The sequence below is a fragment of the Rhizobium sp. BR 315 genome (assembly GCF_050577975.1).
Classification (GTDB): domain Bacteria; phylum Pseudomonadota; class Alphaproteobacteria; order Rhizobiales; family Rhizobiaceae; genus Rhizobium; species Rhizobium miluonense.
On record NZ_JARWKZ010000046.1, the window covers coordinates 1 to 49,313 of the forward strand.

At 59.1% G+C, this 49,313-nt stretch carries 40 protein-coding genes and 3 pseudogenes; 24 read left to right on the plus strand and 19 right to left on the minus strand.

All coding sequences use genetic code 11. From position 1 onward, the window contains the following. The 5 genes from QD409_RS28245 to QD409_RS28265 form a co-directional block, all read right to left on the minus strand. Positions 1-542: ABC transporter ATP-binding protein (locus tag QD409_RS28245; RefSeq protein WP_430764240.1), on the minus strand; the 542-nt coding region annotated here is incomplete at its 3' end. Positions 543-551: 9 nt separating this feature from the next. Further along, the gene (locus tag QD409_RS28250) at positions 552-2,495 is read right to left on the minus strand and encodes a glycoside hydrolase family 127 protein (RefSeq protein ID WP_430764241.1); all 1,944 of its coding nucleotides are present in this window, start codon (positions 2,493-2,495) and stop codon (positions 552-554) included. 28 nt (positions 2,496-2,523) lie between these two features. Beyond that, positions 2,524-3,393, minus strand: a complete 870-nt coding sequence (locus tag QD409_RS28255; protein WP_430764242.1) for a carbohydrate ABC transporter permease — start codon at positions 3,391-3,393, stop codon at positions 2,524-2,526. Next, entirely contained in the window at positions 3,393-4,316 is a 924-nt protein-coding gene (locus QD409_RS28260; RefSeq protein ID WP_430764243.1) for a carbohydrate ABC transporter permease, read from the minus strand. The genes QD409_RS28255 and QD409_RS28260 overlap by 1 nt, the downstream gene beginning before the upstream one ends. A gap of 83 nt (positions 4,317-4,399) precedes the next feature. Next, positions 4,400-5,647: an ABC transporter substrate-binding protein gene (locus QD409_RS28265; RefSeq protein WP_430764244.1), complete on the minus strand. Its 1,248-nt coding sequence runs from the start codon at positions 5,645-5,647 to the stop codon at positions 4,400-4,402. Between the two features lie 196 nt (positions 5,648-5,843). On the opposite strand from QD409_RS28265, the gene QD409_RS28270 reads away from it, so the two are divergent. The 5 genes and pseudogenes from QD409_RS28270 to QD409_RS28290 all read left to right on the plus strand — a co-directional run bounded on the left by QD409_RS28270 (position 5,844) and on the right by QD409_RS28290 (position 10,453). Next, positions 5,844-6,839: a LacI family DNA-binding transcriptional regulator gene (locus QD409_RS28270; RefSeq protein WP_430764245.1), complete on the plus strand. Its 996-nt coding sequence runs from the start codon at positions 5,844-5,846 to the stop codon at positions 6,837-6,839. Between the two features lie 134 nt (positions 6,840-6,973). After that, positions 6,974-7,138, plus strand: a pseudogene (locus QD409_RS28275) (helix-turn-helix domain-containing protein); the annotation flags it as partial. A gap of 444 nt (positions 7,139-7,582) precedes the next feature. Further along, positions 7,583-8,179 carry a TetR/AcrR family transcriptional regulator gene (locus QD409_RS28280; protein WP_430764246.1) on the plus strand — a complete coding sequence of 199 codons (597 nt, stop codon included), beginning with the start codon at positions 7,583-7,585 and terminating at the stop codon, positions 8,177-8,179. 30 nt (positions 8,180-8,209) lie between these two features. After that, entirely contained in the window at positions 8,210-9,511 is a 1,302-nt protein-coding gene (locus QD409_RS28285) for a nucleotide disphospho-sugar-binding domain-containing protein (protein ID WP_430764247.1), read from the plus strand. 126 nt (positions 9,512-9,637) lie between these two features. Beyond that, positions 9,638-10,453 carry an arylamine N-acetyltransferase family protein gene (locus QD409_RS28290; RefSeq protein ID WP_430764248.1) on the plus strand — a complete coding sequence of 272 codons (816 nt, stop codon included), beginning with the start codon at positions 9,638-9,640 and terminating at the stop codon, positions 10,451-10,453. A 224-nt stretch (positions 10,454-10,677) separates the two neighbouring features. Here QD409_RS28290 and QD409_RS28295 read toward each other — a convergent pair whose 3' ends face one another. Together QD409_RS28295 and QD409_RS28300 are read right to left on the minus strand one after the other, a co-directional pair. Further along, positions 10,678-11,058, minus strand: a complete 381-nt coding sequence (locus QD409_RS28295; protein WP_430764249.1) for a hypothetical protein — start codon at positions 11,056-11,058, stop codon at positions 10,678-10,680. Positions 11,059-11,079: 21 nt separating this feature from the next. Then, positions 11,080-11,445 carry a cupin domain-containing protein gene (locus tag QD409_RS28300; protein WP_430764250.1) on the minus strand — a complete coding sequence of 122 codons (366 nt, stop codon included), beginning with the start codon at positions 11,443-11,445 and terminating at the stop codon, positions 11,080-11,082. Between the two features lie 158 nt (positions 11,446-11,603). Between QD409_RS28300 and QD409_RS28305 the strand changes: the two genes are divergently transcribed. Continuing rightward, on the plus strand, positions 11,604-12,137 hold the full coding sequence (locus QD409_RS28305) for a TetR/AcrR family transcriptional regulator (protein ID WP_430764251.1): 534 nt from the start codon (positions 11,604-11,606) through the stop codon (positions 12,135-12,137). Positions 12,138-12,311: 174 nt separating this feature from the next. Here the strand turns inward: QD409_RS28305 and rbsK are convergent, their stop codons facing one another. The 3 genes from rbsK to QD409_RS28320 form a co-directional block, all read right to left on the minus strand. Then, a complete protein-coding gene (gene rbsK, locus QD409_RS28310; protein WP_430764252.1) occupies positions 12,312-13,253 on the minus strand; it encodes a ribokinase in 942 nt (313 codons plus the stop codon). A 203-nt stretch (positions 13,254-13,456) separates the two neighbouring features. Continuing rightward, positions 13,457-14,455 carry a GGDEF domain-containing protein gene (locus QD409_RS28315; RefSeq protein WP_430764253.1) on the minus strand — a complete coding sequence of 333 codons (999 nt, stop codon included), beginning with the start codon at positions 14,453-14,455 and terminating at the stop codon, positions 13,457-13,459. 810 nt (positions 14,456-15,265) lie between these two features. Continuing rightward, entirely contained in the window at positions 15,266-15,502 is a 237-nt protein-coding gene (locus QD409_RS28320) for a hypothetical protein (protein ID WP_430764263.1), read from the minus strand. A 399-nt stretch (positions 15,503-15,901) separates the two neighbouring features. Here QD409_RS28320 and QD409_RS28325 point away from each other — a divergent pair, with 399 nt between their 5' ends. Next, complete coding sequence (locus QD409_RS28325; protein ID WP_430764254.1) at positions 15,902-17,011, plus strand: sulfite oxidase; 1,110 nt, start codon at positions 15,902-15,904, stop codon at positions 17,009-17,011. Between the two features lie 1,105 nt (positions 17,012-18,116). Here QD409_RS28325 and QD409_RS28330 read toward each other — a convergent pair. The 7 genes from QD409_RS28330 to tssH form a co-directional block, all read right to left on the minus strand. After that, on the minus strand, positions 18,117-18,587 hold the full coding sequence (locus QD409_RS28330; RefSeq protein ID WP_092855309.1) for an SMI1/KNR4 family protein: 471 nt from the start codon (positions 18,585-18,587) through the stop codon (positions 18,117-18,119). 9 nt (positions 18,588-18,596) lie between these two features. Continuing rightward, positions 18,597-20,177 (minus strand): PAAR-like domain-containing protein, encoded by a 1,581-nt coding sequence (locus QD409_RS28335; RefSeq protein ID WP_092855311.1) that lies wholly within the window; start codon positions 20,175-20,177, stop codon positions 18,597-18,599. Beyond that, a complete protein-coding gene (locus QD409_RS28340; RefSeq protein ID WP_092855313.1) occupies positions 20,177-21,238 on the minus strand; it encodes a DUF2169 family type VI secretion system accessory protein in 1,062 nt (353 codons plus the stop codon). Before QD409_RS28340 ends, QD409_RS28335 begins: the two co-directional genes overlap by 1 nt. A 6-nt stretch (positions 21,239-21,244) precedes the next feature. Beyond that, complete coding sequence (gene tssI / locus QD409_RS28345; RefSeq protein ID WP_430764255.1) at positions 21,245-23,569, minus strand: type VI secretion system tip protein TssI/VgrG; 2,325 nt, start codon at positions 23,567-23,569, stop codon at positions 21,245-21,247. A gap of 7 nt (positions 23,570-23,576) precedes the next feature. Continuing rightward, entirely contained in the window at positions 23,577-24,125 is a 549-nt protein-coding gene (locus QD409_RS28350; RefSeq protein ID WP_092855317.1) for a hypothetical protein, read from the minus strand. A 117-nt stretch (positions 24,126-24,242) separates the two neighbouring features. Beyond that, positions 24,243-24,719 (minus strand): Hcp family type VI secretion system effector, encoded by a 477-nt coding sequence (locus QD409_RS28355; protein WP_430764256.1) that lies wholly within the window; start codon positions 24,717-24,719, stop codon positions 24,243-24,245. Positions 24,720-24,782: 63 nt separating this feature from the next. Continuing rightward, positions 24,783-27,524, minus strand: coding sequence for a type VI secretion system ATPase TssH (gene tssH, locus QD409_RS28360; protein WP_430764257.1), 2,742 nt, complete (start codon positions 27,522-27,524; stop codon positions 24,783-24,785). 227 nt (positions 27,525-27,751) lie between these two features. Between tssH and tssA the strand changes: the two genes are divergently transcribed. From tssA to QD409_RS28430, 14 genes are all read left to right on the plus strand, one after another. Continuing rightward, positions 27,752-28,798 (plus strand): type VI secretion system protein TssA, encoded by a 1,047-nt coding sequence (tssA, locus tag QD409_RS28365; RefSeq protein WP_092855321.1) that lies wholly within the window; start codon positions 27,752-27,754, stop codon positions 28,796-28,798. Between the two features lie 104 nt (positions 28,799-28,902). Further along, on the plus strand, positions 28,903-29,415 hold the full coding sequence (gene tssB, locus QD409_RS28370) for a type VI secretion system contractile sheath small subunit (RefSeq protein ID WP_092855323.1): 513 nt from the start codon (positions 28,903-28,905) through the stop codon (positions 29,413-29,415). 112 nt (positions 29,416-29,527) lie between these two features. Beyond that, positions 29,528-31,006: a type VI secretion system contractile sheath large subunit gene (gene tssC / locus QD409_RS28375; protein ID WP_092855325.1), complete on the plus strand. Its 1,479-nt coding sequence runs from the start codon at positions 29,528-29,530 to the stop codon at positions 31,004-31,006. Between the two features lie 47 nt (positions 31,007-31,053). After that, positions 31,054-32,457, plus strand: coding sequence for a type VI secretion system contractile sheath large subunit (gene tssC, locus QD409_RS28380; protein ID WP_092855328.1), 1,404 nt, complete (start codon positions 31,054-31,056; stop codon positions 32,455-32,457). Next, entirely contained in the window at positions 32,454-33,278 is an 825-nt protein-coding gene (locus QD409_RS28385; protein ID WP_092855330.1) for a type VI secretion system accessory protein TagJ, read from the plus strand. The genes tssC (QD409_RS28380) and QD409_RS28385 overlap by 4 nt, the downstream gene beginning before the upstream one ends. Further along, complete coding sequence (gene tssE / locus QD409_RS28390; protein ID WP_092855332.1) at positions 33,271-33,780, plus strand: type VI secretion system baseplate subunit TssE; 510 nt, start codon at positions 33,271-33,273, stop codon at positions 33,778-33,780. The genes QD409_RS28385 and tssE overlap by 8 nt, the downstream gene beginning before the upstream one ends. After that, positions 33,773-35,554 (plus strand): type VI secretion system baseplate subunit TssF, encoded by a 1,782-nt coding sequence (tssF, locus tag QD409_RS28395; RefSeq protein WP_430764258.1) that lies wholly within the window; start codon positions 33,773-33,775, stop codon positions 35,552-35,554. The genes tssE and tssF overlap by 8 nt, the downstream gene beginning before the upstream one ends. 20 nt (positions 35,555-35,574) lie before the next feature. After that, positions 35,575-36,600, plus strand: coding sequence for a type VI secretion system baseplate subunit TssG (gene tssG / locus QD409_RS28400; protein WP_092855336.1), 1,026 nt, complete (start codon positions 35,575-35,577; stop codon positions 36,598-36,600). After that, a complete protein-coding gene (locus QD409_RS28405) occupies positions 36,590-37,783 on the plus strand; it encodes an FHA domain-containing protein (protein ID WP_159432220.1) in 1,194 nt (397 codons plus the stop codon). Before tssG ends, QD409_RS28405 begins: the two co-directional genes overlap by 11 nt. Further along, a complete protein-coding gene (tssK, locus tag QD409_RS28410) occupies positions 37,780-39,120 on the plus strand; it encodes a type VI secretion system baseplate subunit TssK (protein WP_092855340.1) in 1,341 nt (446 codons plus the stop codon). The genes QD409_RS28405 and tssK overlap by 4 nt, the downstream gene beginning before the upstream one ends. Next, positions 39,117-40,640 (plus strand): type VI secretion system protein TssL, long form, encoded by a 1,524-nt coding sequence (gene tssL / locus QD409_RS28415; RefSeq protein WP_430764259.1) that lies wholly within the window; start codon positions 39,117-39,119, stop codon positions 40,638-40,640. Before tssK ends, tssL begins: the two co-directional genes overlap by 4 nt. After that, a complete protein-coding gene (gene tssM / locus QD409_RS28420) occupies positions 40,637-44,119 on the plus strand; it encodes a type VI secretion system membrane subunit TssM (RefSeq protein WP_430764260.1) in 3,483 nt (1,160 codons plus the stop codon). The genes tssL and tssM overlap by 4 nt, the downstream gene beginning before the upstream one ends. Positions 44,120-44,129: 10 nt before the next feature. Continuing rightward, complete coding sequence (gene tagF, locus QD409_RS28425) at positions 44,130-45,515, plus strand: type VI secretion system-associated protein TagF (RefSeq protein ID WP_430764261.1); 1,386 nt, start codon at positions 44,130-44,132, stop codon at positions 45,513-45,515. 23 nt (positions 45,516-45,538) lie between these two features. After that, the gene (locus tag QD409_RS28430; protein ID WP_159432221.1) at positions 45,539-46,423 is read left to right on the plus strand and encodes a protein kinase domain-containing protein; all 885 of its coding nucleotides are present in this window, start codon (positions 45,539-45,541) and stop codon (positions 46,421-46,423) included. An 11-nt stretch (positions 46,424-46,434) separates the two neighbouring features. On the opposite strand, the gene QD409_RS28435 is transcribed toward QD409_RS28430, so the two are convergent. Beyond that, positions 46,435-47,577, minus strand: coding sequence for a polysaccharide biosynthesis/export family protein (locus tag QD409_RS28435; RefSeq protein ID WP_092855350.1), 1,143 nt, complete (start codon positions 47,575-47,577; stop codon positions 46,435-46,437). A 552-nt stretch (positions 47,578-48,129) separates the two neighbouring features. Here QD409_RS28435 and QD409_RS28440 point away from each other — a divergent pair. Together QD409_RS28440 and QD409_RS28445 are read left to right on the plus strand one after the other, a co-directional pair. Further along, positions 48,130-48,216 (plus strand): annotated as a pseudogene (locus tag QD409_RS28440) (oxidoreductase); the annotation flags it as partial. A 31-nt stretch (positions 48,217-48,247) separates the two neighbouring features. Next, positions 48,248-48,397 (plus strand): annotated as a pseudogene (locus tag QD409_RS28445) (NAD(P)-binding domain-containing protein); the annotation flags it as partial. Positions 48,398-48,494: 97 nt separating this feature from the next. Here the strand turns inward: QD409_RS28445 and QD409_RS28450 are convergent. Then, on the minus strand, positions 48,495-49,148 hold the full coding sequence (locus QD409_RS28450; RefSeq protein ID WP_430764262.1) for a substrate binding domain-containing protein: 654 nt from the start codon (positions 49,146-49,148) through the stop codon (positions 48,495-48,497). A gap of 29 nt (positions 49,149-49,177) precedes the next feature. Here QD409_RS28450 and QD409_RS28455 point away from each other — a divergent pair. Beyond that, a partial coding sequence (locus QD409_RS28455; protein WP_430764264.1) for a helix-turn-helix domain-containing protein occupies positions 49,178-49,313 on the plus strand: 136 nt, incomplete at its 3' end.

The window sequence follows — 49,313 nt, forward strand, 5'->3', positions numbered from 1 at the left end:
ATATGCAGGCGCTTGATTTCCGTGCGCATCTGAACGCGCAGTTTTGCATCGAGGTTGGAGAGCGGCTCGTCGAACAGAAAGACCTTGGGATTGCGTACGATGGCACGGCCCATAGCGACGCGCTGGCGCTGCCCGCCCGAGAGTTGACCGGGCCGGCGCTCCAAGAGTTCCCAAATATGTAGCGTTTCGGCCGCGCGCTGGATGCGGGCGCCAATTTCAACTTTGGCAAGCTTCTGCTGTTCGAGGCAAAACGAGATATTCTCTCTGACCGTCATATGCGGATAGAGCGCATAGTTCTGGAACACCATGGCGATATCGCGTTTGCCGGGACCAAGCCGGTTGACAACCTGATCGCCGATGACGATCTCGCCGGCGGTAATATGCTCCAAACCCGCGATCATGCGCAGGGTCGTCGACTTGCCGCAGCCGGACGGACCGACGAAGACAACGAATTCGTTGTCTTCGATTTCCAGATTGATGCCACGCACGGCTTCATAGATACCGTATGATTTGACGAGGTTTTTCAACTCCAATCGTGCCATGATCTGCTCCTATGCTTCCTGCAACCAGATCGCCATCGCCCCGACCTCGCGATTGGCCCAAAGATGGTAGGGGATCGCCCGGAAGGCTCTCGCCTTCAGTGCCGGCGGCGAGGTCCGATAAAGAGCATTCGCCCAATCTGCTGTGTCGGCCTCAAGCGCCGTTCCCTCCAGGACGGCCGCGCCACCGAGCAGCGTCGCATCGTAACGGACAGCAAGTTCTGCGGACGCCGGCAGACGAAGGCGCTGCGGCTCCCGACCAATATCAGTCTCTTCAACACAATAGACGACCGGCCCGCGCTGCAGGGCGACGCGACCGCCGTCCTCCGAGACCGCGGGATGGGCATAGAGACGCTCAACCGGCATCGATAAGGCTATGCGCACTTCATCGCCATTGCTCCATTCCCGATCGAGTGCTGCATAGCCTTTCACAGTGCAAGCGCCCAACGCAATCGCCTCGCCGTTGACTGACACCGAAGCCTCGCGGCACCACGCCGGAATGCGCAACCGCGTGATGAAACGGCTCGGCTGATCGATCGAGACCTGGAGCCTGATGTCGCCATCCCAAGGATAGTTTGTATCTTGGCGCAGTCGCAGCAAGCGATCACCGAGCGAAAGCTCTGCCACGTTCGCACCATAGAGATGCACGGCGAGCTCACCCGGCTTCGTCGAATAGAAATATTGCCCGAGCGAGGTGACGAAGCGGGCAATATTCGTTGGGCAGCACGGGCAATAATGCCACTTCCAGCGACGATGCTGGCCATGGCTTTCCAGCACGTTTTCATAAAAATAATGCTCTCCGTCACGCGCAATGCCAGAGAGTGCGCCGTTGAAGAGAACCGTTTCGAGCTTATCGGTGAACTTGCCGTCAAGATCGGTTTGAGCCATGCGATGGCTCCAGAATCCGAGAGCGACCGCGGCACAGGTCTCAGCATAGGCCGTTTCATTCGGCAGATCGAATTCCCGGGTGAACCCTTCATTGGAAGCAGACGGGCCAAGACCGCCGGTCACATAGAGCTGCCTGCTGGTGAGATTATCGAAGAGCTTATCGCAGGCAGCCTTCAGGCCCGGATCGTTGTTTTCATATGCGAGATCCGCCATCGCGGAAAAAAGATACATGGCGCGGACGGCATGGCCGACGACCTGCTCCTGTTCGCGCACCGGCATATGCGCCTGGCTGTACGCATAGGTCTGGTAAACGTAGTCTTCGGGGCGCTCGCCGCGCTTGATCGCCTCCTCGTCGTAATAGGAGGGCATCTGTCCTCTTTCATCAACGAAATAGGTGGCAAGCGCCAGATGCCGAGGATCCTTCGTCATGCGATAGAGCTTGACGAGCGCCAGCTCGATCTCTTCATGCGCATCATAGCCGCGCAATTTGCCGGGCTCGCGTCCAAACGTATCGATGATATGGTCCACCGCGCGGATCATCACATCGAGGAAGCGACGCTTGCCTGTTGCTTGGAAATAGGCAACGGCTCCTTCCAGGAGATGCCCCATCGAATACATTTCATGCAGGTCGCGAAGGTTCGTCCAGCGTTTGTCCGGCTCGCGACGAATAAACCAGCTGTTCAGATAGCCGTCTGCCATCTGGCCGTGTTCGAGCTTTTCGACGATGGCATCGATCTTAGCTTCGATGTCGGAATTCGGATGGGCCTTGAGGGTGTAGCTTGCAGCTTCGATCCATTTTCCAAAATCGGAATCGAAGAAGTGCTGCATCGAAAGCCCACTTGGCTGAATTGGCCGGGCAAGCGGTCCAGCCGGCTTATCGAAGTCGAGAACCTCCAGGAAGCCTTCCTCTGCGAGCCGCTTGTGCTGGGTCGGGATGGTGACGTCGCGCACGGTTTGCGTCCAGCTTTTCCAGAAGCCGCCGTCGAAACTGACGAGGGAATGATCGACTGGCACATAGCGCTGCATGTCCGGCGCCTGATTGGACTGACTGAGGATGGACGAAGACATGGAAACTCCTTGAGCGGCGAAGCCGCAGTCATTTCACGGCGCCGGCTGTCAGGCCGCGCACGTAGTAGCGTTGCAAAAGAAGAAAAAGAACGATGCAGGGAACCATCGTCACGGCGATGCCGGCCTGTAGGGCACCCCAATCGATGATGCCGTAAATGCCGGAGGAAACGTTGACCAGCATGATCGGCAAGGTGAACTTGTTCTGATCGGAGAGAAAGATCAGTGCAGCCAGGAATTCGTTCCAGGAGTTCAGGAAAGCAAACATGGCAACGGTTGCCACGCCGGGAAGGGCAATCGGCAGCATGATCCGCCGCAGAATGGTCGCCTGCGATGCGCCGTCTATGCGCGCCGCCTCGATGAGCGCCTTGGGCACCGCGTCGAAGGCATTGCGCATCATGAAGACTGAAAATGGAAGCTGGAACGTCACATAGATCAGCACCAGGCCAAAGAGATTGTTCTGCAGTCGAACCGCCTTTAAGATCAGAAAGAGCGGTGTCAGGATCGACTGGAACGGGATCATCATCGTCGCCATGATCAGCACGAAGAGCAGTCCCTGCCCTGGGAAACGGAATTTCGAGAAGCCATATCCCGCGGGAACCGACACCAGAACCGTCAGCAACACCGTGCCTACTGCGATCATCACGGAATTGCCGGCATAGACATACCATCCGGCGCCGACGTGCTCGAGGCGGCGATAGTTCTCCAGCGAAAAGGCTTTCGAGAACAGCGCAGCCGGATTGGCAAGCGCTTCCGCCGCGGGTTTGAACGAATTAGCGAAGGACCAGACGATCGGCATTGCGAAGAATAGTGCGAAGACAACTGCCAGCAGAATAAAAGCGGCATAGCCCAGTTGCTCGCCCGCCGGCTTCGGCTGCGGTTTGAAATACAGACGATCCATCAGCCTTCCTCCGGGCGCTGTCGCAGAAAGACGAATTGAACCGTGCTGATTGCGACGAGTACGATCAGCAGCGCTAGAGAGATCGCCGAACCATAGCCGAGACGATAAGACGAAAAGGATGCCAGGTAGATCGAAAATACCGCGGAGATCGTGCTGTTGGACGGCCCGCCCTGCGTGATGATGAAAAACTGGTCGAAGGCAAGCATCGACGAGGTGACATTGAGCACCAGAGCCAGCACCACCGAATTGCGCATCAATGGCAAGGTGATGCGGCGGAAACGGCTCCAGACACTGGCACCATCGATTTTTGCCGCTTCGATCACATCGGTCGAGATGCTCTGCAAACCGGTGAGCAGAATAATCATCGTAAAGCCGGACGTCTTCCAAACCACCATCAGAATAATGACGGCAAGTGCCGGCCAGAAACTTTCAAGCGGTCGCGGCGCACTATCGATCAGGCCGACAGCGCGCAAGACCTGAGCAAAAACGCCGTTATCCGGATTAAGCAACCACATCCACAATGTCGAGGCAGCGCCGAAGCCGATAACGACAGGCATGAAGTAGATTGTTCGAAAGAAGCCGGCAATGCGAAGTGGCCGATCAACCAGCAGAGCCAATGGAAAGGCAACAAGGAAAATCGCCACAGTTACCAAAACCGTATAAAGCAAGGTGAAGCCAAGGGAATGCCACAGCTGCGCATCGCCAAGAAGCTCGGCGTAATTAGCAAGCCCGATGAATTTCGCCCGGCCGAGAAGTGGCCAGTTATAGAAGCTCATCCATACCGTCATGATGAGCGGTACAAGGAAGAGTAAAACTATGAACAGGAAACCCGGCAAGATGAAAGCAAGACCGAGCCAGCCTTTCGGCTCGGGCTCGCTATGCGCGACTGCCGTCTTCCTACCGCGACGCAGCGATGAGCTCACGACACCGCTCCTTTTGTTGATCGGTCAGCAGGGAGTGGGGGCGAAGCGCCATGGGACGCTTCGCCAATGGTCAGCCAAGGGACTTAGTTCGGGTTGGTCCGCTGGAGGATGCGGGTAAAGTCCGCCTGGGTTTTGGCGATCGTGCCATCGACATCCTCGCCGAAAATGGTTCCCTGGATCAAGTTCAGGAACGGGCCGGTGCGGCTGACGAAAAGTTCATCCGAGGAGAATGTGTAGGGCGTGCGCGCCTTGGACAGCACATCGTAGGCAACAAGGTTGCGCTTGTCGAACTTGGCGTAAGCCTCGTTAGCGAGATCGGTACGCGAGGGCATTCCCGATTCCTGAGTGATGTAGACCTGCTGCTCGGGCTGCATGTAGAAATTGACGAAGTCGAGCGCGACTTTTTTCTTATCCTCGGCGATGCCCTTCATGAGAGCCAGCGTGTCTCCGCCAGCAAAGCTCGACGCACCACCTTTCGGTCCGGGAATGGGTGCAACGTTGAACTTGACGTCCGGGTACTTGCTGGTCAACAGATTGACGATATAGGAGCCGGTCATGAGGATGCCGACCTTGCCGGAGGCGAAGGCTTCAACGGCATTGTTGCCATTGCCGGACCTGGAGGTCGGGTGGATCGCGCCGGCTTTCGCCATGTCGTGATAGGCGGCAATCGTCTCGCGCAAGGCCGGTGTGTCCACCGTTGCCGTGCGGCCGTCGTCACTCAGGACATCAGCACTGGCCGCCCAAAGATGCGGGAGAAAATCGTAGATCAGCCAGCTGCCCGAGTTTGCGACGAAATAAAAGCCGTAGGTATCGTTACCGAGCGCGGTAATCTTCTTTGCATCCGCTGCGATCTCTTCGAGCGAAGCAGGCGCCTTGTTTGCATCAAGGCCGGCCTTGGAGAACAGATCAGTGTTGTAAGCGATGATCGAGGCGTCCGGCAGGGCCGGCACGCCATAGATTTTGCCGCCATAGGTCGCAAGACGGACATGCGAAGGGCTAAGGGCAGATGCATAGGGCAGCCCCTTGACGAATTCGGTGATGTCTTCGAGACCGTCTGCGGCCGCAAAGGTCGGAAGGTAGATCAGGTCGAGCACGGCACCATCCGGCGCTGCGCCACCTGCAATCGCAGCGCCAAGCTTCGGCACCATCTGCTCGGCGGTGATTTGCGTCACGTTGACCTTGTCGGAATGGGTCGCATTGTATTTGTCAGCCAGCCCCTGCAGCACCGCGCCCGAAGACGTGCGGACCCACAGGGTGATATCGGTCGCATTGGCAAATGTCGCACTTGCCATCAGCGCGATTGCAGAAATCGTCAACTTTAACTTGAGCATAAAAGTTCCCCTTCTCCTTATCGCCAGCAGCCTCCAGATGGCGTGATCGAAACGTTAGTCGACATTTTTTTCGATGTCGACAGTCTGTATGCATGCTTTCGGAAGGAATCTGATAAAACCTTTTAACAACACGATTATTTTTGCTAAAAGGTTTTAGCTTTAGATTTGTTTAGAAGTGATTTGGGTCGAGAGAAACATGCGTCGGCAGACTATTCGGGATCTAGCAAAAGCCGCGGGCGTCAGCATTTCGACGGCGTCGAACGCGTTGAACGGGACCGGGCGCACAAATGCGGAAACGATAGAACGCGTTAAACGTGTAGCGGAGGAAATCGGTTTCAGGCCGAATGCGTTAGCTCGCGGCCTATTGACCAAACGCAGCCATGCGATCGGCATGCTGACGAACGACACCTATGGCAGGTTGACGCTACCGATGGCCGCCGGCGTTTCGGAGGTGCTTGTCGATCACGGCTTGTCGGTCTTTCTGTGTGCCACCAACAACGACCCGCGCCTTGCCCGTTTGCATCTAGAAACGCTGCTGGACCGGCAAGTGGACGGCATCATCTTTACGGCGACGCGCCTTGATCTGAAGCCGCCACCAGAACTTGCAAAGCTCTCGATACCTGTTGTCTACGCCTTCGCCGAGGGGCCAGCTGACAGCATCAGCTTCTTTCCCGACGATGCTCAGGGCGCTCGCCTTGCCGTCGAACATCTGCAGGCTTTGGGCCGTTCGCGGATCCTGCACATAACCGGGCCGGAGGATTATCTTGCCGTGCGCGTCCGCGCAAAAGCCTATCGTGAGTGCATCGGCCCCAAAGCTGAAGTCTTTTATGGCGACTGGTCGGAAGAATGGGGCCACGAGGCCATTGAACAGATACTCGCGCGCGGCGACAATAGACCCGATGCCATATTTTGCGGGAACGATGAAATCGCCCGCGGCGTGATCGACGCATTGCGTGATAAGGATCTTGCCGTCCCCGGAGATATCGCAGTCGTCGGCTTCGACAACTGGGAGGTCATCTCAAGGCAAACCAGACCGCCTCTGACAACGATAGATATGGAATTGAAGGAGATCGGCCACCGAGCGGGTCTTGCCATCCTCAACCTGACGAGAGGCGAAGCCGTCCCGACGGGAATCACCCGGCTGCCATGCCGGCTAGTCGTACGCCAGTCATGTGGCGGCCAGTCTGGCTAAACCTGTCATCGATCAAACCATCAGCAGACCGCCAGCGCAATTCGGCTGGAGATTGGGTGCTGCCCGACCTGAGAGATAGGTGACGTTTCGTACCGGAGACATCGGTAACACTTTCCGCTTTGCGGGAGGTGTTGATGCCGTGGAGAGAGACTTCGGTGATGGAGGAACGTCTTCGTTTTGTCGCCCGGCTTCTGGAGGGCGAAGGCATGAGCGATGTGTGCCGCGAGTTCGGCATCTCGCGCAAGACTGGCTACAAGATCTTCAACCGCTATAAGGATGAGGGCCTGGAGGCACTGAACCGCCCCAGTGTTGAGTGTCGCGAGGTTTCGACCCCAATTGTGATTTTATGCCGACCCGTCTGGAAGAATTTAATGTCTTGAAAAGGTTGAGGGTTCGAATTTCTGGTCGGGTCAACGCGAAGCGAAAAGCTTGGTCAAATCACCGCGCAAATCAACAGACAGGGGGCATGCTCGTGCTTCAGATCGCCGGAAAAACTAGCGGAAGCGCGTATTATACTTGATTATCATAGTCAACTAATCTGCAATGTAACTCCTCGGTTTTTGAGAATAATATTCTCCTTGAGAATTGCCGACTGCGCTTCCTGTACCGCGACACACCAGCATGGAATGGCAGATTGAGACATGTTGTTAACCTCAACTCGTTGCCGCAGCGCATCGTCAACCCCTGTTGACATCTCGTCAATTTCGCGTTACATTGTGTAACATGAAATTGAGGGTAGCACCATGTCTCCGCGAGGCTATCGCCAGTCGGCGCGCGCCAACGCAGTTCACGATACCGAGCAGCAGATCGTCGACGCTTTGACCGCACTCCTCGGAGAGCGCTGGTTCGACGAGATCACTCTCGACGATATCGCCGCCACGGCCGGCACCACCCGCCAAACCGTGATACGGCGTTTCGGCAGCAAGACCGGCGTCCTCAGCGCCATGGCAACCCGGATGGATGCCTCGATCCGGGCCCAGCGTTGGAGCGCGCCCGCACAAAGCGTGGCCGACATCGTCACGCTCCTGATGGACGATTATGAACGCACCGGCGACATCCTCGTGCGGACGCTCGGTCAAGAGGCGCGCATTCCCGAGTTCGCCGCCGTCCTCGATCGCGGACGTAAAGGCCATCGCGAGTGGATCGAGGACATGTTCAGGGCCTGGCTCGACAAGCTCGACGGCCAAGCCCGCAGGGATCGGCTCGCGCAGTTGCTGGCCCAGACCGATGTTTGGATCTGGCATCTGCTGCGCCGGGCGCAAGGACATTCGGCGGCGGAGACACACCGGCTCATGACGCAGGCGATCGAGCGCCTGCTGCGTGAGGATAGGACGCACTGATCCGGTCTCCATTCGGAGGGGACTACGGCAATGGTAAAGACGACAGCTGCGGGGCCGCATCTGCGCATCCTGGCGGTTGGCTGGGAAGGCGGCGGCAACGTGCCGCCGACGCTCGCGGCAGTGCGCGCCCTCGCCGACCGGGGTCACGACGTACGCCTTATCGCCGACGACACGATGAGAGCGGAGGCGATCGAGGCGGGGGCTCGCTTCCTGCCATGGAAGCGCGCGCCGAACCGTCCGGATCGCTCACCCGAAAGCTGCTTCGTGCGTGATTGGGAAACCGCCGATCACCTGGCCGGCTTCCAAAGAGGGTGCGAACGGATCTTCGTCGGACCAGCGCAATCCTATGCCGAGGATATTCTCGAAGCGCTGGCAACGGAGCCGTCCGATCTCCTTCTCGGCTCGGATCTGCTGTTCGGCAGCATGCTCGCGGGCGAAGTTGCGAAGGTTCCAACGGCACTGCTCGCAACCAACATCTCGCTCTGGCCTCTCCCCGGGCATCCGCCGTTCGGTCCGGGCTTTCAGCCTGCCCGGTCGGCGGCGGACAGAGCGCACGACGCCGAGGTTTCGGCAATGGCCGAGCAATTATGGGATGGCTTCCTGCCTAGCCTTAACGCCGCCCGCGCACATTTCGGAGTCGCGCCGCTGGCCCATGTTCACGAACAGCCCTTGAGCGTCGGCCGCCATCTTCTTGCTACCAGCAGCAGCTTCGATTTTCCCACCGAGCACCTGCCGGACCATGTGCGCTATGTGGGGCCGCTTCTTGAGGCGCCGAGTTGGGCCCGCGAACGCTGGGCGGGCCAGCCTGCGCGCGAAATGCAGCCGCTCGTGCTCGTGTCGTTCAGCACCACCAATCAGGGGCAGGCCGATGTGCTCCAGCGGGTGATACCCGGTTTGGCTGACGAGCCGGTCGAGGTGGTCGTCACCCTCGGTAAAGCACTTGAGGGACTTCGCCTTCAATCGCCGGCGAATATCACAATTCTTGCCAATGCAGCGCATGATGACCTTCTGACCAAAGCCCGCGCTATCGTCACCCACGGCGGGCACGGCACGGTCATGCGATCGCTGTGCCATGGCGTCCCCCTTGTCATTCTCCCGATGGGGCGCGATCAGAACGACAATGCCGCGCGTGTCGACTATCACGGCGCGGGCCTGCGCCTCGATCCTTCAGTACCCCCGCAAATGGTCGGAGAGGCCGTGCGACGCGTTCTTTCCGAACCGAGTTTCGCGGAGCGAGCATTGGCAATAGGGCGTGCTATCGCCGAGGAAGGCCCGGGGCCTGTACGCCTCGTGGCAGAAATCGAGGACTTCGTACTGAGATCTTCCCAATGAGCCCTGTCCACCGTGTGATTGGCGCCACCGATAGCTGCAGGAATACCGACTGGCACGAGGCAAGCATCCAGACCACTATTCGGAAGGAACCGGATGATGATGAACGTCTCTTCAAGCGAAAATAGGATGACCCTGACGTCCGGCCAACTGGACGCTTATCTCGCAAGGATCGGGGTCGGCCGGCCGGGTTCTCTCGACGTCGACAGCCTGGCGAAACTTCACCGCGCCCATCTCATGGCCTTCACCTGGGAGGCGCTGGATGCTTTCATGGGATGGCCATCCTCGATCGCCCCGGCCGCCGCCTTTGCCAAGATGGTAGAAGGTAAGCGCGGCGGCTGGTGCTACGAGATGAACGGACTGTTTGGCGCGGCGCTCACAGCGCTCGGTTTCCGCGTGACCCGCTTATGCGGCGGCGTCAATCGCGAAATGATAGGCGACGTCGCCATCGGCAATCATCTAACTCTGCGTGTCGATCTCGACCGGCCGTACCTTGCCGAGGTTGGCCTAGCCGATGCCATCGTCGAACCGGTACCGCTTGCCGTCGGACCGATCAGCCAGCGTGGCTTCGATTTTTCGATCTTGCAGACGGACGACGGTTGGCTGCGCTTCAATAACCATGTGAATGGCCTCGCGCGCAGCTTTGATTTCCGGCCAGATCACAGCGACGAGGCTGCCATAGCCGCCACACTTGGCTGGCTGACACAGGATCCCGGTTCGCCATTCACAAACGCTCTGGCGATCCTGCGACATACAGCGGATGGCTATGTTGCCCTGAAGAACGATAGCCTGCGCAGCGTGACGGCAAACAGCGTCAGCGAACAGCGCATCACGAGCGCGGACCACCTCGCGGACACGTTCAATACGATTTTCAATCTCGACGTTCCGAAGTCTGGCCACATCTGGGAAAAAATCCAGACGGTCAGCCGCGACAATGCCATCTGAACAGGCACCCCTTACCAACGTACCGGAGCCGGTCGGCTGCTCGGTGGCCTGACTGCCGCAAAATCGTAGCGCTGCGCTCCGAAATCTGCGCAACCTTGTACGCCGACGGCCGACCATGGTGTCTCTCTTCGTCTCGACGACGCGAGAGAATCGTAGGCAGGGCGAGAAGACATTCGCTTTAGTCTGTCGCAGAATCCTGACTTTTATCGGGAATTCTGAGACAGCTACACGAACTCGGCGCTTGTCCGGAATTTCAGGACGTTCATCGTGAACAGGAGCATTGCTCCCAGGGTGAGGATCGAACCGACTTTAGCCAAGACCTCACCTTGCCCCGTCAGAACCAACACGATCCCGGGAACCATAGTGAGGATGCCGAGCATCGCGAGCGCGAAATGCGCTTTAGCCAGCCAATGAGCCCCTGCCTTGGGGACCAAATGGTAGTAGAGACCGGCCAGCGCCGAGACGACTCCACCGATCAGATTGAGATGAGCGTGGGCTGGCATCAAGGAATGGTCGTCACTGGCCGCCATGACAATACCCCACACCATACCGGCCAGAAAATAGAGAGTGGCTGTGAAGAAAAACCAGAAAGCGATTCCGCGCATGTAAAACCTCCTTCGTGACGGTCAGTGATGAATTGTGACGCCTAACGCCTGTGCCTGCACGATGAGCCGGGGGATGTCCGGTGGGTTGTCGGAGAATGAGGGAAAGTCACGCGCACCTTGGGGCATGGGTTCACCCAAGCCAGTAAAGAACGCCGCATGGATTTTGCTGGGCGCATTGAAGACGCACATCCCCCCGAGCTGTCTCCGATGTTCGTCAGGGCATGAGCGGCGCCGTTCGGCATGGACACCACATCGCCCGCGCGCATGATGCGTTCCTCGCCTTCGATGACGAAGATATAGGTGCATCTCCTGGGTGCAGAAGACGTCGTTGTCGCCCGGATGGCTGTTGGGCGGCACGCCGGCGCCCGGCGCGGTCTTCACGTCCACGAGACAAAAGCCCCCTCTCCGCGTGCATGAAACCGGATGAGATTGCCAAATTGATGATAGGTGTCGGTTTCGCCCATATTCGTCCCCTTGCGACGAAAGCCTTGCTATAAGACATTTATCTCATTGAAAAATCATCTAATCAATCTCTATCTAAATTAATGATCGGCCACGAACGCCTGGGACAGAAGCTGCGCACTCGCCGCGACCTGCTGGCGGCCGTGCACGCCCTGATCGACAGAGGAGCCGAGATCAACCTGGCGGCCGTGGCGGACGAGGCCCGCTTCTCACGCGCCACTGCCTATCGCTATTTTTCCGATCCTGCCGCCCCAGCTTTGGAAGCCATCTTGGACGGTGCGGGGGCCGTACCCGAAAACGTCATTCCGAAGGGGGCGTCCGCGCGTGAGCGTGTGCATGCTGTGCGCCGTTACTGGCTTTCCTTCTACCGTGCCTCGGAGAACCGCGTGCGTGTCCTCGCGGCCCGGGCCATGGTGCCGGGGCCAGATGGTGCCCCTCGCTTCCGGCGTATGGCGCGCCGTCTACCTATGTTCGTTGAAGCGTTGCCACTCGCGGCCGCCTCGGGCTTCGAAAGCTATGTCGCCGTGAAGTATGTTCTACGGATCGACGAGGAGCTGATTGAAAAGCTTTCCAAAACGATCCTGAACGGGATCCTGGAGAAGTACGGGACTGCGTGAAATGTATGGTCCGTCCCGTCATTGCAAGGATTTTCGGTTCAGGCCCACTCCCGCAAGTACGGCAAGGCGAAGGTTCTATCACCAGATCAACCCAGGCAACTGCCGGTCAGCACAATCGCGGTTGATTGGTCTGGTGAGCTCTGTCTTTGCACCTCGTCGATTACTCGCAGATATCTATGGACCACGATTTTTCTCGGCCAGAAATGCGTCGATTTGCAACCGTGACGGCATCGACGGCGCGGTGCCCGGCTTCTGCACCGACAGGGCGGCGACCGCTGCCCCGAAGCGGACGGCGTCGACCGGGGTACGCCCCTCGGCTATCGCAACCGCGAATCCGCCATTGAACGCATCGCCCGCGCCGGTCGTGTCGATGACATTGGCAACGCGGAACGCCGGCACGAAATGCGTCCCTGCAGCCCCGTGAAGTATCGCCCCCTTGGCTCCCAGGGTAATCAGGGCATTGCAGGCGCCGAGCTCGACGAGTCTGGCCGCGGCCCGCAGGGCGCCTTCATCCGTTGCGGTATCGACGCCGGTCAGCGTCGCAGCTTCAGTCTCGTTGGGGGTCACGTAGTCGCAATAGCTGTAGATGGCATCGTCCACCGGCAGTGCCGGAGCCGGATTGAGCACGGTCGTCACGCCGTATTTCCGAGCTAAACGTAGCCCTTCCATGGCCGTCGCGATTGGCTGTTCGAACTGGGTGACGAACACTTTCGCCCCGGCGATCAGAGCTTCGGCGGCGCTGATATCGGCCGGACTGAGCTTGGCGGCGGCGCCGCTTTCGATAATGATCGCGTTATCGCCCGTTTCAGTGGAAACGAAGATAAAGGCAGCACCGGTGGGTGCCTCGGTATCGGAGATAACGTAAGAGGTGTCGATACCATCTCCGGCCCAGGTTCGGCGTGCCATCTCGCCGAATGAATCCTGCCCGACGCGCGTAACCATCGCGGCTCTTGCACCGGCGCGCGCCGCAGCAATGACCTGGTTGGAGCCCTTCCCGCCCGGGCCCATCGCAAATCCGCGTCCAAGCAGTGTCTCCCCGACGACCGGTAGCCGTTCAGCCTTGAATGCCAAGTCTGCGACGAAAGTCCCAAGCACGACTATGTCGTTGCGATCCATCAGAATGCCTCCCACTGCGAACGCAAGAGTTAGCGCAGAAACCCGGCCGCTGCCAGACGCAAGCATTCCTTGAAAATCTAGCGATGGGGCGAACATCGACTTCGCGCCGGTGATCGCCAGAGCAGCCCCTTGGTGACCAATTTTCCAAGGATGGGTGGAAGATTAATAACGGGTTGAACGCATTCTGCGGCTGTATCCAGTAATCATAATCCAGATATCAAGCCGCAATCCGTGGCAATCCTGACGCCTCCGACGGGTAGGCGATTTTCGTTTTCATAGAATGGCATCGGGGCCAGTTCGAACGCCGGCCGCGAAAGCGATGCAATTCGGAAACCATTCCTCCCCGCCGATTTTGCCTCGTACAGAACATGATCCGCCTTCGCAAAAGTGGCTTTGGGTGATTGATCAGGTACGATTACAGTCGCCCCAACGGAAGCAGCGATCCGAAGATCTCTTGTTGGTGTCGCAATTGTCCAGTTCATGCCTTTTACGAGGCTCGCGGCAATCCTGGCGAGATCCTCCGCGGATGAACACGGATGGATGATGGCAAATTCATCTCCGCCGATACGGGCGATCATGTCGGCGGCAGGTACCGCACGCGTGAGCCTTTGGCCTGCAGCTTTGAGGCAATCGTCCCCTGCTTGATGCCCCAAGGTATCATTGACGGACTTGAAGCCATCCAGATCGGCCAGGAACAAGGCGCGGGTCCAGCAACCGGCGGTTCCACATATCTCATTGAAAAAGGATTCGAATCTGGTCCGCGAAGTAAGCCCGGTGAGGGCGTCGTACTCCGCCAGATGACGGAGCTGGTCCAGCTTCGCCTTCTCAGCCGTAATGTCTTGCTTTATGCCAAATATTCGTACCGCGGTTCCCTTCGCAAACTCTACGCAGGCCGTTATTCTTATCCAACGTCTGTTCCCCTTTGCGGTAACGATCTGGACATCCAGGCTGAAGCCTTCACCTGTACGAATTGCTCGATCGCGCACCTCGTCGAGTTGCCGTCGCGCTTCTGGCGTGTAGAATTTGACGATCTCATCGCGGACCAACCACGTCTGTGGCGCGAGATCGAAAATCTCGTAGACGGTATCCGTCCATTTCAGCGTCTGATCGGCCAGGTTGCATTCCCACACACCGATCCGAGCAGCTTTGAACGCACGGTCGAAATGCTCCCGCAAGTGTACGAAATTCTCAAAGTCGATCAAACTCGACTGCGGTATCCCACATGAGTTGGAAAGCATGAAACGCCCCCGCCAGCAAAATGAAGATAGCATCTCGTAAGATCGAGATATCCCCGCTGACCATTTCCGACAGAAGATAACAAATGCCGCCTATCTTCAAGTTATGAATATTAGAATCTAATTGAATTTAATTCAACAGTGAATTGTATTTAATTTCCTGAGTTCAAATTATTCTGCAATCAGGCAAGCTAACGCCGCATTGTCATGAGTAAGCCAATATCTCTGTTGTCGAGCACAACCAATAAAATCCTAGCCCTTGGCAACTATAGATGGCTCCGGCGCATTTTTGTTAAATTACGATAATTTCATCGTATCTCATTCAGTAAACACGTGGCGCTCACAAGTTTATCTCCGAAAGGCGCGCTTTCTTTTGTGAAATCGCGCCCTACCGGGCTGCTCGCCCCACTGCCATCATGCGGCCAAGACCCGGTGCGGCGGACCGCACGAGATCGTGGAACCGGGTCTCGTCAGACCAAGGCCGCAGCGCATTCGGCGAAGATCACCGCACAGGTCGAGATGCTAAGTTGGGCAAAGGCTGTCGCTATTGAGGTAGGTGCCGAGTGTTGAATTCCATACTAAATCCACTCCAATTACCGTTTCGCGATGACCCATGGTTGGTTCAAATTAACGAAGCATTTCATAGGTCTGCCTCCACCCGGCTGGGTCACCACCAGGCGGAGAAGGGTCAAATCAGGACGGAATTCAACAATCAGGCCTCATTGAGGGTGATCCGGTCGGCGTATATTGCGGCCCGCCTAACGTCGTTGGAAGGCCTCACGAGGCGGTGAATTTCACCGTCACGCCACGCTGCCGAAAGTAGGCCTGCATAAGTTTTCTGCCAGAACGATTGTTATGCGCAAGCCTAGCCGGGTCGAATACAGCTTCCGTCAAACCCGCCCGCGTCAAGGCTGCCTTGAGATTCGCGATATGCAAGTCGATGTCGGCATTGTCCGCTTGGAGCGATTCATAAATGCGGTTGGTTGCATCTGCCACGGTCGGTTCACTCACTATTACACTCCTGTTGTTGTTTCGGTGGCGCTTACCACATTTTTCGGCTTGACCTTATTGTGGTGAAGTATGTCCACGTCAATGAGTGACGATAGAGTGAAACGCTGCATCCGCTGTCGGAGATGTGGTACCACAAGCCGACCAGCGGGCCGGCCTCGCGCAGTTCACACGCTACGGTTGCTTCGCGCCGATATCGTTGAAAAACTCGATGGAGTAGCCGCTCATCCGGTGATTTCCGGCCTTTTGCTGCCGTTCGAGGTCGATTCGAGGAACGTGCGGTATGTGCTAGAATGTGGCCCGAAGGCGGAATGCGACAGACGCACTGCGAGGGGCGGTGTGATCGAACCGGAATTCGCGCGACCGAGAGCCGACGTTGTGCTCTTGAAAGGGGAGACGAGGACGATGCCGACACCACAGCAACCCAGTCTAATAGTTCGACAGAAATCTCCACAGAACATCGAGTTTCCGTTTGCGTCGCTCTCCGATTGGCTGATCCCAACCGAGCTGTTCTTCGTGCGAAACCATTTCCCGTCGCCGGACCTCGATGTGCGAGACTGGAGATTGCGCGTTGGCGGGGCGGTGGAGCGGCCGATCGAACTTGACCTCGACAGCATCAAGGCGATGCGGAGCACGACTTTCACCGCCGTCGTCGAGTGCGCAGGGAACGGGCGCGTCTACTATGTGCCGCCGAAGGAGGGGTTGCAGTGGCAGAACGGAGCCGTCGGCAATGCCGCGTGGACAGGTGTTCTTCTGCGCGAGATTTTGGAAATGGCGGGCGTTAAGCGAACCGCACGTGAGGTTCTGCTCGTAGGCGCCGACAGCGGCGTCGTCGACACGAACAAGAAAACGGCTTCTCCCGGCCCCATCGCTTTTGCGCGCAGTTTACCGCTTGAGAAGGCCATCGCTGACAGCACGATCCTTGCCTATTCGATGAACGAGGAGCCGTTGACGCGCGATCACGGCTACCCGCTACGCGCGGTCGTGGGTGGCTGGTTCGGCATGGCTTGGGTCAAGTGGATCACGCATATCACGGTTGTGGAGCAACCGTTCCTTGGCTACTGGCAGGCGCGCGACTATTTCCGTTGGGAGCGCAGCCTCGGGGAACCCAGGCTGGTCCCCCTTGCGGAGATGGAGGTCAAAGCGCAGATCGCGCGTCCCGTACATGGGGAGCATCTCATCGTCGGCCAACCGTACCGGATTTTCGGAGCCGCCTGGAGCGGAGAGGCTGCTATCCGGCAGGTACAGGTCTGTACCGGAGATGGCCGGGGCTGGCGCGAGGGAAGGCTCCTCGAAACAGAACATCCCTTTGCATGGCGCTTTTGGGAGTACATGTGGACCCCTGAAGAAGTGGGGCGACATATACTGCGATGTCGCGCGATCGATGGGGCGGGGTGCGTGCAGCCCGACCTCCAGCGTTCCGACTGCGAGAGCTACGCGGCCAATTGGATCGTTCCGGTGGAGGTTACAGTCGTTCCCGAGCCACAGACGTACGAGGAGGAATTCGTGATCTAATCACCTGTATGGGGCGGAATGGCGGCTTTTGGCGCAACTGCGACCCGCGTTGTCACTGCGTCATGTCCGCTTTGCAGCAACAGCGACGGGTGGCTCGATGACCATTATGGGCGCGCGAAGCCGCCTTTCCATGGTCCTATCGTCAAAGTCGGCTTGGGACCAAGAGCGAACCAAGGCCTAATGAGAATTCCGACCCTTGACCCTGAGCGTCACGCCCGAGGCAGGGCAGTCCTCTGCAAATCTATCGCTCACCAACTGAAACGAGGACCGAAAGAGCCATAGTAACCCGGCATCGATCCGCTCGGAGCTAACTCATTATCGCGTTGAACTCTCTCTTCCCACCGCCGACGGTTTGCCGCTTTGTCTTTAGCGGGATCTGTCGATTTGCTTGCGGTTACAGGACGAGATTGATCGCTAGGTCCGCCGACCGTCGAACAGGAAACAAAGAAAACAGCGGGAAAAATCAGCAGAATGCCTAAGGCAACAGCCCTCGTGAGCCCGGAGTAGATCGGCTGCACAGACATCTCTAATGCTCTCTTTGACCATCTGTAATAAAGAAGGATGTTATTCGATTTCGCATCGAGTGGAAACTAGAGGCTATTCGGATTTCCGTGTGAGGACAGTTGACCTGCCACTGAACTTTCATCCGGCGGCGATTAGAGCCTCGGTGGTCACAATAATGTCCTCGTTTGAGCACGACTTCGGCGGCACCGCTTGGCAATGGCCGCTCCCTCGTTCTTCCCGGTGCCGCAAAGCTGGTCTTGGAGCCAACCTGGGCTGTGGCCAGGGAAGCAGCAAGCGCCTTGCATTCCGGAGGACAGTCCGGAATTTCTTGAATGACGCTGAGACTCTCAGCCAGAATAAGCCCCATCGGAGCGATCCCAGGCACAGGGTTTGCAAGGTCCGAGAATCGCTGCCGCAAGACACCGTGTAAGCCATCGCTGTTAATTTTGCGAGGTTTTGACCCTAACGGTGATTTTACGTTGATCCGTCTGGATGAATTTAACGCCTTGAAAAGGTCGGGCTTCGAATTTCTGGTCGGGTCAACGCGACGCGAAAAGCTTGGTCAAATTACCACGCAAATCAACAACCTCAAATTTCAGCGCTAGATCCGCTTACTAACCTCGTCCAAGAAGAACGTGCCAAAACTATCTGCCAGGCGTTCACCCGGATTTGCGACGCTGGTGGCCGGAGTCCATTCAACGACAGGGTACTCGTCTTCCGAGCTCACGACAGAACCATCCAGACAGAAAATGGGACCGTAACCACTGCTCATGATCGTGATATGGGTCTTGGGGTAGCCGGCAAGTTTGCGATCCTCCAAAGTCCGCCAAATCATACTAGGGACCGAACTGCCCGGTATCTTGTTCGCAACGATCCCATAGAATTCGGCATCTTCAAAAGAACCAACGCCCAACGTCGTAAGAAACCTGCGATAGCTAGGAGGAATTCGAACGCCCAGCATCTGTTCTGCCGCGTCGACATTATCGTCCGGTGCCGGACCGAAAAAATCAGAACTCGACGGATTGGCTTGTACGGTCGCAAGTGCACTTTCAAAATCAGTTATCGCTGTCATTCCGCGCTCCTAAAAATCCTTTGCTCTCGTCCGCCAGTAATCGGACTTCCATTGATTGAAGGGGCCTCTGTCCATAGATGGCGGTGCACTACTGTATCTGTGCCAATTGCCAGCACTATCCCGATACATCTTATCATATTGATTTGAATACATATGTAGTACGCGATCATTCTCAGAATGAAAAGTACTCTTCACTTCAGCCATCGCACCCGGCTCATCTTGAGTTAGATGATGCAGGTTAATTTCTTTTCCATCATCGCCAAGGGGTGCGAGCCCTTTTTCCATACGTTGCTTATTAGTCCTGCCCAAATCATCAACCCTGTTCGGATCAATTAAGTCATCGCGTTGATAGACTCTTCGACCATTGACATCTTTTCTCACCCACCGACTAAGGCGAGTGCTGCGTGCGCCTTCCCCGCCGTTTTCAACCGCCCTCCCGACATTGGCTCCTTCTTCGACAATGCCATCGCCGACTTTGGCCGTCTTAGCGATCGTCCCAGCCTTGCCGATCCCGACGGCAATTGTACCTGCACCGCCGCCAACAGCCTGGGTCATTCCGACGACATTCTCAACGGTCTGCGCTGTCTGAGGCGATCCTCCAAGTGCAGTTGTTATTTGCCCGGCGGCCTGGGCGATCGCAGTTGTTTGAGTTTCCCCCGTCCACAGCTGCTTTAGGCCGGTTGAGAAATTGTCGTAGCCGTTGACCGCGAGTGCGGCCCCTCCAATCATGGCAGGAACACCCGGCGCGGCTCCGACGCCGGTAGCAGACGCCGCGCCGCCGACACCGGCTAGACCGGCGCCCGCGACACTCTCCGCAGCACCACCTATGGCCTGCAGCCCGCCCATGCCACGTGTTATGACGCGACCGTGACTCTCATCAAACTCATGAATGGCCTGCCCGGCGTCATGAAACTTCTCGCCAGTCCAATCCCAAGCCTTTTCGTACCAAGCCCGGTCGTCCTTGTCCTTGCCGTCGGGTGCCTTATTTGCATCGGTCGACTGAACATAGACATATTCACCGTCGGTATTGCCGTTATTCAATGTGCAACGATCATTGTGGCGTTGAACCCAAACACCGTTTGCTCGCACTATTGTCGAGGATGTAACCGGCTCGACGACATCACCAACCGTGCCGGATTTGCATCCCAATCCCACGCCGGGTTCATCGCCGTAGCAGCGTGAAAACTTCGAGTCCTGGCGCTTGATAGCCATACCATTCGAACGAACGTCTAGCGAATAATTCAGATCATCCGAGGCTTTGCCCCAAGACATGTAGGGAACCGGCTTATCCGGTGATTTGCATACGTCCGGCGACAGGCAGACGGCGATTGCCTTGCTATCGTCAGGAATGAGCTCGGGCGGGGCGGGATCGGCAGCAGTGGGACGTGGTTGCTCCGCCGCCTTGGTAGCCTCCTTCTTGGGAGGCGGCCAAGGTCCATCATATTTGAGCAAGGGATTGCTGCCATCCGGCGTCTTAGTAAGCAACGTGCCAGACATCGGCGGACCGATGATTTTGGTGTCTGCAGGGAGCCCGTAATGAGCAGCGAAATCCCCGTCATAGATCGGGTCGGGAAATTGCCTCTCGCCCATTAAGCCACTCCCAGAGTGGAACTTGCAAAATCAAGGCGCGGCAATCCACGGCGCTCCGGCCAAGGAAAGCCAGCCCGCCAGGTCAGGAAAACGCGCCCCACACCGGGCCGCATGTCGAAATGAACGCCGTCGAGCACCATGAGGCCCTGCGCTGGGCCTATACCCCGATCAATTTCGATCTGAAGACGAACGCCAGGGAGGCAGCCGTGGAGCATTCCTAACCCCGGCAGTAGGTGATTCAGCTCGAAGGTTTCATCTCCCTGCAGCCAAGGGTTTGCCACCAGGTCCGGATGCGCTGCTTGCCAGAAGGAGAAATCGAAGTCGCGGGGAAGGAGCGGATGCCTTTCGTTCAGCCAAGCGTCGTCGTAGGTCCCGGCTTTCCGTATCCGATCCTCCCAGAATGGCGAAAGCGGACCAAGACCTGCAGGCGCCGGCCTGTCGCCGACAGAGCGGACTGGTTCGTCCGCATCCTCGATCTGCGGTGCCGGCCATTCCGGTCTTTCACGGAACTGGTCCTGACCGACAAGCCCGATCCCGAGCGGGTTCCGTTCGAATACCTCGCCGCTCTCGATCCTGCCACCGAAGGCAAATCGCCAGTCGATGGGCACGTAGGTCGCCGGCTTTCCAGTGGTCAGCTCCCAACCGTCAAGCGCGTCTTCTTTTTCCCTGTCGATTAGTCCGCGCCACGTCTTGCGGGTCTTCGCCCGCCAGACACGCGGCCCATGAACGCGCAGCCGCTTTTGAACAGGTCCAACTCTCAGACCGCAGGTCCAGGATGGCGCCGCGATACCATCAGGCGCAAAGGCAGCGCCGATAAAGGTTACATCCGTACCCGGTTTGAATGGCGCCAGATCCGTGCAAGCCATCTGAGGCGTCTCGTGCGGATTGCCGTCATAGACATCCGACATGACCAACGGTTGCTGGATGTCAGCCACGACAAGCGGACCGCCGTTCGCGAGCTTGAACGTCCCTCTGGCGACAACGACCCCCAGCAAATCGCCCGCGAGGTTGTATTGCCGGAAGGCAAGCGCCGCAAACGGTGTGCGATTGTCAACCGACATGGCGCCTCAGCCCTGCGCCGTCGTGTCTGACGATGTCGGCGAAGCCTCGGCAAAGCCGCCTCCCGGCTTGTTGAGATCGACGACCTTGCCGTTGATCTGCGTCGGCCCGGATGCGGTGAAGTTGAAATGTGTCCCCAGAATGATAACGGTGCCGTCCTGGCGCATGATGAATTTAGAGGCGCCGCATTCGATGACGAACTCGTCGCCCACGATCACTTTCTTGAACTTTCCGACCTTTTCGAGGGAGGTTTGGCCGACATGCGTGACCTTGCTTACACCGATCTGTTCTGCTCTTGCGATGCCGATAGTGTCTGATTTGAACGACCCGACAACCGTGTTCATGATGCCGGGAAGAGGAAAGAGGCCGCCAGCCGCCTCGCCCAGGCCGCTGCCAGAACCGGAAAGGTTCGTTCCGGCGTCTGCTCTCGGATTTGGCCCGGAGACCACGCCTTCGCGGCTGCCAAGTCCCCCCAATCCAAGGAAACCGAGGGCTGAAGATGCGATCGTGCCCGCGAACGCGGCAAGCCCCTCGCCGCCTCCGCCGGCGATCTGGCCTGCCTGGGAGATCAATCCGGCCGTCTGTCCCGAAAGCCCCTGCACCGTCCCCATCAGCGCCATCGCCATCGGCCCCGTGCCGCCAACGACAGTATTTACCGACCCACCAATCTCATGCTTCTGGTTGCCGCTCACCTCCACGGCGCGGTTACCGCCGATGGAGGCGACCTCGTGGCGGTCGACGCGTTTGGTGCGGTCGTTGCGGATGCGCGTCGTCTGGTCCTTCTGCGCGTGGAAGAACATGTTTTCGCGGCCAGCATCGTCTTCGAAGGTCATTTCGTTGAAACCTGTACCCTTATGGGTATTGGAGCGCATGACCATGCGGGTCTTGTTGCCGGGTAGGTCGTAGGGCACGCCATTGCTTGGGTTCGGCACCACGCCTGTTACCAATGGACGATCCGGGTCGCCGTCGATGAAGGCGACCATGACTTCCATGCCGATGCGGGGGATGACCTGGCCGCCCCAGGTGCCACCGGCCCAGCTTTGGGCGACACGCACCCAGCAGGTATCCGACCCATCCTTCTTGGCGCGGCGATCCCAGGGATACCAGAGCTTGATGCGGCCATACTGGTCGGGATGGATTTCCTCTCCTGGGGGCCCAGCGACGATTGCGACCTGCGTGCCGCGAATGCGTGGCCGCTCGGTGCTGCGATGCGGCGTCATCGGCACGCGCGATGGCATAGCCTCGAATTCGTTGGAGTATTCCGGCTGATCGGTGTTGGTTTCGTAGGATGGATCGACCGCGGAATGGGTCGCACGCACGATGACGTGCTCTTCGTAGACATGGTCAGGATGAGCTATTTCGTAAGGCGTGAAGCGGCGGCCGGCCTCAAGGATACGCGATGTCGATTGGCCGACGACGCGATTGTGGTCGGCTTCACTTGCCTGCATGCGCAGCTTCTGCGCCCTTTCCGCCTCCGCGACGGATGAGATGCGGGCTGGGTATTCATAGAGTTCGCGTTTCATCGCTCCCGGCATCTGTACCAGCGAAGGCGTGGTTGTGCCCGGCACCATCTGTGGCGTCTCAAAATTCCAGTCGGCGCCGGCCCGCTGCCCGGGGATGTAGGCGTAGTGCTTCATCCATTCGTTGATATGGTTGCGGTCCGTCGAGCCCTGGGCAAGACGTACCCTGCCCTCACCCTGGGCGGAGGGAGACGGCCCCGCCCAGGAATTGGCGCCGTCGGCAAGGTGCAGCCGATGGCTGCCTTCCTCATGGGAAAACCAGTAGAAAAGCCCATCTTCCTCGAAGCGGCGAGTAAGATAGTCCAGATCCGTTTCGTTCCATTGCACCGAATAGTGCTGCGGCGGAGGCGCCTTCACGACGCCGGAAACATCTGGAGCGGGAATCCCGTGTTCGGAAAAGAGCGTCTCGACGATATCGATGCTGGTCTTGTCCATCCATATGCGGCAGTCCGACCGCTGCGACAAAAGCCACATTTGCGGCTTCAGCACCATCGAATAGGAGCGCAGGCCGCGCGTGATCGGAGGGCCTTCCTGAAGGGAGGTTACAAGACCGTTGAAGGGGCGGCGAACGCCGTCGTTCCCGTCCTCGGCCTGCTGAACCTCCAATGAAATATCGACCAGGCGACCGATCAGCTCCTCCGGCTTGATGACTTCGCGCTTGGCGCGCACGGAAAGCCGGATGTCGAAGAGCGAAGACACACCTTCGGTGATTGTCACTCGCTCCGGCAGGAGCTGATCCGTGCCAAGCGGCGAGACGACCCGAAGATTTCGGGTCGCCTGGATGAAATCATTGGCCGAAGGCTGGTCGTTCATCGGCGTCTTATCCTACCAGTGAACTTGTCGAGCCAGTCTTGCCGGTGCTGCCGACCGCCTGACTGCGGCCGCCGACGAGATAGGCGATCTGGTACAAGGTACCATTCGGCACCGTTTCGCGTATGCTGGGACCATAGAGCACTTCCGGCGTCAGGATCTTGCCAATGTCGGCGCGCGAAACGACCGTACCTAGCAAATAGGCACCTCGGACCATATACGTCCGGACCTGGCCATCAGTTACCGTATAGTTGAACTGAGCCACGAAGACCGAATGATGATTGATGTCCATCTCCCGGATGATGTGGGGCTCGTTGTTTCGCAGCCACACCTTTAGCCAGTGCGTCAACGACATCTCATTCGCTTTTTCCATAACTGATTGGAGACCAGATGCGAAAGCGCCCGCGGCCTGGTTGCGAGCGGCTAATTCGCGCGGGCCGCTCGGCCACAAGAAGTAATCATAGGAAGGACCGCGCCCTGCGCGCCGCATCGGCGGAAGGTCGGTCTGCTTCACCGGCTCCATTTGCAGCGCCGGTGACGAAACGGAAAAATCTACCATGGCGACCTCGATGAGAAACGTTGTAGAAAACGTGCAGATAGCCGCCACAGCGGCGATCTGGCATCGAACACGGTTCCGGCGCGCCTAACTGCAACGCGCCGGAAAACAGTGTTATCCTCAGGCAGCCTTGGTCGTTGCCAGATCGTAAGAGGCGATCATCGGCGACTGCGGCGCTTGCGAGTCGTCGTAAGGCGTGTACTTCACTTCCATCTTGGTGAAGTTGAGCTTGATCGTCTCGACCGGACGGTCGCCGTTAGAGTCGACCGAATAGCTCGCGATCAGCGTGTTGGTGAGCGTGTATTCGATATAGGTATCGCCCGGATTGCCGGTCGTAACCAGGTGGATGATCGCCTGCTTGCCGGTGCGGCCCGAGCATGCTTCCTGGAACAGCTTGGTCGACGAGGAATCGCTGACCTTCGTCAGGATGACTTCCGAAACGGTAGGCTCGGAAGCTTCGCGGTTCGCTGCGGAACCGGCCGACGTCTTCATGTTGCGCGAGACGTTCCAGTGGATGACTTCAATGTCCATCCACTTCTTGTGCTGCTCGTGAGTGGCGTCGCCCTGAATTCCGTCGATTTGCAGATAAATCGGCATGCTCTCAACTCTCCTGTTGGGATTGAATTCGCCTTGTCGCTGCAAGGCGGTTTACCTTTCCGTCTAATGCCGCATCCGGGCGTTGTGTTCGTCCGGGGCTGCTTCATTCGCCGTGCCATGTTGGTTGAGGCCGGAGAATTCATTGCCGTCCACCGGCCTCTCAGCGATGAGGAACCGGTGATCGTGAAAACTAATAGTAATGCCGGCGACCTTGCGTCCCTCGGCGACAGCGTTGAGGAAGAAGGTCGACAATTCGGGCAGAAGATCGCGCCCGATCATGGCTTCGATGGCGCGCGCGCCCATTTCGCTCGCCTTGGCGCGGCCGACCAATGCTTCGCGGGCCTCCGAAGCGAGCGAAATAGTTGTCCCATATGAGGCTACGACGCGGTCACGTATACGGCCGATCTGGATATCGACGATACCGCTCAGCGTCTCGCCGTTCAGCGGCATGAACGGCAAAACGGTCGTGCGGCCGATGAAGGCGGGCTTGAAGTGCTTATGCAATTCGGGAAGCAGCAATGCTTCCAGCGCTTCGCCCTCGGGCACCGTCTCCGGATCGGCCGCCAGCGCCGCCAGCAGCTCGGAGCCAATATTGGCGGTCATGACGATGGTCGTGTTTTTGAAGTCGATGTCGCGGCCTTCGCCGTCGCGCAGCGTTCCCTTGTCGAAGACCTGGTAGAATACTTCCTGAACGCCGGGATGCGCCTTATCGATCTCGTCCAGCAGCAGGACGCCGTAGGGGCGGCGGCGGACTGCCTCGGTCAAGACGCCACCCTCGCCATAGCCGACATAGCCGGGCGGAGATCCGAGCAGCAGGGAAACCTTATGCTCCTCCTTGAACTCGGACATGTTGATGGTCGTCAGATATTGGCTACCGCCATAGAGAAGATCCGCAAGAGAAAGCGCTGTCTCGGTTTTACCGGTTCCCGACATGCCGATAAGCAGGAAGACGGCAGGTGGGCGGCGCGGATCGGAAAGGCCGGCGCGAGCAGACCGCATGGCGGCTGAAATTCGCGCGATCGCGGCATCCTGGCCCAAAATACGCTCTTTGAGCCTTGTGTCGAGCGTCTTGACAGTTTCCACCTGATCCGACAGCAGCTTGCCGACCGGAATACCGGTCCAGCGCGCGACGATGCCGGCGATCACGTCCTTGTCGACGACGCGAGGAACCAAAGGCGTCTCTCCAGCAACGTCGGCAAGGTTGCGCTCGGCTTGCGCCAATGCCGCGCGGGCGGCCTCGGAGGAGCCGCCCGGGGGAAACAGCGCGACATTGTCGGCTCGTGCGTGCCCCCCCTCATCGGCTTGCTGCGTGCCGCCGTCACCTAAAGATGCTTCAATTCGGTCAGCCTCTTTCGAGAGACGGATTTCGGCATCGAACTTGGCCTGCAGACGCCCTATTTCGGTTAGTACTTCGCACTTTTCGTTCTCGATGATTGCTAGGCGCGCGGCAAGTTCCGGTGTTGGCGGCTCCGCAGAAAGCGCTTCAGCTTCAGCTGAAAGCATTTCCCGCTCGTTGTGCAATCCTTTCAATGCCTCCGGCACAGTCTGCCGGGCAAGAGACACGGCGGCGGCGGCAGTATCGATCAGGCCGATCGCCTTATCCGGGAGCTGCCGTGCCGGGATATAGCGGGCCGAAAGGCGAACGGCGGCTGCCAATGCCTCGTCGCGAATGCGTACCCTGTGATGTTTCTTGAAGCTACCGACGACACCGCGCAACATGCGTATCGCAGTTTCCTCGTCGGGCTCCAGCACCTGAACGACCTGGAAGCGCCGCGTCAGTGCAGCGTCCTTCTCGATATAGCGCTTGTATTCACTCCAGGTCGTTGCCGCGATCGTTCTCAGTTCGCCGCGCGCAAGCGCCGGCTTCAATATGTTTGCGGCATCGCCCTGTCCGGCCTGGCCACCGGCACCGATCAGGCCATGCGCCTCGTCGATGAACAGGATAATCGGCTGCGCGGAGGTTCGCACCGCCGCTACCACGCCGTGGAGACGCCGCTCGAACTCGCCTTTCACACCGGCACCCGCCTGTAACAGGCTGAGATCGAGGAGGAGTATTCGCACCGGCTTCAACATGTCCGGCACGCGGCCGGCAGCAATCTCCAGCGCAAGCGCCTCGGCGACGGCCGTCTTGCCGACGCCGGCCTCGCCGACCAGGATCGGATTGTTCTGACGACGACGCATCAGAATGTCGATGACCTGGCGCAGTTCGCGGTCACGTCCAATGACCGGATCGATGCGTCCAAGCTTTGCATCCGCCGTCATGTCGCGAGTGTAAAGGCGCAGAAACTCATTCTCACCGGCGCTGGAGACGGCCTCGGAATCCTGCAGGCCCGAAGCCGCTTCGCGGGGAGTTGCCGAATTCAACCGCTTTTCGAGCGCATTGCGATCGAGGCTGCGCAACGAGGGAGCCATGCCACGCGCCATGATCCGCAACGATTGGTCATCGGTGAGCGCCGTCAGAAGATCCGCCAGCACGATGCCGGTGCGGCCGCATTGAAGCGAGGCGACGAGCCAGGCCTCACGCATCAGCGACAGCAGATTTTGGGAGAGCACCAGCGCAGAGCCATCGCCCACCGGCAGCTCGCCAATGGCGCTATCGAGCTCTGTGCGGAGCACCTCGGATGACACGCTAAGTTCTTCAAAGAAGGAGCAAACTTCCGACACATCCAGCAACGCGGCTATCCAATGTGCGACATCGACATTTGCATGCCGACCGCGGGCTGCACGCGACGCTGCAGCCTCGAGACCGACGCGTAAGGCAGGCTCAAGCGTTCTGATCAGACGGTTGAGGTCGATATTCGACACTTGGAAATTTCCTCCTCTGGTTTTGGATCGAGTACACCCTCCATACCGCGGCAACAACTAGGGCGGTTATCTGCGAGCGTCCAGAAGGAAAGCAAAAAAATTTTCAACTTCGAAATTCGATATTGTCACAAACCCGTTACAGAATAGACATGGTTGACAAAGGAATAGATCATCCTAACTATCACGCCTTCAAGCGATGTAGTTCATAAATTGGAGCCAATCCCCTGTTGAACATTTGCGACATCGAAATTCCATTTGAAGAAAACGCTCCGTGCGGAGAAGATATCCGAACAAATACTTCCATGGTTGAAATATACTATAGAATAAAGGATGCAAGAAACCAGGCTCGCGCTGCGGAGCGAGGTATATCACCAGGTGAAAATATTAGTCTTTCACCTCTCTGGTTAGATGTTAGCAATCTTGGATTGCAGATTATTTCTTCAAAAAGTAAGGACCTCGAAGTATTAGCATGGTTGGCTGAGGCGGAGTTACGTCTGCGCGGCTTCGAGGGGTTAAGGGATGTCTACCTGGCCATCGCGTCGCTTTTGGACAAGCATTGGGAGAAATTTCATTCCGTCGGGGCTGATGATGTCGATGAACGCCTCGCCCCACTCTCGGGTCTCAATGGTGTCGGCGGCGAAGGAACCATCATTCAGGCAATCAGGCTGTCGCCGCTCATTCCGGCAAAGAAATTCGGCCAGTTTTCGCTCTGGGATTTCCAGCTGTCGCAGCGTCCTAACGAGGTGAAGCGGCGTGACGAACTGAGCCAAGCCGCCCTTGAGGCCGGCACGGCCGCCATGAGTTCGCATCTCAACATGGTCAATGGCTGCCTTGCAGCCTTTGAGCGGCTGGTGTCTGTTCTGAACGAGCGCTGCGGGCCGATGGCGCCGCCGAGCTCCAATACCCACAACGTCCTGCAAGAGGCGGCCGTGGCCCTTCGCGCTCTTACAGGCATCGAATCCTCGGCGACCGAAGCCCAGGCCGAGCCACAAAAGCAGGAAGGCTCGGGCGAGCAGACGCAAAGCCGCCTGCGGCCCTTGAATGCGGAACAGATCGGCTCGCGCGAGGAGGCGTTCGAGCTGTTGCTTGCCGTCGCGCGCTACTTCCGCCGCAGCGAACCGCACTCCCCGATTTCCATGGCGATCGAGACGATGGTCAGGCGCGGCCGCATGGATTTCACAGAACTATTGGCCGAATTGCTGCCCGAGCAGCAGGTCCGCAATGCCGTTCTGACGGCAGCGGGCATTCAGCCGAAATCGAACAAAAGTGGGTAAAAAACACAAGCTGCAGCCTGAAGTTTTGCAACCAGCCCTTTCCAAAGCCGAGTTGCGCCACATGTGAAAAGCGAATTTGCCGCTGGCATTGAAGGAGAAGTTTTATGGCGAGTGTTCACGAAAAGCTCGAGCGAGTGCGCAAGCCGAGGGTCCACATCAAGTATGAGGTGGAGACAGAAGGCGCCATGGTCGTCAAGGAATTGCCCTTTGTCGTGGGCGTGCTCGGCGATTTCTCAGGCAATCCGACCCAACCGCTGAAACCGTTCGGCGAGCGCAAGTTCGTTCAGATCGATCGCGACAATTTCGACGATGTCATGCGCCGCATGACGCCGGGCCTCAACATTTCGGTCGAAAATACACTGGAAGGCGACGGCTCACAGCTTCCCGTCTCGCTGAAATTCGAAAGCATGCAGGATTTCGAACCTGGTTCCATCGTCGATCAAGTGCCGGCCTTGAAGGCGCTTCTCGATGCCCGCAACCAGCTTCGTGACCTCATGAGCAAAGCGGATCGGTCAGAAGAGCTGGAGCGGCTGCTCGAGGATATCCTGCAGAACAAGACTGATCTCTCGAAGCTGATGTCTGAGCTCGGATTGGCCGAAAAGCCTGCCGCGAGCTGATCGTCGTTGGCGATCTGCACATGCCGGTCGCCCAATCCCGTTTCAAGCAGCCGATAGCGGCGGGCCTCAAGCTTCACCACTATCGCCTGCAATTTTCCGCGAGGATCGAAAAATGAGCGCTGAAAGCCAACTGAAGACCAAAGAGGCCGAATTTGCGCCTGAGGAAAATCTGCTATCGCAGATCGTGGCTGCAACCCGCCAAACCGAACCAGACCGTGCCCAGGACCTGCTAAGGACGCTGACCGACCAAGCGCTCAAGGGCACCGTCACTTATGATCGCAACCTGACGATCACGCTCAACAAGGCAATTGCCGAGCTTGATCGGAAAATCTCCCGTCAGCTTGCCGCGATCATGCAGTCCGCGGAATTCGCTAGGCTCGAGGGAACCTGGCGCGGCCTGCACTACCTGGTCAAGAACAGTGAGACCAGCGTCAATCTGAAGATCCGCGTACTGAACGCATCGAAGCGCGATGTCTCCAAGGATCTGGCGAAGGCCGTGGAATTCGACCAGTCGCGGCTCTTCAAGTCGATCTATGAAGACGAGTTCGGCACGCCCGGCGGTGAGCCCATGGGCGCCCTGATTGGCGACTACGAGTTCGACAACTCTTTCGAAGATGTGCAGACGCTGCAGGGGATTTCGTCGATCGCAGCGGCAGCCTTTGCGCCGTTCATTTCGGCCGCCAGCCCGCGCATGTTCGGCTTTGACGACTACCGCGAGCTTGCTCGTCCGCGCGATCTCGAAAAGATCTTCGAAACGGTCGAATATGCAAAATGGCGCAGCCTGCGCGACAGTGAAGATTCGCGCTTCGTCACGCTAGCCTTGCCGCGCGTCCTTGCCCGCATGCCATATGGCCCGAAGACCAATCCGATCGACGACTTCGCTTTCGACGAAACCGAACATTCGAAGACCGGCGAGCTCGATCATAACTCCTACTGCTGGATGAACGCGGCCTATGTGATGGGAACGCGGCTAACGGACGCTTTTGCCCAGAACGGTTGGTGCACGGCGATCCGCGGCGCCGAAAACGGCGGCAAGGTGGAAAATCTGCCGATGCACATCTTCTCGAGCGACGATGGCGACCTTGACCTCAAGTGCCCGACCGAAGTCGGCATCACCGACCGTCGTGACGCCGAGCTCGGCAAGCTCGGTTTCCTACCGCTCTGCCATTACAAGAACACCGATTATGCCGTGTTCTTCGGCGCCCAGACGACCCATAAGCCGAAGGTCTATGACAAGCCGGAGGCAACCGCCAATGCGGCCGTATCCGCACGCCTGCCCTACATGATGGCCACCTCGCGCTTCGCGCACTACCTGAAGGTCATGGGCCGCGACAAGATCGGTTCCTTCATGGAAGCGCAGGATTGCGAAAACTGGCTCAACCGCTGGATCGCCAACTACGTCAACGCCAACGACAATGCCGGCGAGGAATCGCGTGCCAAATATCCGCTGCGCGATGCGAAGGTGACGGTCCAGGAGGTTCCAGGCAAGCCCGGCTCTTACAATGCGGTTGCATGGATGCGACCCTGGTTGCAGATGGAAGAGCTGACCACTTCGCTCAGAATGGTCGCCCGTATCCCGACCAAGAACTAGGAGAGGCGGCGCGGCGATCATCTCGCCGCGCGCCTTCTGTCAGCACCATGACCGCGACAACGATGGAACCGAGAGCTGCCTGGCCACATCAGGTGCATCGCTTGATCGCCATGATCGACGATGCGCTTAACCGGCAGGTCAATGCGATTTTGCACCATTGCGAATTCCAGGCGATGGAGGCGCGGTGGCGCGGGCTTGCCATGCTCATGCGCCATACAGGCCGATCGGAAGAGGTGAAGGTCAAGATCCTCAGCGTCAGCTGGCCCCAGCTGACGCGCCATCTTGAGCGGACGACGGAATTCGACCAGAGCCATCTCTTCGAGCTGATTTATAGCCGCGAATTCGGCATGCCCGGTGGAGAGCCCTTCGGTCTGCTGATCGGCGACTATGAGCTATCGCCCCAGGATCCAGCCGGCGGCGATACTGTGGGGGCATTGACCCAGATCGGCATGGCAGCCGCTGCCGCCTTTTGCCCGTTCGTGGCCGCCGCGGCGCCACAGGCAATCGGCCTGCAGGATTTCAGCGAGCTCAATCGCGTCCAGGATTTTTCCTGGCTTTCCTATGATCCCACGCGCATTCGCTGGAACGGGCTCCGGTCGCGCGAGGACTCTCGTTTCCTCGGATTGGTCGCGCCGAGGATTTTGATGCGCGCGCCCTATGAGGCGTTTTCGCGTGAGCGTGACGATCAGTTCCCGTTCCGCGAAAGTGTCGCAGCCGACGGCAGCACCTTGCTTTGGGGCAATGGTGCCTTCGCCTTCGCGATGATCGTCATTCGCAATTTCATCGAATCCGGCTGGTTCGCGGATATCCGCGGTGTAACACAGGACACCATCGATGGCGGCGTGCTGAGCACGGACGAGCTCGCCCCCTACGATCTAGGCATCGAAAGCAATGGCCTGTCGCAACAGGCTCCCGTCGAGATCCGATTGACCAACGGGCAGGAACAGCAGCTCTGCGAGCTCGGCATCATACCGGTAGCGACCACCTACCTCTCCTCTTCGGCAATCTTCAACTCCAACCAGTCGCTGCATGCACCGGCGCATTATTCGAGCGAACATGCACGGCAGAATGCCCGCATTGCCGCCATGCTGCAGTATGTGCTCTGCGCCTCGCGCTTCTCGCACTACCTCAAGGTCATCATGCGCGACGAGATCGGCAAGCTTGCCGATACAATCTCGATCGAGCGCAGACTGAATGACTGGTTGTCGAGCTACACGCTCGGCAATGACGACGCCGACCTTTCGCTGCGCACGCGCTACCCGTTGCGTTCGGCAGGTATCAGCGTCAACGAGATTCCCGGCAAGCCTGGCATGTTCGCCTGCACCGTGCGGCTCCAGCCGCATTTTCAGCTCGACGACGTGTCGACAAGTTTTCATCTGATCGCGGAGACGGCGAATGCGACCTATGCGTTCTCCCGCTCCGCAAACAGCCCGCAAAGGATGTCTGCATGACGCTCTCCGCCAAAATCGCCGAAGCTCTCAGCGAAAACGCGCTCGACGATGCAATCGAGCAGGCGAAGGCGCATGTCAAAGCGGCCCCCACGGACAAGGATGGCCGGCATATCCTGATCGATCTTTTGATCCTTGCCGGCGACTATGCAAGAGCCGACACGCAGTGCAATCTCGCCACGACATTCGCACCGGAAGACGTGATGGGCTTCGCGATGCTGCGCAACCAGCTGCGGGCAATGGCGGCACGGTCTGCCTGGTTCGACGGGGCTGCCGCGCCGGACTTTCCGAACGGCCCGACAACCCTGGATCAGGCGGCGATGAAGGTGGCGGTCGCGTGTCGCGACCATTCCTCGGATACGGCCGCGGCGCTGCAATCCCTGGAGGAGGTTCGAGGCGAACGGCCGATGAACTGGAATGGCCAGCTCGTTTCGGACCTTCGCGATCTCGACGACCGCATTCCGCATGCGATCGAGGTCATCATGACGGGCGGAGCATATCTCTGGGTTGATTTTTCCAGAGTTGCCGCGCTTCGCGTCGAGCCGATTGCGCGTCCGCGCGATCTTGCCTTCCGCAGGGCCGAGCTGGAACTCGTGGATGGCGCGAGCGCGCCGGTGCTCCTGCCTGCGATCTATCACGGCACGACGGGCGCAAAACTGCTGCTCGGCCGCGAGACGGAATGGGTCGACGAATCGACCGGAATTACCACTGGCCGTGGCCAGAAGTGCTTCCTCGCCGGTGACGATCTCGTTTCCTTCCACGATCTGAAATCGCTGGAAATGACTGAGAGCTCCGATCACATGAGGCCTGCCGCTCATGGTTGATCCACTGGAGCGCTATAGGCCGCGGGAAAGGATCGTCGCCAGGTCGATCATCGATCGGTTGATCGACGAAAATCCCGATCGTCTGCAGGATCCGCCGCTGACATCGGCAGAACAGCTGCGCGAACTGCGCGAATGCATTCGACGCGACCTTGAGGCCCTGCTCAATACACGCCGCCGCCCGACTGCGCCGCCTTCGATCTATGACGAACTCGGCGATGCGCTGGTGTGCTTTGGCGTCGACGGCATGGTGTCGGCAAATCTCCTCACCGATGAAGCCAAGAGTCGGCTCGCTCGTCTGATCGAGAGGCGCATTGCTCTGTTCGAAACGCGGCTTTCCGACGTGCAGGTGAGCATTCTCAAGAGCCGCGGCAACGGCGAACGGGCCTTGCGGCTGCGCATTCACGCGACCTTCCGCGTGCATGAGGGCATGCCGCCGATCAGCTTTGAATCGACGATCGATCCGACGACCCAGCGCTTCCTAGTGGAGGCCAACAATGGCTGACGGCTTTCTGCAGCGGTATAACGAAGAGTTGGCCGCCATCCGCCGGCGGGCCGCCCGTTTCGCCGATGCCTTCCCGAAAATTGCCGGTCGTTTGCGCGTAACCGGCGAGGTTGCCGATGATCCGCATGTAGAGCGCCTGATCCAGAGCTTTGCCTATTCGGCCGCCCGCGTCCGCCAGAAGCTTGACGACGAGTTTCCGGAACTGACGGATGGCCTGCTTGAAACGCTCTATCCGCATTATCTGGCGCCGCTGCCCTCGATGAGCATCGTGCGCTTTGCGCCGAGCAACACTCTGGCGTCCGTACAGACTCTGCCGCGTCATACGGAAATCTTTGCAGAGCCGATCGGCGGCGAGAGCTGCCGCTTCCGCACCACGCAGGACACGCAGGTCGCGCCGATTGAGATCGTCTCGGCTTCGTTGACCGGCCATCCGATCAGTGCGCCGCCGTCCCCTCATGCGGGTGCGGCCGGTTGTCTGCGCCTATCAGTCCGGGCGCGCGACACCAACAAGCCGCTCGGCGAGATCGGCCTTGATCGGCTGCGGCTTCACATCGGCTCGTCCTGGCAGCAGGCGGTCGCCATTCACGAGCTTCTGGTCAATCACACGCTTGGCATAGTGCTTGCTTACCATGCAGACGATCGTGCGCCCGTCATGCTGTCAAAAAAGGCATTGCATCCGGTCGGTTTCGAGCCGGACGAAGCGATCCTGCCCTACCCCAGCTCAAGCTTCGCCGGCTATCGTCTACTGACGGAATTCTTCGCCCTGCCGCAGAAATTCCTCTTCATAGATATTCTCGGCCTAAAGGCCTGGCGTGGCGAGACGCTGGAAATCTTCGTCTATCTCGACGAGACCAGCGCCAAGTTGGAACGCGCCATTTCGGCCCGCGATTTCGTCTTGAATGCCACCCCGATCGTCAACCTGTTTCGCCAGAACTGCGAACCAATCGCGCTCGACGGTACGCGCACCGAATATCGCGTACTGCCGGACGCGAGGCGGCAGAAAACGCGCGAGATCTATGCGATCGAGAAGGTGTTGATATCCGGGCGCAGCGGAGACGAGGAACAGTGCCAGCCCTTTTTCGGCCGCAGCTTGAAGGGCGGAGCCTCGTCACTGTTCTGGCAGTGCGCTCGCCGTTTCGATGCCGACGACCACACCTCGGATATGGAAATCACCTTCGTCGATCGCGCATGTCGGGCAAGCGGCCCCGTCGACAAAATCGCCAGCGTCGATGCCCTATGCCTCAATCGCGAATTGCCCGAGCAACTGCCCTTTGGCGGCGGCCACCCCTATCTGCAGCTCGCCTCCGGCAGTGAAGCGGTCGCCTCGGTCGAAGCCTTGATGGCCCCTACGCCATCCGTGCGCATGAACGAGCAGCAAGGTCGGAATTGGCGGCTCATGTCGCATCTTCAGCTCAATCACCTCTCCATTTTCGACAACGATGGTGCCGCGCTCAAAGATATCCTGGCGCTTTACGCGTTCAGAGACAGCCGTGAAACCAGGCAACTGGCCGACGCTCTGGTGCGGGTCGAAGCCAAAAGCTCGATGACCAGGCTTGCCAGCGGCGGGATGGTGACCGGCACGGATATCCGCCTGGTGTTCGATCCCGCAGCGATCGACAGGCCGTCGGCCCATCTTTTCGGCAGCGTTCTCGATCGGTTTTTTGGGCTTTACACCTCGATCAACAGCTTCACCCGCCTCTCCATCTCGATGAAGGGGCAATCAAAGCCAATCGCCGTCTGGCCGGCCCGCGCCGCCGAGCGGCCGTTATTGTGACGAAGGGGTACGCAACGACGATGGACCAGTTCCGACCAAGTGATAGTGAAATGCTTGCCGCACTGCTCGAAAGCGATCCCGGCCGCTTCGAGCCATCGACGGCATTTCGCGTTGCACAGCACGCAGCTGGCGATCATTTGACCGTATCGTCCCCCATCGGCGTTTCACCGGCACCGCTTGCCGTCAGCGGCTTCAAGAAGAAGGGGGCGACAGGATCGGTCCAGGCAAGCATGGCAGGCCTTCTTGGCCCGTTGGGCGCGATGCCACCGAGCTACAATGAGCTTGTCATGCGCGAGGAGCGCAATCGGGCTCATGGCCTTTCAAGCTTTTTCGATCTGTTCACGAGCCGCCTTGCCGAGCTTTTCGTCGATGCTTGTGACAAATATCGTCTTGCTCGGCGGCTGCGATGGAGCGCGGACAGAAACGACAATGCATTCATCAAGACGCTGTTCTCGCTGACAGGCTTCGGTACGGCCCGGCTGAAGGAGCAGGTTCGCGCTGACGACGAGTTGATCCTCAGATTTTCCGGATTCTTTGCGGCCCGGACCCGCAATGCGGTCAATCTCCGGGCCATGCTGCGGGAATTCAGCGGCCTACCCGTTGCGATCGAATCGTTCAAAGGCAGATGGCTCTCCATTCCCGAAGGCGAGCGCAGCCGCATGGGGCAGCAGCAAGGCGTACAACTTGGCATCAATTCAACGGCGGGTGCGGCAATCCATGATTTTGGCGGCAGTTTCCGCGTCGTGATCGGACCTGTCGATTATGAGGACTACCGCTCTCTCGCGCCGGGCAGCGCTAATATCGATGCGCTGTTTGCGCTGACGCGCCTTTATGTCGATCCGTCGCTCGATTTCGACATCCAAGTGGTTCTGAAGAAAGAACACATCCCCTTCTGCCGACTTGGCGAGGGCGGTGATCCGCCGCGGCTCGGATGGAACAGCTGGGCACGCGTCGCTTCAGCTGATCGCGACAGCGGCGATGCCATCATCATCGAGCCACGCAATGCCCAAAGGCAATCCGACCAGGGAGGCCTTCATGCGGCTTGAACTGCGGCAAACGTCTGGAGAAGGTTCCAGCAAGGGATGGTTTTTCGAGCGCGGCAAGCGCACCCTCGGCCGATCGCCGGATTGCGACTGGCAGGTGTCCGATCAGCAGCGGTTGATCTCGAAGATTCATTGCGTGATCGAGCGCGATCGCGCCGGCTTTCTCCTGCGCGACCAGAGTGCCAACGGCACCCGTGTGGACGGTGCAACCGTTCTGGAAGGCGAGACAGCAAGGCTTGCGGACAAATCCAAGATCGTATTCGGCGATCTCGCGTTCAACGTCGTCATTACCGGAGAAGCCGACCGTGATATCGATGATCCGGCCGCCGATCTGCGCCTCAGCGACGAGACTATGACGATCTCCTCGATCCTTGCCGACATCGTGCCCGGCGGCGGCTCGGCAACGGGCGTGCTCGGCCAGCGGAGCGGCGACGACTGGATCGCAGCATTTCCACAATCGCCAAAAATGGAAAAGTCGCCGAGCAGGAACGTCGATATCGGCTGGAATGGTCCGCCTGACATCAACGGCATCAAGCCTGTGCTTCCGGACGACTGGAACTCGGGTTTCGAGCTGGGCACCCAGCTGGAACATGGCGCGGCAACGCATGTCTCCGTCGCCGTTGCCCGCAGTTCCGGCCCGGAGGCGGTCGAGACTACCAAAACGATCATCCCGGCTAATGATGCGCGAGCCGCAGATGATGCGGGTGAAAGCGCGGAGGATACGAGTTTCGCGCTGCAATTCGATCCGCTGCGCCAACTGGAAGCGCTCGTCTCGACACTGGAGCAGACACTCGACGACGAAGCATCCATTTTCGGAATTGAGGACAGCCGTGCTCATTCCTCCGCTTCGCTGTTCAGCCGCGAACGGACGGAGCAGCTTGCCGACCGTCTTCGATTGCTCGTCGCAAGGCAGTCCGCGCTCAACGCCGGCCTCGAAAACCTTGTTCGCGAGGCCGGCCGGATGTTCGAGCCCCGCATGGTCGAGGCTCACGTCGATGCCTCCCAGCGCAAGGGCATCTGGCGCGGCAATGGCGATTACTGGAAGGCCTACCGCGCACGGTTCGAAAAGAGCGGCAAAAGCATTCCGGTCCGCGATCTGTTGGCCGAGGCCTTCCGCGCGGCGGCCGATGACCGCGACGGGCAGGATATCACCAGTTTGGCGGAGAGGACGGGCAGCACCCGATGAAGAACGAAAATCGCGTGGCTTGGAGCGAGGGCATGTTCCTTCGCGTGCAGCATTTCCAGCAGGCTGACCGCTGGACCGAGCGGCTGGTCCGCACGACCGCCCGGGGGCTTGCGCCCTACCCCTGGGGTATTGCCGAAATCGGCATCGATCGCGGCGCGCTCGCGATCGGCCAGTTTGCGCTGTCGAACCTGCGCGGTATTCTGCCCGACGGCACGCCGTTCGAAGCGCCAATCGATGCGGATCTGCCTCCTCCTCTTGAGCTTGACGATTCCACGAAGAACGCCGTCGTCTATCTGGCTCTGCCGACGCGTCAGCCCGGGAGAGCCGACGTCGCCATGAACGGCAGCGCCATGCGCAACAGCGTTCGCATCACCGCCTCGCAATATGAGGCACCGGATGCGAATATGGAGACCGACTTCATGGCGCCGATCGACGTTGGCCGCCTGAGCCTGCGTTATCTGAAGACCGGCGACGAACTCGCCGGATATGATCTGATCGGCCTTGCGCGTGTCATTGAGGTTCGCTCCGATCGTTCGGTCATCCTCGATCCGGACTACATCGCTCCGTCGTTAAATTGCGCCGCCGAAGCGCGTCTGAACGAGCTCATCACCGAATTGCTCGGCATCGTGCGCCATCGCGCCGAGGCGATTGCCGAACGGATCGGCGACCCCACGGTGCGCGGCACCGCAGAAGTAGGCGACTATTTTCTGTTGCACATCCTCAATCGCGCCGACCCGATGCTGCGCCATATCGCGGCAAATGCATCGCGGATGCATCCGATGACCTTCTATGAGGAATGCATCCAGCTAGCCGGAGAGCTGGCCACTTTCACGACCGACCGCAAACGCGCCAGCGATTTCCCACCCTATCGCCACGATGATCTAAAGGCGACGTTTGCGGCTGTCTTTAATGATCTTCGTGCATCTCTGTCGGCAGTTCTCGAGCAGGCTGCCGTTGCAATCGAGCTCATCGAGCGGCGCCACGATGTTCGCGTCGGCACAATCAACGACCGCTCCTTGCTCAAGGACGCCGGTTTTGTGTTGGCCGTGCGCGCGGAAATGTCGGCGGAGGACGTGCGGCGCAAGCTGCCCGCTCAGATCAAGATCGGCCCCGTGGAGCGGATCGCCGAGCTCGTCAATGTCGCGCTGCCGGGCATTCCCGTCAGGCCTCTCCCCGTCCTGCCGCGGCAGCTGCCGTACCGGTCAGGCACGATCTACTTCGAACTCGACACGAAAAATCCTCTTTGGAAACAGCTTGATACCTCCGGCGCGATCGCCCTGCATCTCGCAGGCGACTTCCCCGGCCTGGAGATGGAACTGTGGGCTCTGAGAGAATGAACACAACACGCTCAACACCCTGGCACGAGCTACCGACGATCATCGAGCTGACGGAGGACGGCGCGCGCAAGAACGACGCCGCCCGCAAGATGGCCGATTTGCTGGACGAAGAGCTGGACCGGCAGCCGAGCGGCAAGGCCGGCGATGCAGGCGGCGGCTGGTCCGTCGATTCGCTTATCCGCGGCTTTCGCTTCGGCGGCGAGGATGTTCCGACCGTCGTGCGCTCGGCAGCACCATTGCTCAATCTCGCCCATGGCCTACGCAACACCGAAGAACAGCCCGATATTGCCGAGTTGCGGCGGGTGACAATCGACGCAGTTGGACGCTACGAACGCGACCTTGCGAGCGCCCGTATCAGCCCCGAGCGGGCGCGCGCGGCACATTATGTCATCTGCGCAACCATCGATGATGTGGTTTTGAGCAAACGCTGGGGCGTGCGCGCCGGCTGGGCGCGATCCGGCCTGGTCTCGACCTTTCACATGGATGTCACCGGCGGCGACCGCGTCTTCGATCTCCTTGATCATTTCCAGCAGAGCCCCGGCGCCAACAAAGATCTGCTGCTCCTGATCTATCTCTGCCTGTCGCTCGCCTTCGAGGGTCGCACGCGTGTTTCGCCGCGCGGATCGCTGGAACTCGGGCGCATCCGTGATAGCCTTTATAAAACACTGCTCGGTCAGTACGGCGTCTTCGAGCGCGAGCTGTCGCCGCATTGGCGCGGGGTTTCCGCGCGCCACAAGCCGTTGCGCACGGCCGTTGCGCTTTGGACGATCCTTTCCGTGCTCGCGCTTCTCTTTGCGCTCGGCTACATGTTCTTCACGCTTTCGCTGAACCTCGCCTCGGACGCGACCTTCGAGCGCCTGGCCAACCTGCCGCCACGCGATACGCCGAGCGTCCTGATCGAGAAGCCGAAGGAGGTCGCTGCACAGACGCCACCGGTGATGAAGCAACCGGACATACCGCCGCCGGTCGTCAGGCCGCAGCCGACGCCGCTCGACAATCTGCTCGCCTTCCTACAGCCGGAAGTCGATCGAAAGCTGGTGACACTTTCGGACTCCAATGGAAGGTTGTTGGTCCGCATCAACAATTCCGGCCTGTTCGATACAGGCAGCGCGGAAGTCAGCGATAAATTCCGCGATCTCCTCCAACGCATCGGCGGTGCGCTCGCCTCGGAAAAATTCCGCGCCGTTGTCGTCGGCTACACCGACAATGTACCGATCCGCACCGCACAGTTCCCATCGAACTGGCATCTTTCCGAGGCACGTGCTCGCGCCGTCGGCGATATCCTTGCGGCCTACACGGGCAAAGAGGCGATCCTGACGGAAGGACGTGCCGATAGCGACCCGCTGGCAAGCAACGACACGCAGGAGGGCCGCGAGGCAAATCGCAGGACTGAAATCCTGGTGCTGACCGACCCGACGCAGCGCCTCGGCGAGGCGGCCCTTAACCCGCAAGCAACACCTCAAACGCAGACAGGCAATAGGCCGCCGGCGTCTGCCACGACGACGGGAGGAGCCAGATGAATCCGCTCGGCGCGTTTTACACGCTTCGCTCCTACGTCTCGGTCTATGCCGGTCTTCTCGGACAACGCTTCATATCGCTGATCTGGGTTGCGGCGATCTGCGTCGTCATCTGGTTCTACGGCTCGATGGCCGGCTATGGCAGCTTCAAGCCGCTAATGAGTGCTGCCGCTCGGATAATCGCGATCGGCGTGGTCATTGCGGGCTGGCTGATCTACCTGCTGATCACAACGCTACGCTCCCGCAGGCGCGACAAGGCGCTCGTAGAAGGTATTGCCGACGATGCCGCCAGCCAGCAGGCGGAAGTGGGCGAAATCCATAGCCGCCTGAGAGAAGCGCTGCTGCTTCTGCGCCGCATCAGCAAGAAGCGTTTCGGCTACATCTATGAGCTGCCCTGGTATGTCATCTTCGGAGCGCCGGGGTCGGGTAAGACGACGGCACTGACCAATTCGGGGCTGAAGTTTCCGCTTGGTGATGCGATGGGCAGCAATTCCGTCCAAGGCGCCGGCGGCACGCGCAACTGCAATTGGTGGTTTGCCGACGAGGCGATCCTGATCGATACAGCCGGCCGCTATACCACACAGGATGATTTGAACGGGGCGTCGAAGGCCGGATGGGAAGGCTTTCTCGGGCTGTTGCGCAAATACCGTCGCTCGCAGCCGATCAATGGCGCCCTCGTCACGCTCTCGATCGGCGACCTTCTCAGCCGTGATCATGAAGTGCAGCTCGAGGAGGTCCGCTCCATTCGCAAGCGCCTGTCGGAGCTCGACGAGTTCCTGCATGCGCGCGTGCCCGTCTATGTCGTGCTGACGAAGGCCGATCTTTTGACCGGTTTCGTCGAGTTTTTTGACGGGCTTGCCAAGACCGATCGCGAGCAAGTCTGGGGCACGACCTTCGATCTCGACGAGAGCTATAAGGGCCAGAACCTGCCCGAGCGTTTCATGGAAGAATTCGCACTGTTGCAGCAGAGGGTCGATGCCATGCTGATCGAGCGCCTGCAACAGGAGCCGAATGTCGAGGTCCGTGGCCGCATCTTCCGCTTCCCCGCAGAGCTTGCCTCCTTGGGCGAGCGTCTGCAGGAATTGCTGAGTGAGCTCTGCGCGTCTTCCTATCTCGTCGAATCCCCGCTTGTCCGCGGCGTCTATTTCGCTTCCGGCACACAGAGCCGGGAGACGGATACACCGCGCACGCGCCGCAGCTATTTCCTGTCGCGACTGTTCAAGGAAGTCATTTTCGGCGAGGCGTCGCTGGTCGCGCGCGACAGGCGGCTGTCGGGCCGGCAGGCCATGATCCGACGCATTGCCTACGGAGCGGCGGCCGTCGCGCTTGCAATCGTCTTCACCGGCTGGACGGCGAGCTATTTTCAGAACTCGCGCGCGATCGCTGCAGCCGAACGGCGTATCGACAATTATGAGAAGCTTGCGAATGGCATTCAGGTACGCGACGTCACGGATGCGGATTTCCTGCGTATCTTGCCGGCGCTCGACAATCTGCGTGCGGTCACCGGCGGCTTCGACGAGGTGCGCGTCTGGCCGACGAGTTTCGGCCTCGACCAGGAAGACAAGATCGCCAGCCGCCAGCGCGGAGCCTATCAACGCGCCTTGAACTCTCTTCTACTTCCACGCATGCTGGTGGAGCTTCAAAATGAACTCAAACAGACATCGGATGTCCAGAAGACCTTCGATGCCCTGAAACTCTACGGTATGCTTGGTGGGCTGGGGCCGGTCGACAAGGATTTCGTCTCGCAGCAATCGGAAGATATGTTTGCAACACTTTATCCCGGCGAAGGCCGGTCTGCCGCGCGCAAGGCACTTCTCGCCCATGTCGAAGCGATGGCTGGTGGTAGCTTGCCAGCGATCGAGCTCGACACCAGCCTGATCGCCAAGGCTCGGGAGGCGATCCATACGCAAAGTCTCGCAGCCCGCGCCTATGATATCGTGATTCATTCCCGGCAGGCCCGTCAGCTTGACACCTGGCTTCCCGCCGATGCGTTGGGGCCGCTTGGCGCCCAGATCTTCCAGCGGAAATCGAAGGCGACGCTACGCGATGGCATTCCCGGGATCTTCACGGGCAAGGGCTACCGCGACGTGGTATTGTCGACAGTCGTTGCTGCCGCTTCGGAAGCGCTCAAGGAGCAATGGGTTCGCGGTGGCGGCGACGCACCTCCCTCGGGAATGACCACTGACGCGATTTCGCAGGCGGCGCTGCAGCTCTATTCCGATGCTTTCCAACAGCATTGGTCTTCGCTCCTTGCCGATCTGCAAATACGCCCGTCGAGCAACCTTGCGGATGCGACCGAAACGGCGCGCATCCTGGCGGCAAACCCGAACCCAATTGAGATGGTGCTAAAATCCATAGCGGCCGCAACGGACCTGCGGCCGAAGGCGGGTACGGAAATTGCCTCCGTTGACGTTCCGGACGCCGCGTTGAGAGCCGCCACGGCAAGTGCTGCAAATCCGCCGGATCCCTATGGTCCATTGCGGGCCGCACTCGAGGCGAATGCCGCCAATGCGCAATCGGTATCTCAGGACGGAAAGGCTGACAACGGCAGCGGTAAGCCCCGCTCCCAGATCCAGAGCCTGCAACCGATCCTGCAGAATATTTATAGCCAGCTGTCACGCGCCGCAAATTCGACTGTGGAAGTCGCGCGTGTCTTCGACGCCGGCGGCCAGCTTACAAACGCCAATCAAGACCTCTTGCAGCAGGCTCGCGGGCTGCCCTCGCCCGTGGATGCGTGGATGGTCGCCGTTGCCGCCGATATCGGCTCGTTGGCGGTCAAGGCCGCGCGCGTGCGTATAAACGATCTTTGGGCAAGTGAAGGCGCGGATCTTTGCGCGCGTATCGTCACCGGCCGCTACCCCTTCGATAGGGCGTCCGGTCAGGATATCGCCATGGCGGATTTCGTCCGGCTGTTCGGGCCGCAAGGCCTGCTCCAGACGTTCTTCAAAAACCGGTTGGAAGTATTTGTCGATACAAGCGCCCAGCCGTGGGGTTGGCGCGGCACCTTCGGCGGCGACAGCATCCCGAGCCAAGCGATTGCGCAATTCGAGAATGCGAGCAAGATCGAACACGCCTTCTTCCCGGCCGGCAGCGAGAAACCGGCGATATCGATCAATATCAAGCCTGTCTCCCTGTCGGCGTCTGCCAATGCCGTGATCGTAGATATCGTCGGCGAGCACGTCCTTTATAATCATGGCCAAATAGTTCCAAAATCCATTGCCTGGCCGGCGGCCGGTGCGGAGAACCAGTCCAAAGTCAGATTTTTTCCCGGAGATTTGCAGCCGGCCATCACACAGACCGGGGACTGGTCGCCTTTCCGCCTATTCGATGCTGCCAAGGTAACCGTTCAAGCCCCCGATCTCTTCCGTGCCAGATTTGAAGACAAGGGTCAGACTGCGGAATTCGACGTGCAGTTCGGTTCGGTGCTCAATCCCTTCCGGCTACCGGCATTGTCCGATTTCAGCTGCCCGGCGCAGTTCTGACGGTCCGCCGATGAATGAACCGCTCGCCCGCACCCAATCGCCGATGCAGGCCGACACAATCGGCTTCTTCGGAAAATTGCCAACACATGGCGATTTCGTTTCCTCTACGCTTAGCCTGCGTCTGCAAGGCGAGCTCGATCAATGGATTTGCAGCGGCCTGATCGCGCTCGAAGCGGCATTGGGATCGGATTGGCGCGGGCTGTTTCACGCCATGGCAGCCTGGCGCTTCGTCGTGGGCAAGGGCGTCTGGGCACCATTCGCTATTGCAGGCGTTCTCCTGCCCAGCCGTGATCGCGTCGGCCGAAGCTTCCCCTTGATTATCGCCGCGCAATTGCAGCGCTTCTCCGGTCCCTTGCGCGATCTTTGCGAGGACGACAGCTGGTTTATCGCCGCCGAAGCATTGGCCGAGACCTCGAGCAAAGCCGATTTCGAGATGCAGCGTTTCGCAGAGAGCATCAAGCGACTTCGCCCGCCATTCATCGACCAGAAATCAACAACGACGCAACCGGCGACCACGGGCGATGCCCAAACGCCAGCCTCGCTCTGGTGGCGCATCAATCCCGGCACCCGACACGGCAAAGGGTTTCGCACCATGGCGAGCCCCACTGCACGGGATTTCGTCAAGCTCGTCACGACAGAAGCTCCCCAATTACCTGCAACTGACGCACCGCCGGCACGATCTGCTGTCGCTGTTCCGATGCAAACACAGCAGACGACGGCAACAATCCGGCCAAAGCTCGCTATAGCGGACAGCCATGCCAGCCACGCTGGAACGCGCCTTTCATTGAATGCCGATGCACTCCTTGTCAGCGATAGACCGCAGATTTTTGCAATCGCCGATGGTGTCGGCGATGGCATCGGCGCCATCGAAGCAGCTCGGATTACAACCGGAATACTCGCCGGTATTCCTCAACGTGAAGCACTGCAAACTTTGGTGCAGGATATCAGGAGCAAGCTCAGCCATGCTCATGCGATCCTGCGCGCCAAAGGCGCCAACGTCGAGAGGGAGCTTCCCGTGGCCAGCGTCGTGACCGCCGCGCTGCTTGATGGGAGATTTGCAGTCACATGGGTAGGCGATGCTCGATGCTATCTGCTGCGCGACGGGACGATGCGGCTGCTGACCCATGACCATGTCAACATCGGACTTCGCCGAACACTCGGCCGCGGCCTTGGGCTATCGGATCAACTCGTCACGGAAACGGTTGGAGATCCGCTTCACCATGGCGACCGCCTCCTGCTTGCCAGCGCGCCCCTTTCTCGCACGCTTACCGATCGCATCATTGCCGAGATCCTGATCGAGACGCCGCTGGAACAAGCTGCGGAGGCGCTGATCCAGGAAGCGCTCATCGCCAACTGTCGCGAAAATGTCAGCTCCATCGTCATCGGCGCGACATGATGGAAGATCCAAGCGCTGAGGATATGAGGAAGATTGCAAGAAGCTTTGCGGAACTACTACATCTTTTAACGCATGATGGCGAGATAGAGCGGTCGAAGCATATCCGCGATCTCCTGATCGATCGATTGCGCGATACGCTGGACCGGCGCCTCTCTTCGCTGGCAGAGATCGAACCGACCTTCATCGGAAATACGTTTCTCGTCGAGGCGGTCATGCATCGCAACGACCGGACGGAAATCAGCCGATTGCGCCATCGCGATCTCGGCACGCTCCATGCCATGAAAACGATCAGGGTGGATCGGGCGAACGAGGCGACCGCCAAAGCCTTGCTGCTGCGCGAAGCACACATCGGAATGGTGTTACGCGACCGCAATCTTGCTTCTACCCAATCCGTCATCCGCTTGCCCGACGGCCGTCTGGCGATCGTCATGGAATGGGTCGGGCCATCTTTGTCGCAACGATTGGCTGAAGGTTCTCTTTCATCCGCCGATGTCCGAGCGGCGACAAGATCCATGCTCATCGGGTTGAGCGCAATCCACCAGGCCGGCCATGTTCATGGCGATATTTCTCCGGCTAATATTTTGCTTGGCGACGGCGACTTCAATCAGCTGAGGATAGCGGACTTCGGCACGGCAGTAGAATGCGGAACGCGATACAGCGATCTCGATATTGCCAAGGCCGCGACGCCGAACTTCACTGCACCCGAGGTTTCAGCCGATACCCCCATGCAGTTCAGTGCCGATCTCTACTCGGCCGGCCGTCTGATGAACCTGCTTCTTGAACATTGCAACGAGACTGATGAATCGATCATCGCACTAAAGGCGGTCGCCCGGCATCTGTCGGACCTCACCCCTTCCATGAGGCCGCCGAACGCAATGGCAGCCCTTGCTTTGATCGGTGAGGTCTAGTTGAAACCTCGTCAGTTCGAAGCCGAGCTGCCTGGAAGAGGCGCAGCGGCCGTCGGCACACTCTTCTGATAGACGGTCAACAGCTTGGCGGCATCGACCATGTCGGCATTGCTGGCGTAAATCGTGTCGCCATCCTGCATCTTGAACTGCTGCATCAGCACGAAATTCGAGACTTCCTTCAGGTTGACGCTGTAAATGACGGGCTTGACCGAAACGACGGCCGACCCGCTGGCGCCCTTGGCCACTGTCGATGCAGCCTGCGAATAGACCTTCTGATTCCGAAATAGATAGAAATTGCGGGAATCGGCTCGATCATCAAGCAGGCCGCCAGCGCGGGCGAGCGCCTGCGCCAAGGTGGTCTGGCCCGGCTCCAGCGGGAACTCGCCAACGCTCTTGAAGGCGCCAAGTGCAGTGAAGCTCTGTGACGCGCCTTTGACGAACAACTGATCGCCGGGCACGAGCCGCACGTTCTGCTTATCGTCCTGCAGGATGCGATCCAGGGGTGCCGTCGCCCTTTGCGATCCGCGGGTCAGCGTCACGGCCGTGTTTGCCGGCGCGGAGGATGCGCCGCCGGCAAGGGCAAGCACGTCAAGCACGCGCTCCTTGCGTGCCGTCAGCGGGAAGCGACCGGCGGAGCGGACCTTACCATCGACCGTTACGGCGCTGGAGGGCTTATCGACGACCGTCACGACAGCCTGAGGATTGACGGAAGAGCCTTTGAGGGCAGTGACGATCTGCGACTGCAAACCTTCTGGAGTGGAATCGATGACGCGCTGCTTACCGACATAGGGCATGGTGACAAAACCACGAGAATCCACCGTGAAGCGGCCGAGATTGAGCGACTTGCTCTGGGTGGCAGACGGTAATCCGTCCTCGCCGGTATCGAGCACCGTCACATCGAATACGTCGCCCGGACGCAGGCGCGCATCCGAAAAGCCGCGCGAACGGAGGCTTGCAAGCCCCTGATCGGTGGGCTCATAGGGTGGCGCAACAACCTGCGCGGCCATCGGCGCCTCGGAGAGTGGTACGACCGGAATCTTTCGCTGCGTGACGGGCATCGTTGCATTGCGAATATTGAGGGCGCTTGGTCCATCAGACGGCCTCGCACAGGCACTGAGGACAACCAAGGGTAAGACCGCCGCCCATTTCCGCATTCCGGAATCTCCTTCGGATGTTACAAGCAAGGCAGAAATATCAACCATAAGGCGGGAGGCAATATGCCAGGTTGATAAATAATGAACTGTGACAGTTCGGTTGTTTACCATTGTGTCCAAAAAGCAACCGATGGCCAGTTCAGCGCCATAGGGGCGCCCCACGCGGGGCGGCGAAGCCAGGGGGCTCAAGCACTTGAGCAGTGCGAATCAGCAAGGCAATGGGACTTTAAGAATTACACGAGCATTGATCGAAACGACGGTAGCTTAATCGCCCCATCCGTTGGATTTCCCCATGCGGCCGGACATCGGCATGGTCTCGAGACACCTCAACAGCCTCGGAATCGTTGGTCGTTCCCATGTTGCTCTTGTCAATCGCTTGTCCGTGGATGACCGCCCGATACTGAAAGCTGTCTTGGGTAGACCGTTTGCTCTTGAAGCGATCAGAACCGCCGACCCTGTTGTTAAAAAAGGCATCCGCCTGAAATTCCTCAGGAGCGGGCACCAACTTTGCCTGGAAGGAATGGCCGATTTGGGGCCGAGAGCGGACCGTCCGCTACGCTCACGTTCCTCGCCTCCGATGAAAGCTCCTACATCACCGGTATCGATCTTGCCGTCGATGGTGGTTGGGCGCAGGTCTGAACCGGCGTCAACACAGGATCGGAGAAGCACTATGAGCTATGCAATTATTGGCTTCGGCAAGATCGGCCACGCTCTTGCCAAGGCGTTTGCCCGCAAGGGCATTGAAGTGACCGTTGCGACCACGCGTGACCCGGAAAGTTTTGCAGCAGACGCGGCCGCGATCGGGCCCAAGGTCAGCCCACCCGGCACATAAGCGGAAGTTGCCGTGACAGGGCGCGCGGTACCTAGGCGTCCAGCGCCGGCGCCAGCGATGGCGATCGGCGTTACTTCGGCCTGGGCTAGAGACGCTGCGGAACGGCTGCTGCAAAGAAGTCGGTCGCGCGGCGCACGCGTGCCGGCACGAACCGACGCTTCGGCCAGACGAGGCTGATGTCTCTGACGTCGTCGAGAAAGTCGTCGAGTATCGTGATCACGTCAGGATGATTGAGCTCATCGGCGAGCGAGACCTTGGCGAAGAGGCCAATTCCGACGCCGGCTAGAACTCCAGCCCGGATCGTTTCGACGCTGTTGGACGATAAGTTGCCGCGAACGGGCACGCTGAAACGTCCTTCCGGACCTGCGAAGGGCCATTTCGCCAATTCCGTTAGGCCACCGTATAGAAGGCAATTGTGCTCACTCAGGTCTGCGGGGGACTTCGGCATCCCATGCTTCTCGAAATAGCGACGGGATCCGACGCAAACGAGGGGCGTGACCGCCACCCGGCGAACAACCGCGTCTGAGTCTTCGACAGGCCCCACCCTGATCGCCAGGTCGATACGATCTTCCACCATGTCTCGCACGAAATCCGAAAGAACGAGATCCACCTGAAGGGCGGGATAAAGCGACAACAACTCGGGTATCAGCGGTAGGATGTGTTTCGGCGTGGAATATTGACCCCTCTGGCGGGGTGACCGGCGTCCAATTTTGACCCCCCACCTGTTTCGTCTGACCATCCGTCTTTTGCTGGCGGATGGAGGGGGAGTTGAAGCGAGTGGATACGATTGCGCGTGTTCGTCGAGCCTTCCATGTGCAGGGCTGGTCGGTGAAGAAGATCGTCCGGGAGCTGCATGTGTCCCGCAACACGGTCCGCAAGATACTGCGCTCCGATGAGACCGACT

What these genes read in the sequence shown, in the direction of transcription:
- QD409_RS28250 (WP_430764241.1), bottom strand. Translation starts at nt 2,495, where the DNA reads ATGTCTTCGTCCATCCTCAGTCAGTCCAATCAGGCGCCGGACATGCAG.
- QD409_RS28255 (WP_430764242.1), bottom strand. Translation starts at nt 3,393, where the DNA reads ATGGATCGTCTGTATTTCAAACCGCAGCCGAAGCCGGCGGGCGAGCAA.
- QD409_RS28265 (WP_430764244.1), bottom strand. Translation starts at nt 5,647, where the DNA reads ATGCTCAAGTTAAAGTTGACGATTTCTGCAATCGCGCTGATGGCAAGT.
- QD409_RS28270 (WP_430764245.1), top strand. Translation starts at nt 5,844, where the DNA reads ATGCGTCGGCAGACTATTCGGGATCTAGCAAAAGCCGCGGGCGTCAGC.
- QD409_RS28280 (WP_430764246.1), top strand. Translation starts at nt 7,583, where the DNA reads ATGTCTCCGCGAGGCTATCGCCAGTCGGCGCGCGCCAACGCAGTTCAC.
- QD409_RS28285 (WP_430764247.1), top strand. Translation starts at nt 8,210, where the DNA reads ATGGTAAAGACGACAGCTGCGGGGCCGCATCTGCGCATCCTGGCGGTT.
- QD409_RS28290 (WP_430764248.1), top strand. Translation starts at nt 9,638, where the DNA reads ATGACCCTGACGTCCGGCCAACTGGACGCTTATCTCGCAAGGATCGGG.
- QD409_RS28295 (WP_430764249.1), bottom strand. Translation starts at nt 11,058, where the DNA reads ATGCGCGGAATCGCTTTCTGGTTTTTCTTCACAGCCACTCTCTATTTT.
- QD409_RS28305 (WP_430764251.1), top strand. Translation starts at nt 11,604, where the DNA reads ATGATCGGCCACGAACGCCTGGGACAGAAGCTGCGCACTCGCCGCGAC.
- rbsK (WP_430764252.1), bottom strand. Translation starts at nt 13,253, where the DNA reads ATGGATCGCAACGACATAGTCGTGCTTGGGACTTTCGTCGCAGACTTG.
- QD409_RS28325 (WP_430764254.1), top strand. Translation starts at nt 15,902, where the DNA reads ATGCCGACACCACAGCAACCCAGTCTAATAGTTCGACAGAAATCTCCA.
- QD409_RS28330 (WP_092855309.1), bottom strand. Translation starts at nt 18,587, where the DNA reads ATGACAGCGATAACTGATTTTGAAAGTGCACTTGCGACCGTACAAGCC.
- QD409_RS28335 (WP_092855311.1), bottom strand. Translation starts at nt 20,177, where the DNA reads ATGGGCGAGAGGCAATTTCCCGACCCGATCTATGACGGGGATTTCGCT.
- QD409_RS28340 (WP_092855313.1), bottom strand. Translation starts at nt 21,238, where the DNA reads ATGTCGGTTGACAATCGCACACCGTTTGCGGCGCTTGCCTTCCGGCAA.
- tssI (WP_430764255.1), bottom strand. Translation starts at nt 23,569, where the DNA reads ATGAACGACCAGCCTTCGGCCAATGATTTCATCCAGGCGACCCGAAAT.
- QD409_RS28350 (WP_092855317.1), bottom strand. Translation starts at nt 24,125, where the DNA reads ATGGTAGATTTTTCCGTTTCGTCACCGGCGCTGCAAATGGAGCCGGTG.
- QD409_RS28355 (WP_430764256.1), bottom strand. Translation starts at nt 24,719, where the DNA reads ATGCCGATTTATCTGCAAATCGACGGAATTCAGGGCGACGCCACTCAC.
- tssB (WP_092855323.1), top strand. Translation starts at nt 28,903, where the DNA reads ATGGCGAGTGTTCACGAAAAGCTCGAGCGAGTGCGCAAGCCGAGGGTC.
- tssC (WP_092855325.1), top strand. Translation starts at nt 29,528, where the DNA reads ATGAGCGCTGAAAGCCAACTGAAGACCAAAGAGGCCGAATTTGCGCCT.
- tssC (WP_092855328.1), top strand. Translation starts at nt 31,054, where the DNA reads ATGACCGCGACAACGATGGAACCGAGAGCTGCCTGGCCACATCAGGTG.
- QD409_RS28385 (WP_092855330.1), top strand. Translation starts at nt 32,454, where the DNA reads ATGACGCTCTCCGCCAAAATCGCCGAAGCTCTCAGCGAAAACGCGCTC.
- tssE (WP_092855332.1), top strand. Translation starts at nt 33,271, where the DNA reads ATGGTTGATCCACTGGAGCGCTATAGGCCGCGGGAAAGGATCGTCGCC.
- tssF (WP_430764258.1), top strand. Translation starts at nt 33,773, where the DNA reads ATGGCTGACGGCTTTCTGCAGCGGTATAACGAAGAGTTGGCCGCCATC.
- tssG (WP_092855336.1), top strand. Translation starts at nt 35,575, where the DNA reads ATGGACCAGTTCCGACCAAGTGATAGTGAAATGCTTGCCGCACTGCTC.
- QD409_RS28405 (WP_159432220.1), top strand. Translation starts at nt 36,590, where the DNA reads ATGCGGCTTGAACTGCGGCAAACGTCTGGAGAAGGTTCCAGCAAGGGA.
- tssK (WP_092855340.1), top strand. Translation starts at nt 37,780, where the DNA reads ATGAAGAACGAAAATCGCGTGGCTTGGAGCGAGGGCATGTTCCTTCGC.
- tssL (WP_430764259.1), top strand. Translation starts at nt 39,117, where the DNA reads ATGAACACAACACGCTCAACACCCTGGCACGAGCTACCGACGATCATC.
- tssM (WP_430764260.1), top strand. Translation starts at nt 40,637, where the DNA reads ATGAATCCGCTCGGCGCGTTTTACACGCTTCGCTCCTACGTCTCGGTC.
- tagF (WP_430764261.1), top strand. Translation starts at nt 44,130, where the DNA reads ATGAATGAACCGCTCGCCCGCACCCAATCGCCGATGCAGGCCGACACA.
- QD409_RS28430 (WP_159432221.1), top strand. Translation starts at nt 45,539, where the DNA reads ATGAGGAAGATTGCAAGAAGCTTTGCGGAACTACTACATCTTTTAACG.
- QD409_RS28435 (WP_092855350.1), bottom strand. Translation starts at nt 47,577, where the DNA reads ATGCGGAAATGGGCGGCGGTCTTACCCTTGGTTGTCCTCAGTGCCTGT.
- QD409_RS28450 (WP_430764262.1), bottom strand. Translation starts at nt 49,148, where the DNA reads ATGGTCAGACGAAACAGGTGGGGGGTCAAAATTGGACGCCGGTCACCC.